The sequence below is a fragment of the Pseudomonas sp. UYEF17 genome (assembly GCF_040546125.1).
GTDB lineage: Bacteria > Pseudomonadota > Gammaproteobacteria > Pseudomonadales > Pseudomonadaceae > Aquipseudomonas > Aquipseudomonas putida_Z.
Genome location: NZ_JBEPNE010000016.1, coordinates 1 through 55829, shown reverse-complemented (window position 1 = coordinate 55829; position 55829 = coordinate 1). Strand labels below are relative to the sequence as shown.

The following is a 55829-nucleotide window of genomic DNA, read 5'->3' as shown; positions in this document are numbered from 1 at the left end:
CGACCACCGGCACGCAGATCACCAGGTCGCCCAGCAGCGGGATATCGAGCAGGTCGTCGGGAACGTCGGCCGGGAACGACAGCACATTGGTCGCGTAGTCCTTGTGCCGGTAGGTGTGGTTCAGCTCGCGGCCTTCGACTTCGTCGACCAGGCGAATGGTCATTTCCGAATCGGCGCTGCGCTGGCGCAGGGCCAGTTCGCACCAGCGGCGAAAGGCGGTGTCATCCGGGGCGGCAGCATCCGTGGCCCGTTGAATATCGAGTTCAAGCATCTTTGCCGGGCGCCTCGGGCTTGGCCTGGCGGGCATCGAAGCGGTCGTAGGCCTCGACAATGCGCTGCACCAGTGGGTGACGAACCACATCTTTGGGTTGGAAGTGGGTGAAACTGATCCCCGGGACGTCCCTCAGCACCTCGATGACGTGCGCCAGGCCCGACTTGGTGCCACGGGGCAGGTCGACCTGGGTGATGTCACCGGTGATGACCGCAGTGGAGCCGAAGCCGATACGGGTGAGGAACATCTTCATCTGTTCCAGCGTGGTGTTCTGGCTCTCGTCGAGGATGATGAAGCTGTTGTTCAGGGTGCGGCCACGCATGTAGGCCAGCGGGGCGATCTCGATCACCTGGCGTTCGATCAGCTTGGCCACGTGTTCGAAGCCGAGCATTTCGTACAGGGCGTCGTACAGCGGGCGCAGGTACGGGTCGATCTTCTGGGCCAGGTCGCCGGGCAGGAAGCCGAGCTTTTCGCCCGCCTCGACCGCCGGGCGCACCAGCAGGATACGGCGCACCTGTTCGCGTTCGAGCGCGTCCACGGCGCAGGCCACGGCCAGGTAGGTCTTGCCGGTACCAGCCGGGCCGATGCCGAAGTTGATGTCGTTGGCCAGGATTTCCTTGACGTAGCGTTGCTGGTTGACCCCGCGCGGGCGGATGTTGCCCTTGCGCGTGCGCAGCGACACGCTGACCTCGGTGACGGCCGGGTTGTCGATGTTCTCGACGGTCGATTCCTGCAGGTACAGGTGCACGGTTTCCGGCGACAGGTCGCTGGCCTTGGTCTCGCGGTAGAGACGGCGCAGCAGCTGTTCGGCAGCGGAGGTGGTCTTGGGTTCGCCGATCAGCTCGAACTGATTGCCGCGGTTGCGGATCTCGATGGCCAGGCGCTGTTCGATCAGGCGCAGGTGCTCGTCGAACTGGCCGCACAAGTTGGCGAAACGGTGGGCCTCGAAAGGTTCGAGGATGAAACGATGGGGTTGTATGGGTGCGTTCAAGGTCGTTTTTAGCCGCTCGACGGCAATGGATGTGAACTCAAGAATAACCCTTGAATGGCAGTGGCGAAAGCACTGAAACGTTCAACGGTATGTATGGCCTGTTCCGGCCCTATCGCCGGCAAGCCGGGCTCCCACAGATACTGCACAGGCCTGAAGCTTGCGCAGTACCTGTGGGAGCTGGCTTGCCGGCGATGAGGCCGGGACAGGCAACACAGATCAGCAAACCTGTCTGCTATGATGCCCGCCTTTTCTTACGCATGTGTTATCCCGACGAACATGAGCAAACGCGAACCTGCCATCTATAAAGTGATCTTCCTCAACCAGGGGCAGGTCTTCGAGATGTATGCCAAGCAGATCTACCAGAGCGACCTGTGGGGGTTCCTGGAAATCGAGGAGTTCGTGTTCGGCGAGCGTTCGCAGCTGGTGGTGGACCCGAGCGAGGAGAAGCTCAAGAGCCAGTTCGATGGGGTGATCCGCAGCTTCGTGCCGATGCACTCGATCGTGCGCATCGACGAGGTGGAGCGCCTGGGCACGGCGAAGATCAGCGAAGCCAAGGGCGGCGGCAACGTGATGCCGTTCCCCATGCCGATGCCGGAAAAGTAACCCTCAGGGGAGTGGCGAGAACGGCGTGCGCCCTTCGGCGTTCTGCAGTTCCAGCAGGTACTTGCGGAAGATCTGGCCGAGCACCTGGGTGGCATGCTCCAGTTCGTCGCGAGGCATTTGCTCGGTCACTTCGTCGGCCATGTCCAGCGCATCCTCGGCGCCGTTGACCGCGGCCATCTTCAGCAGGATGTAGGCCTGCACATTGTTGGCCTTGACCCCTTCGCCACGGAAGAACATGGCGCCCAGGCGGTACTGGGCCTCTGCATGGCCTTGCAGCGAGGCCTTTTCGAACCAGTTCAGGGCTTTGCCCAGGTTTTTCGGCGTTTGCGTGTAGTAGTACTCGCCCAGTTCGAATTGCGCCTGGGCATCCCCCGCTGTTGCCGTCTGCTCACAAGCCTTGAGGGCGTTTGCCAGATCTTCAGGCTGGACATTCAAGGTGCAGCGGCCCGTCGCCGGAATGAGCAACGAGTTACCGCCCTCCGCCAGGGCCAGCAGGGGCTGAAGAAGCAACAGGCAGCCCAGGGTCAGGGCGCGGCCGGTGCGGTTCATGGGGATCGACTTACCTCTGCAAAGCTGCGGCCAATGTCTCTGGTGGCACATTATGGGATAAGCAGCGCCAACCTTACAAAGTTTTACTCGAATTTCTGCTTGGTTGGGGAAGTCAGCTGATTGTGCATGGGTATTTGTTGCCTGTACCGGCCTCTTCGCGGGTGAACCCGCTCCCACAGGGACCGCACCGCTTTCACGGGTGCGCAGTCCCTGTGGGAGCGGGTTCACCCGCGAAAGGGCCGGTACAGACACTGCATTACTTCAGCGATGCAAAAGCCTTTTCAGCCGCATCCAGGGTGATCTGCAGCTCCTTGTCGCCATGGGCGATGGAGGTGAAGCCTGCCTCGAATGCGCTCGGCGCCAGGTACACGCCACCATCGAGCATCAGGTGGAAGAAGCGCTTGAAGCGCTCGGCATCGCTGGCCATCACGTCTTCGAAGGTGACGATGTCGTCGGCACCGCTGAAGTACAGGCCGAACATGGCACCGGCCTGGGTGGTGACGAACGGTACGCCAGCAGCATCGGCGCGCTGTTGCAGGCCGTCGAGCATGCGGCTGGTGTAGTCGGTCAGCTCGGCGTGGAAGCCCGGGCGGCTGATCAGCTTCAGGGTGGTCAGGCCGGCGGCCATGGCCAGCGGGTTACCCGACAGGGTACCGGCCTGGTAGACCGGGCCGAGCGGGGCGATGCAGCCCATGATTTCACGCTTGCCGCCGAAGCAGCCGACCGGCATGCCGCCACCGACGATCTTGCCGAAGGTCGACAGGTCCGGCTTGATGCCGTAGTGGCCCTGGGCGCCGCCGAGCGAAACGCGGAAACCGGTCATCACTTCGTCGAAGATCAACACCACGCCGTGCTTGTCGCACTGCTCGCGCAGGCCTTCGAGGAAGCCTGGCGCCGGCGGTACGCAGTTCATGTTGCCGGCTACCGGCTCGACGATGATGCAGGCTACGGTCTGGCCGACTTCGGCCAGGGTTTTCTCGACGGCGGCGATGTCGTTGAACGGCAGGGTCAGGGTGTGCTTGGCGAAGTCCGCCGGCACGCCCGCCGAGCTCGGCACGCCCTGGGTCAGCAGGCCGGAGCCGGCTTTTACCAGCAGGCTGTCGGAGTGGCCGTGGTAGCAGCCTTCGAACTTGATGATGGCGTCACGGCCGGTGTAGCCACGGGCCAGGCGGATGGCGCTCATGGTGGCTTCGGTGCCCGAGCTGACCATGCGCACCATCTCCATGGACGGCACCAGCGAGCAGACCAGGTCGGCCATCTCGGTTTCCATGGCGGTCGGGGCACCATAGGACAGGCCGTGCTCCAGCTGCCTGCGTACCGAGTCCAGTACCTCCGGGTGGCCGTGGCCGAGGATCATCGGGCCCCAGGAGCCGACGTAGTCGACGTAGCGCTTGTCATCCTCGTCAACGACGTAGGCGCCTTCGGCATGCTTGAAGAACAGCGGCGTGCCGCCAACGCTCTTGAAAGCGCGGACCGGCGAGTTGACGCCACCGGGGATGTGCTTCTGGGCTTGGGCGAACAGGGCTTCGGAACGGGACATGGGAGGATCTCTCGAATCAGGATGCGAACAAGGCGTTGAAGGCGCGGGCGCGGCGGGTGACTTCCTGCGCGCTGTCGGCACCGAACAGGCCGTGGATCACCGCCAGCAGGTCGGCGCCATGGGCGACCAGCGGGGCGGCGTTGTCGAGGGTAATGCCGCCGATCACCGCGATCGGCAGTTTCACCTGGGCGCGGGCCTGCTCCAGCAGTTCGATGTTGGCAGCGGGTGCACCCGGCTTGGTGACGGAATTGAAGAAGCGGCCAAAGGCCACGTAGCTGGCGCCTTCGCTGGCAGCCTGGGCGGCCAGTTCGAGGCTGGCGTGGCAGGTGGAACCGATGATCGCCTGGCGGCCGAGCAATGCGCGGGCCGGGGTCAGCGGGCCGTCGGTCTGGCCCAGGTGCACGCCGACGCCCAGGCGCGCGGCCAGTTCGGCGTCGTCGTTGATGAGCAACTGGGTGCCGTAGCGCTCGCATAGCTTCAGCAGCCCTTCGGCTTCACGCAGGCGGCGCGCCGCGTCGTCACTTTTGTCGCGGTACTGCAGCAGGCACACGCCGCCTTCCAGTGCCGCCTCGACATGGGACAGGAAACGGCCAGCGAGCAGCTGGCTGTCGGTGATGGCGTACAGACCGCGTAGCTTCATTGGAGGCCTCGTGTCAGGAGCAGAAATCCAGCGGCAGGCGGCGCGGCACGAACTGGCCCTTGCCCAGCTGTTCGGCGTCACGCAGGGTGCGCCAGGTGTAGTCCAGGGCGCTGCGGACGGCGCTTTCCAGCTGCTCGCCGAGGGCCAGGCGGCCGGCGAGGGCGCTGGCCAGGGTGCAGCCCGAGCCGTGGTAGCTGCCCGGCAGGCGCTGGCAGGTCCAGGTGTGGTGCTGGCCGTCGCGGCTGTACAGGCGGTTGTGAATTTCGTCTTCGTCGCCGTGACCGCCGGTAATCAGCAGGTGTCTACAGAACGGCAACAGTTTCTCGGCACACTCGTCGGCGGTGCCTTCGGGCAGTTCGGCAAGGATGCGGGCTTCGGGCAGGTTCGGTGTGGCGATGGTCGCCAGCGGCAGCAGGCGTTCGCGCAGGGCGTAGCCCACTTCGTCCTTGCCCAGGCGGCCACCACCACCGGCACGCAGCACCGGGTCGCAGACCAGTGGCAGGTGCGGGTGGGCGGCCAGCAGTTCGGCGACGGTGTCGACCATTTCGATCGAACCGAGCATGCCGAGCTTGACGGCGGCCACCGTGGAGTCGGCCAGCACGGCGTTGGCCTGGGCCAGCACCCACTCGCGGTCGAGCACGCGGAAGTCGGAAACGTTGACGGTATCCTGCACGGTCAGGGCGGTCACTGCGGGTGCTGCGTGACAGCCTTGGGCGATCAGGGCTTCGATATCTGCCTGCAGGCCGGCGCCGCCACTGGGGTCGTGGCCGGAGAGACAGAGGACAACGGGGCGGGAGCTGTAGGTATTCATGGTCGGCGAGCTTACCACCAATCCTGTTTGGGCGGATCGTCCTACAAATGAGTTTTGTTGATCATAAGGTCAGTTTTTTGCTGGTTTAATTTCTGAAAGCATTGATTTAGAGCCTTTTCTTTGTGATTTGATATGGTCGATTGCCAGGTTGCGAAGCTATGCTAGAGTGCTCGGATAACTCTACAAACGGGTTCTGCCGGATCGTGTCGTCTCAAACGGATGGGAGGCAACCGCGACTCGACCGGACAGGCCATGCTGGGGCTGTATGCGCTATTTGCTGATTGTGCTTCTGGGCTTGCTGCCCGTGCTGGCCGGGGCAGTCGATTTCGACGACGCTACGCGGCATCTTCCGCTGGGCAAGGCCATGCAGGTTTATGAAGACCTCGATGGCAGCGCCAGCATCGCCCAGGTCAGTGCCCCTGGGTTCGCCAAGCATTTTCGCCCCCACCACGAAGACGTGCTGAACGCCGGTTATTCCACATCGGTGTTCTGGCTCAAGGTCGAACTGCGCCCTGTCGCCGCGCCCGGCGCCGCCCCACGGCAATGGCTGCTGGAACTGGCCTATCCGCCGCTGGACCACCTCGAGCTGTACCTGCCCGACAGCAGTGGCAGTTACCGCCTGGCCCGGCGCACCGGCGACGCCTTGCCCTACCACAGCCGGCAGATCCTGCAGAACAACTACCTGTTCGAACTGCAGCTGCCGCCTGGCCAGGTGACCACTGCCTACCTGCGCCTGCACAGCCAGGGTTCGGTGCAGGCGCCGCTGGCGCTGTGGTCCGCCCAGGCCTACATGGAGGAGCAGCCCACGCGCCTGTATGTGCTGGGGATGATCTACGGCGTGCTGTTGGTGATGCTGGTGTACAACCTGTTCATCTACCTCAGCGTGCGCGACGTCAGCTACCTCTATTACATCCTCTATATCGCCTCGTTCGGCTTTTACCAGGTGTCGGTGAATGGCGCCGGTGTGGCCTACTTCTGGCCGGACAGCCCATGGTGGGCGAATGCTTCGACGCCGTTGTTCATCGGTGCCGCTGGCCTGTTCGGCTGCCAGTTCGCCCGGCATTTCCTGCAACTGGGCAGCATCAGCCGTGGTCTCGACCGGCTGCTACAACTGCTGATGCTGGGTGGCGCGCTGGTCATGGTGCTGGCGGTGAGCATGCCCTACGGCGTCGCCCTGCGCATGGCCACGGTGCTGGCGTTGCTGTTTACCGTGAGCATCTTCGCTGCCGGGCTGTACGCCTGGTGGCGTGGCTTGCGCGTGGCTCGCTGGTTCATCATCGCCTGGACGGCATTCCTGCTTGGTGGCCTGGTCAACACCCTGATGGTGCTGGGCTACCTGCCGAACGTGTTCATCACCATGTATGCCAGCCAGCTGGGGTCGGCGCTGGAGGTGGCTTTGCTGTCGCTGGCGCTGGCCGACCGCATCAACAGCCTGCGCGAGCAGCAGGCGCAGACCTTGCGAGACACCGGGCGCACGCTGGAACAACTGAACCTGCAACTGGCCAGGAGCAACCGGCTGAAAGACGAGTTCCTGGCCAGCGTGACCCATGAGCTGCGCACGCCGATGAATGGTGTGATCGGCTCGCTGGAGCTGATGCATACCCTGCCGATGGAGGCCGAGATGGCCCAGTACCACCGCACTGCGGTGGGCTCGGCCCAGGGCATGATGGATATGGTCGATGCCATTCTTACCCTGTCCGAACTGCAGGCCGGCCGCCTGCGCGCGCAGCCGGCGCCATTCAGCCTGCGTGACCTGCTGCAGGGCGTGCGTGCCGGTTATGCCGGGCAGGCTTTGGGCAAAGGCTTGTACCTGAGCCTGGACATCCCGGCCGATGTGCCGGACGGGTTGCTGGGCGATGCTCAGAAGCTGGCCCGCTGCCTGGGGTGCCTGGTGGACAACGGTTTGAAGTTCACCCACCAGGGCGGGGTGATGATCCAGGTGCGCGGGCGCCGGGTGGGGCCTGACGATCTGGCGCTGACCTTCATGGTCAGCGACAGTGGTATCGGCTTCGATGACCTCGACCAGGCGACCCTGTACCAGCGCTTCTTCCAGGTCGATGGCTCGATGACCCGGCGTTATGGCGGGCTGGGGATTGGTTTGTCGATCTGCCGGCAGATGGGGGAATTGCTGGGGGCACGGTTGTCGCATGAGTCGACGCGGGGGTTGGGGAGCCGGTTCGAGTTGAGTTTGAACATGGCTATTGCGCAGGTGCAGATGGCATCGAATGTTCTGCAGACGCGACGGTCGCTTTAGAGGTTTTCGTTTCCGCAGGCTTTGTTGGGGCTGCTTTGCAGCCCTTCGCGGGCACGCCCGCTCCCACAGGTTTGGCGCTGAATTCAGGCAATGTGCGATCGCTGTGGGAGCGGGCGTGCCCGCGAAGGGCCGCAAGCGGCCCCCAGGACATGCCCTGACCGCACCTGCACACCTACAACAATGCCAGACTCTTCCTACGCTTCAGCACTGGCAACTCCATCCCCTGCGAAATACCCTACAACCTCTGTCGACACGCGTCTGATTGTTCCTGCAAATCCCGCGCTCTAGGCTTTTCCAGTCGCTGACGGTTCAGCGATCGGGTGTGGAAACCTGGCAAGACCTATGGTGCGTGTCGTTACGACAGCTGTACGCGGGAGGCCTTTGGGCCTACCGGGTTCGCACCATGCCTGGTTTTCCACCCCGTGTGCAGCTGTCACCCCTATGTGTGGAAACGGATGGGTGGCACATATCTCCATGGTGCCGAACTCATGAACGACGAAACCAAAACCACCCCTGGCGTTACCTACTTCTACCAAGGCGACGGCCAAACCCATCCACTGTTCCGCATTGCCGAGGGCATCCCCTGTCGTAGCGCCCGTGAGCAGGCCTCGGAACTGATGGGCTATGCGCGGGACTTGTCGCTTACCGGTTTGATGGATGGGGACCAGCAAATGATGTGGGCTTCGCACTACTTCGCAGCAATGGCCAAGGCGCTGTTGGATGATGCCGAGCTGGGTTTGATGCGCTGAGGTTTGTTTGGCTGCACCGGCCCTTTCGCGGGTGAACCCGCTCCCACAGGAGTTGTGCATAGACTGAAAGATGCGCTATCTCCGTGGAAGCGGGTTTCGCGCGGTGAGTCCTCAGGCAAGGCTGGGCAGCGCTAATGGTGCGTAAGCCGACAAAAATCCCAATAGTGCGGTAATGGGCATCCAGCAGATAATCAGCCATAGAACATTTGCCCAAGTTATTTTTGAATTTTCAAACCCACACGCATCATCCTCGTAAACATTGACTGATTGTTGAATCTGCACCATTGCTACCGAGAAAAAGGTGGTGTACAGGAGCATGAGTATAATCGGGATTGTGGTGAAAACTGAGAGTGGCAGGCTATCGAATACCTTTTCGGATATATAGAATTCCCAGCCCGCTATCATTAAGATGGGGGCGAAAAACATCAGGGTGACACCGAGCGCACTACCTTCTACGGGCCGGTTCGCTTGAGTGCAGCGAGCGACGATTTTTTTCATCAAGAAGTATATCGTCAACGCACCGAAAATTGTACAGAGCAGTGGGGTGAGTCTGAAGCCATGCTGGCCTCTAATAAGTAACCAGTGTCGATAGTACCAGTAGTAAAGGTACAGGCCCATCGATAAGGAGCCCATGATTATGAGTTTTGAAATGGAAATGACATAGAGTTGTGTTTTTTTAGGGGGCGAGGTGGTAAGCGATTCGGGGTGGTGCTTCTGGTCTGAGGTCATATGGGGTGGTCTCTCAGTTTGGCTATTCTATGAAGAAGTTTATGGCTATCCAGATGATGCCGATGATGTTCAGCAATGATGAAATAAGTATTTTTCTTTTTAGCTTTTTAGGGAATTGTAGATAGTCTTGCTCATCCATAAGCCCTCTGCGAATACTTGCGGCTGGTGATCCGATGGTGCCAGCGATTACAGAAATGACTAGTACTCTGGAGCCTATCTTTTTCTCTCCCCACATACCGGTCGCAAATGGAAGGCACGCACTCCGTTGGAGTGCCGATGTCATCTCTTTATATTGGCGAGAGCAGGCGATATGAACATCAGAAGCAAACCCAATAAAAATTAGGCATGCAGGTGTTGCTAGCAAGAATAGTCTTAGTTTTAAGTCAAGATGCTCAATCATCTGCAAAGACCTCGAAGACTAATTCGCCGAGTTTTTCGCCGTATTCCATGCCAACTATGCTTCCAGCCAAGGCTCCTGCACCAGTGATTACTATTCCGCATGCGAGAGTCCCAGATCCGAATCTCCAGCAAATCTTCGCAGAGACTCTGGCTGTTACTTTGCCAGCCGCCCAGCCGCCAGCTAAGCCGCCAGAGAAATTACTAGCCTCAGTAACTTTGACTTTTTCGCAGGCTCTGGAGTTTCCTTCTTTGCAGACTTCAGAGACTTTGATTGCCGAGCCTATGCCACCAATGGTTACGCCTATACGCCCTCCGGTTTTCAAATATCTGGCCATCTTGGCCAGTTTGTCCAAGTGCGTCGAATAACCAGGGATGTGTGTCGGTCCTCCCGCTTTGGTCCAGTGATGGACCAAACTTCTGGATGAGATTCCCAAGTCCCGCCGCAAACTTTCATAATTTCCGAGATTGAGCCGCTTGTTCAGAACGGTCGCGTTCAGGTTTGCACTTAATTGCTTAAATAGTTTCTGGCGCTCCGCAAAAAACTCAGGGTGCCTAAGATGCCCATGTTTGATGAATTGATCTTTATGCAGGTCTTCAATTTTTCGCAATATGTCGCTGAGCTCATCCAGCGACTTGCCAACCATCGCCTCACTCACCCCCATCGCCAGGCTCACATCACTGAGCAACCCGGCGATCTCGGCTTGATGGCGCATCATGAATTCGGCTTCCTCCGGCGTCAGTTCTGCCAACGCTTCCCGCGCCTGTTTCGCCGCACTCATCGCAATCAGTTCTTCACGCGTGCAGACCGGCCGCCGCAAGCCGTCGCCGATGACAAAGATTTCGCCTGCCTTGAATCCACGCTGATACGTCGGGTTCAGCCGTTCCAGAATCGAGCGGGGCAGGTTGGCCTGCGGTGCGCCGAGTTCTGCCAGGACTTCCTGATAAGACATACAGCGTGGAACGATGTAGAAGCCGGGTTCCATGCCTTGTGGAGTGGGCGATGGCTGAAGTACCTCAGGCTGGTATGTATCTCTTATCTGGTTACTCGTTTGAGCCTGTGGCGGTGACTCATAGACGGCCGCAGATGCCCTGCGCGGCGCCGGGCCTGTATGCGCAGGCGCAACCAGGCGATTGCTGCCCAATGGGCATCCGCATTGCACCAGCGCGCCGTCGACAGCCGTGGGTATGCCGTCCTGCGCCCAGCGGGACTCGCCTTCGATGAGGGTGCCTTCTTGGCCACAGCGCGGGCATGGGGTGGTCTTGTCGCCCTTTAGCAGCCAGTCTTTACCGTGTACACGGCCCCTGGCCTGGCCGGCAATGCAGATGGCGCCAGTGGTGGTTTCGTCACCATCCAGGCCCTGGCCTCGGCCGAAGATGTTCATGCGCATGCTCATGGCTCGTCTCTTTTTAAAAGTGGAAGCCAGGAACCTAGCAGCCTGTAGGCGGGTATTTTCAGGCAGGGGAGGGTTTAGGAAGGGTCCTACAATGGATAGGGATTTGGACTACAGCGCTTTCTGATGACAATGCGGGAATCGGGTCAGGGCTGACATGCGCCCCCCAACCACATGTTTAGTCATTAATGTCACTTTGACTGACCCGCGGGGAGTGCTTCACTGGGGCTCTCAAGCTACCCGGATCCAGGAGCCCCCGATGAACCTGCACCAGTACGCTGAAACCCACGAAGTCACCAACCAGCCACCGCCCCTCGACGGTGCCAACCTGTACCGTCTCGACCTTCCTCTACAGGAATGGTCGCGGCGCTTCGGTGCGGGTTGGGCCGAATCGCGGATCGATGCCTACGGTGCCCTGGCCGGCGGCCCGCTGATGCAGGCGGGCTTCCTGGCCAATGCGCACAAGCCGGAGTTCAGCAGCCACGACCGCTACGGCCATCGCATCGACCTGGTCGAGTTCCACCCCGCCTACCACGAACTGATGCGCACCGCCGTCGAGCACGGCCTGCCTTCGCTGCCATGGGCCGAACCCCGCCCAGGTGCCCATGTGGCGCGAGCTTCGATGACCTACCTGCACAGCCAGGCTGAGGCCGGTACCGGCTGCCCGCTGACCATGACCTTCGCCGCCGTGCCAGCGCTGCGGCTGCAACCCGAACTGGCCGAATACTGGCTGCCGAAAATCCTCGCCTGCGAGTACGACCCGCGCAACGTCGGCGACCGGCACAAGGCCGGGGTCACCTTGGGCATGGCCATGACCGAGAAGCAGGGCGGCACCGATGTACGCGCCAATACCACGCGGGCCTATCCGGTCGGCGCACCTGGCCCAGGCCAGCCGTATGAGCTGGTCGGGCACAAGTGGTTCTGCTCGGCGCCGATGTGTGATGCCTTCCTTACCCTGGCGCAGACCGAAAAGGGCCTGAGCTGCTTCTTGCTGCCGCGCCATCGGCCGGACGACAACCGCAACCAGTTCTATATCCAGCGCCTGAAGAACAAGCTGGGCAACAGTTCCAACGCCTCCAGCGAGGTGGAGTTCCGCGGTGCCCTGGCGTGGATGGTCGGGGAAGAAGGGCGGGGCGTGCCGACCATCATCGAAATGGTGGCCATGACCCGCTTCGACTGCATGGTCGGCTCCAGCGCCCTGATGCGCCAGGCGCTGACCCAGGCGACCCACCATTGCGCGCACCGCAAGGTCGGCGGGCGGCTGCTGAGCGAGCAGCCGTTGATGCAGAACGTGCTGGCCGACCTGGCGTTGGAAAGCGAGGCCGCGCTGGCCCTGAGCCTGCGCATGGGGCAGGCGCTGGAGCAGCTGGAAGACCCGCAGCAGGCGCATTTCGCCCGGCTGGTCACGGCGGTGGGCAAGTACTGGATCTGCAAGCGCGCGCCGGCGATGATCAACGAGGCCGCCGAGTGCCTGGGCGGGGCGGGTTATGTGGAAGACAGCATCCTGCCACGGCTGTACCGCGAAGCGCCGGTCAACTCGACCTGGGAAGGTTCGGGCAATGTGCAATGCCTGGACGTGCTGCGGGCCTTGTCCAAGGAGCCGGGCGTGCTCGATGCGCTGTTCGCCGAGCTGGGCGATGGGCACGGGGACCCGCGCCTGGCGGCGCACATCGGTAACCTCAAGGGGGCGTTTGCCGACACTGGCGACATGCAGTACCGCGCGCGGCAGCTGACCGAGGATATTGCCCTGGCGCTGCAGGCCAAGCTGTTGCTTGAGGCGGGCAATGCGGTGGTGAGTGATGCGTTTATCGACAGCCGCTTGACGGGGGGCGGGCGCGTGTATGGGGCGTTGCCGCGGGGTGTGGATGTGGAGGCATTGGTGGCCAGAGCGACGCCAGCACAAGACCTGTAGGAGCGGCCTTGTGTCGCGATAGGGCTGCGAAGCAGCCCCAGGGGATCAGCGCAGATGCACAAATTGCCGGGGCTGCTTTGCAGCCCTATCGCGACACAAGGCCGCTCCTACAGGGACCAGCGCTGGCCTGCTGATTAACACCGATCAATGGGGATGTATTTAGCCAAGAAGGCAGGCAAGATGGTTCACATGCATGTCCAGACAGGAAGCACAGTGTGAGCCAAGCTTTTGTAGTCGTTGATACCCCCGAACAGGCCGTCGACCGTCTGGCGGCCCTGCATGACCAGGCCACCGGGGCCCTTAGCCAGGCCCTCAAGCGTTACCTGAAGGACCGTACCGAGCCGGGCGTCGAAGAGCGCGACCTGTTCCGCTACCCGGCGCTGCGCCTGACCTATTACAGCCACGGTGAAGTCGCCGCCACCACGCGGGCTTACGCCAAGGTTCAGGTGGCCGGTACCTACAGTGTCACCATCACCCAGCCGGCTGCTTTCCGTGGCTACCTGCTGGAGCAACTGCGCCCGCTGATGCACGACTACACCGTCACGGTAGAGGTCGGCGTCAGCGAACAGAACATCCCTTACCCCTACGTGGTCGACCAGGGCGACGAACTGGCCGGCAGCGGCATCACCGCCGCGCAGCTGGCGCGGGTGTTCCCCAGTACCGACCTGTCGGCTGCCACCGACAACATCGCCGACGGCCTGTATGACTGGGGCAGTGCCGAAACCCTGCCGCTGGCGCTGTTCGATGCCGCGCGTGTCGACTTCTCGCTGCGCCGCCTGGTGCACTACACCGGTAGCGACTGGCGCCATGTGCAGCCGTGGATCCTGCTGACCAACTATCACCGCTATGTCGACCAGTTCATCAGCCACGGCCTCGACCAGTTGCGTGACGACCCGCGCTTCGTGCGCATGGTGCTGCCGGGCAACGTGGTGATCGAAAAGGGCATGGACCACGGTGAAACCCAGGCCCTGGTGGCCAGCGTGGTCTGGCACCGCTACCAGATGCCGGCGTATCACCTGATCGCCGCTGATGGCGACGGCGTCACGCTGGTCAACATCGGCGTCGGCCCGTCCAATGCCAAGAACATCACCGACCACCTGGCCGTGCTGCGCCCGCACTGCTGGCTGATGATCGGCCACTGCGGCGGCCTGCGGCAGTCGCAGACCATCGGCGATTATGTGCTGGCACACGCCTACATGCGCCGTGACGGCATTCTCGACCGGGTGGTGCCGCCGAACATCCCGATTCCGGCCCTGGCCGAAGTGCAGCTGGCCTTGCAGGAAGCCGCCGCGCAGGTCACCGGCGAGCGTGGCGAACAGCTGAAGAAGCGCCTGCGCACCGGCACCGTGCTGACCTACGACGACCGCAACTGGGAGCTGCGCTGGGCCCAGGAGCGGCCGCTGATCAACCTGTCGCGTGCCGTGGCGGTGGACATGGAAAGCGGTACCATTGCCGCCCAGGGTTACCGCTTGCGCGTGCCGTACGGCACCTTGCTGTGTGTGTCCGACAAACCGCTGCACAGCGAGATCAAGCTGCCGGGTTCGGCCAACGCCTTCTATAACCGGGCGGTCAGCCAGCATCTGAAGATCGGCATTGCCGCCCTCGACCTGCTGCGCACCGAGCTCAACTCGCTGCACTCGCGTAAACTGCGCAGTTTCGATGAGCCGCCGTTCCGCTGAGGATCCATGTCACTGCCACCCCGTTCCAAGCCGCGCCGCCCCCAGGCGCGGCCTGCCACCGGCCCGCGTCGCCAGCCGAAGGCGCCACCGGCCGAGCCGCGCCTGATCCTGTTCAACAAACCGTTCGACGTGCTGACCCAGTTCAGCGACGGCGACGGGCGCGCGACGCTCAAGGACTACATCGACATCCCCGGCGTGTACCCGGCCGGGCGGCTGGACCGCGACAGTGAAGGCCTGTTGCTGCTGACCAACGATGGCGGCCTGCAGGCGCGCATTGCCGACCCCAAGCACAAGCTGGCCAAGACTTACTGGGTTCAGGTGGAGGGGGAGCCGAGCGAGGAGCAGTTGCAGCGCTTGCGCGATGGCGTGGAACTGAACGATGGGCCGACCTTGCCGGCCGAGGCGCGGCGCCTGGACGAGCCCGAGCTGTGGCCGCGCAACCCGCCGGTGCGTTTTCGCAAGAGCGTGCCGACCAGCTGGCTGGAGCTGGTTATTCGCGAAGGGCGTAACCGCCAGGTGCGGCGGATGACGGCGGCGGTGGGGTTGCCGACCTTGCGCCTGGTGCGGGTGCGGATTGGCGACTGGGCGCTGGATGGGTTGGAACAGGGCTGCTGGCGCGAAGTTCCGGCGAAGTTGCAGCGCTAGCGGGGGCCGCTTTGCGGCCCATCGCGACACAAGTCCGCTCCTACAGGTGCAGCGCAAACTCAGGCATTGTGCGATCCCTGTAGGAGCGGCCTTGTGTCGCGAAAGGAGCGCAAAGCGCTCCCGGCTTTCTTGAGGCTTACACCCCTTCGAGAAACCCCACCACCACGCTCTTGATGATAAAGGCCAGCACCCCCAGCCCCAGCACGAAGAACAGGATCAGCGTCCCGAACCGCCCGGCCTTGGACTTTTTCGCCAGGTCCCAGACGATGAAACCCATGAAACCGATCAACACGGTGACCAGGATGATCATCATCCACTCTTCGAATACGGCGGGATCCATCGGTTTTCTCCAGGCGGGTTGAGCGGCCGATTATACGCTTGCTGGCGCAGGCAATTAACGCAGGTGGGTCAAGGGCAGCTCGGTGCTGGCCAGCACCTGGTTCAGCACAAAGCTCGAACGCACGCTGGTGACGCCTTCAATGCGGGTCAGGCTGCCTAGCAGCAGTTTCTGGTAGTGGTCCATGTCGGGCACCACCACCTTCAGCTGGTAGTCGGCATCCATGCCGGTGACCAGGCTGCATTCGAGCACCTGTGGCAGGTTGCGGATGGCCGCCTCGAAGGTTTCGAAACGCTCCGGGGTGTGGCGGTCCATACCGATCAGCACATAGGCAGTCAGGCTCAGGCCCAGCTTCTTGCGGTCGAGCAGGGCCACCTGGCGCGAGATGTAGCCATCGTCCTCCAGTTGCTTGACCCGACGCGAGCATGGCGAAGGCGACAGGCCGATGCGTTCGGCCAGTTCCTGGTTGGAAATGCGCGCATCGCGCTGCAATTCGGCGAGGATGCTCAGGTCGTAGCGGTCAAGTTTGCTCATGGTTTATGCCTTTTCTGTTCGGATTGCGGTGAATTATCAATCCAGGGTGAAAAATTGCGCAAGTGCTATTTATCCGAGCAATCTTCGCAATCATCTGCCGCAACCTGTCCGGTATCTTTATCCACAGAATCACTGCCCGGACATCAGTCCACGGCGACGCGCCCTAGGCGGGCGGTCGCGGCCAGCCATCCAACAGGATCTGCAGGCCCCCGGGCTACACACCTTCCAGAAGACGGTGTGAGGTGAGCCGGCGCCACAAGTGCCGAGCACGGACGACAATTCCTGAAGGGAGGCCCAGCGGCCTCCCTTTTTTCATGTCCGGAAATTTAATTGGCCTGCGTGACAGGCGCGGTAGACTGGCTGTGGTTGCCGTATTTTCTACCGAGAGGAACAGCATGAAGTCGCGCATCTGGCAGTTGGCAGGTGTTGGTGTGTTGGGGTTGAGCATCAGCCTCGGGGCCATGGCCGAAGGGCCGGGCGAGGGGGCGCCGGGCCGCTCGCTCAATTCGCGTGACGAAGTGCAGCAGACCCAGCCGCCACGCCAGGGCTATTACCAGGACATTCCCCGCCGCCATGGCGATAACCGCCATTGGGAAGCCGGTGGCCCGGGGCAACGGCCTGGCGGTGACTGGCAGGGGCGCCCGGATGGTCATGGCAATGGCTGGGGGCCGGGGCCGCAGTATCGCCCGGGGCACACCATCGATCATTTCCCGGACCGCTACTGGAAAGTGCCCTACCGTGGCGATGACTACTTCTACTCCGGTGGTTACTGGTATCGCCCCCATGGTGGCCGTTATGTCGTGGTGACCCCGCCCCGTGGCGTGCGGGTCGATTACCTGCCGCCCTATGCGCGGGAAGTCTGGCTGGGCGGGGCGCTGTTCTTCCTGGTGGCAGATACCTATTACCAGTACCTGGCCGACAGCCGCGAGTACGTGGTGGTCAACCCGCCGGTTGCGGCGCCGGCACCTGTAGGCGGTGGGTATGACGTGGTGGCCTACCCGATGTATGGGCAAGGGCAGGAGCAGCAGGACCAGGACCGTTACCAGTGCCACCGTTGGGCGGTGAGCCAGTCAGGGTTCGACCCGGCGACGGCGACTTATGCACCGCCGGCCAATGTGGCGGACAACTACCGGCGGGCGCTGGGCGCTTGTTTCAGCGGCCGAGGCTACAGCATCAACTGAAGCGGGACACGTCCCGGCAATGGACCTGTGTGCCTCACGTATTGATTGAAGCCGGCGCAGAGCCCTGTGGGAGCGGGTTTACCCGCGAAGAATGCGACGCGGTGCATGGCACCGGCTGTGCCGGTGTTCGCGGGTAAACCCGCTCCCACAGTTACGCTCACTGATTCACACCGGATCCGCATGCACCATCACATCCGCCTGTGGATAACGCTGGCGGATCACCCTCGAGGCCTCCACGCACAAGGCATGCGCTTCATTTAGCGGCAATTGCCCCGGCATCTCCAGATGCAACTGCACGAACCACTGGTTGCCCGACACCCGCGTACGCAGGTCGTGCACGCCTTTGACCCCGGGAATGGCCAGCACCAGCGCTGCCATGTCCTCGCCAACATCGCCGGGCAGTTCCTGGTCCATCAGGATGGCCGTACTCTCCCGGGCGATCTGCAGCGCGCTCCAGAGGATATAGACAGCGATGCCCAGGCCGAACAGCGCATCCAGCTGCGGCCAGCCAAAGCGTGCCAGCAGCAGGGCCAGCAGGATGCTGCCGTTGAGCAGCAGGTCCGAGCGGTAGTGCAGGGAGTCGGCCCGTACCGCCGTGGAGCCGGTCAGGCGGATGACCTTGTGTTGCAGTGCCAGCAGGGCAAGGGTCAGCACCAGCGACAGCAGCATTACCCCGATACCGACGGCGGTATCGCCCAAGGGTTGCGGGGTGTGCAGGCGTTCAACCGCCTGCACACCGATCAGCACCGCACTGACCCCGATGAACAGCGCCTGCGCCATACCGGCCAGGGCCTCGGCCTTGCCATGGCCGAAACGATGATCGTTGTCGGCCGGGCGCAGGGCGTAGTGCACGGCGAGCAGGTTGAGGAACGAGGCAACGGCATCCAGTGCCGAGTCGGTCAGCCCGGCCAGCAGGCTGACCGAGCCGCTCAGCCACCAGGCCAACGCCTTGCTCAGGACCAGGATGCTGGCCACCGCCAGCGATGCGCGAGTGGCCAGGCGTAGCAGGCGCTGGTGTTCAGCCGGGGTGGTCATCATCCGTGGGTAGTGTCCTTGTGCTTCAGGCTGCAGGCACCAGACCCAGGCTGGCCAACTGCTCGATGCTGCCGCGATGCTGGATCAGCCGTGGGTCGTTCAGCGGCAGGCGCTGGCCCAGTTCGCTTTCCAGAATGGCCTGCAGCTTCAGGTTGTCGACCTTGCCATCGGGGCTCACGGCTTCGCGCAGTTTGACCGGGTCGACCTGGGCGGATCGCCCGCCTGAGTAATAGATGGCCCCCGTGGCGAAGTCGATACCGAAGGCGATCAGCCCCGGGATCACATAGAACAGGATGCCGATGGCATCCATTGCGGCAACCACTGGGTCGATCTTGCCGCCGATCTGGCCACGACGTTCCGGGTACAGAATGGTGCCGCAGGCCGTCAGTTGGGTCAGCAAGGTGACGATGAGGGCGCCACCGATGACGCGGGATGGGATGCGCATGTAAAAACTCCGAAAAGGTATTCAGCAGGGCAAGCGAAACGCCTGCACCTGAAGCTAAGACCATGATAGGGCAGCTTGGGTTCGCCGTTATACTCGCCAGACTGTTCGAGGACCACCATGATTTCATTACCGATCGATGCTGTCTTGCCCGCCCTGCGCCAGGCCCTGGAAAACCGTGACGAAGCGGTGCTTGAGGCGCCTCCTGGCGCCGGCAAGACCACCCGCGTACCGCTGGCGCTGCTCAACGAGCCGTGGCTGGCTGGGCAGAGCATTCTCATGCTCGAGCCCCGGCGCCTGGCAGCGCGGGCTGCGGCCGAGCGCCTGGCCAGCGAGCTGGGCGAAAAGGTCGGCGAAACCGTGGGCTATCGCATCCGCCTGGACAGCAAGGTCGGGCCGAACACCCGCATTGAGGTAATAACCGAAGGCATCCTCACCCGCCGCCTGCAGGCCGACCCGGCGCTGGAGGGTGTGGGGCTGGTGATCTTCGACGAATTTCACGAGCGCAGCCTTGATGCCGACCTGGCCCTGGCATTGAGCCTGAATGGCCGGGAGTTGCTGCGGGACGACCCGCCACTGAAGGTTTTGCTGATGTCCGCGACCCTGGAAGGCGAGCGCCTTTCGCGGCTGCTGGATGATGCTCCGGTGGTCAGCAGCGAAGGCCGCGTGCACCCCGTCGACATCCGTTGGGGGCGGCCTTTCCAGCCGGGTGAGTTCATCGAGCCACGGGTAGTGGACAGCGTGTTGCAGGCACTGGCCGACCAGGCCGGCAGTGTGCTGGTATTCCTGCCAGGTCAAGCCGAGATCCGCCGGGTGCACCAGAGCCTGCAGGAAGCGCTGGGCGAGCGCCCCGAGGTCCTGCTTTGCCCGTTGCATGGCGAGCTCGATCTCGACGCCCAGCGTGCGGCCATCGACCCGGCGCCCAAGGGCCTGCGCAAGGTAGTGCTGGCCACCAACATCGCCGAGACCAGCCTGACCATCGACGGTGTGCGCGTGGTGATCGACGCAGGCCTGGCCCGGGTACCGCGTTTCGACCCCGGCAGCGGCATGACTCGTCTGGACACCCAACGCATCTCTCGCGCCAGTGCCACTCAGCGCGCTGGCCGTGCCGGCCGCTTGGAGCCCGGCGTGTGCTATCGCCTGTGGTCCGAGGCCCAGCATGACCAGCTGGCCGCCCACGGCAGCGCCGAGATCATGCAGGCCGACCTGGCTGGCCTGGCCCTGCAACTGGCGCGCTGGGGTGTTACACCCGAGCAGTTGCGCTGGCTCGACCAGCCCCCCACGGCCGCCTTCGCCCAGGCCCAGGACCTGCTGGCGCGGCTCAACGCCTTCAAGCCCGGCAGCCGTGACAACCTCAGCGAACACGGCCAGGCCATGGCCGAGTTGCCGGCGCATCCGCGTATCGCGCATCTGCTGTTGCGCGGCCAGGACCTGGGCCTGGCACAGATGGCCTGTGATGTGGCTGCGCTGCTGGGCGAGCGGGATATCCAGCGCGGCGGTGGTGCCGATTTGCACAGCCGGCTGGCGCTGGTCAGTGGCGAAAGCAAAGCTGCTCGTGGCAGCCACGGCGGTGTGCAGCGTGCGCGCCAACTGGCTCGCCAGTACCGTGGCCTGCTGCGTGGCAAACCAGGCGCGCCGGTTGCGGCCCCCGATCACCCGCGCTGGCTGGGCGCGCTGCTGGCGCTGGCCTACCCCGACCGCGTCGCCCAGCAGCGCCGCGAGGGTGGTGCGGAATATCGGCTGGCCAACGGCCGGGCGGCGCTGTTTGCTGATGTCGATGCCCTGATGAAGTGCCCGTGGCTGGTGATCGCCGACCTGGGCAGCCGCCAGGGGCAGCGCGAAGAACGCATCTATCTGGCTGCCGAGTTCGAGCCGGCGCTGCTCGAGGGCGTGCTGGCCGAGCAGGTCGAGCGCGTCGATATCCTCGACTGGGACGAACGCGAGCAGGTGCTGCGTGCCGAGCGCCAGGTCAAGGTCGGCGAGCTGGTGCTCAGCCGCGAACCGCTGCCCGGCCTGGATGACGAAGCGCGGGCTCGCGCACTGCTTGGGCTGGTCCGGCGCAAAGGCTTGAACCTGCTGACCTGGACTCCCGAGCTGCGACAATGGCAGGCGCGCGTGGCCTTGCTGCGTCAACTGGACCTGGCCAAAGACGGCCACAGCGAATGGCCCGACCTGGCTGATGAGGCCTTGCTCGCCGGCCTGGAAGACTGGTTGCAGCCCTATCTGGGCAAGGTGTCGCGCCTCAGCCATTTCGCCGCACTGGATTTGCCGTCGATGCTGCGCAACCTGTTGCCATGGCCGCTGCCGCAGCGTCTGGAGGAGCAGGCCCCCGCGCACCTGGCGGTACCGTCCGGCTCGAACATCCGCCTGGACTACAGCGAAAACCCGCCGATCCTCGCGGTGCGCCTGCAAGAGCTGTTCGGCCTGGCCGATACCCCACGCATCGCGAATGGCCGCCAGCAGGTCAAGCTGCACCTGCTGTCACCGGCACGCCGCCCGGTACAGGTGACCCAGGACCTGGCCAACTTCTGGCGTACGACCTATGCCGAGGTGAAGAAAGATCTGAAGGGGCGATATCCGAAACTATCACGCAACGTTGCCTGATTGACGGTTTCTTGTAACGTTCGATGATTGACAAAATCCTTGAGCTGAAATCGCGAAACGTTTAGGATTGACGGCTTTTTCTGGTTGGGTCTCTGCCGTGGCTGCTTTCGTAAACCCTGAACATTCAACGCGTTTGATTGTTATCCCTCAGGTCAGTGAGGCTTTTGGAAGCCTTTATTTCGGATTAGAGCCGGACGGATCGACGCCTGTTGAAATAGTCGGCGTGGACGGAGTAATTCCCGGATTCCAAGTGAGAGAGTCTATTGGAGATGCAGTAACCCGTAGCATTTTTAATATGCCCTTTTTGTTTCATAAGAATGGTGAGCCTTGGAAAGAGGCTAATTCGTTTTTGATTCATTTAGTAAGGGATAAGCACGCTCACAACAGACCAACTGACGATGCTAAGCGCAAGGCTAGTCGGCTTTTAGATTACTTGATGTTTACTGAAGAGAATAACATCAATTGGCTCGACTTCTCTGGGAAGAGGATAACTTTGCGACCAACCTATCGGTATCATGCTCATCTTATGAAGATGGAAGGGCGTGGGGCTGCGGTTTGCAATCAATACACTGGGGTCGTGTACCAGTTTTATAAGTTTGTATCGCAGTATTGGCACTCTATCGACATTGATCGTGTTGATACTGTCAAGCAAATTAATATTTTCATTGAAAATGCTTATGGCTTCACGCGACAGGTAACCGTTGAGCAGAGAAGCCAAACACAGCGTTACAACAAGAGTAAAATAATTCCCAAGGGCTTTGTTGATGACGAAGGTGAATGCCTTCGCCCGTTAACTAATACTGAGTTAGTTAGCGTTATTGAGGCGGTCAACTCAGACAGCTGGAGCGCCCAAGAACGGCTGATAATCCTGTTTGCTCTTATGACAGGCGCTCGAAAGCAGACTGTTTTGACGCTGAGGGTAAAGCATGTAGAAGCACTGGTTCAGGGGGAGCTTGAGCCAGAGGGTACGTACATTCTGAAGGCGGGGCCAGGTACGGGAATTGATACCAAGAACAATAAGCCCCAGACGCTTCACGTGCCCAAGTCGCTCGCTGAGGATTTGGTCACGTTCGTGCGGAGCGCTTATTCGAAGAATCGGCGTCAACGCTTTCTTCAGGGGTATGAAACTTCGTATCCTGCCTTGCATATGATACCAGCAGGGGAGGAATACGTATTTCTGTCGGAGCAAGCTAACTGCTACTACATGGCTGGGTCTGATCCCAGATATAGTTTCGTTAACACCCGTCCCCAGGGGGCTGTAGCTGAGACCCTTAAGAAAAAGCTGATGAGATCTGTGCCTGCAGATTTCCCTAAGGATTTCACCTTTCACTGGCTTCGAGCTACTTTTGCTTATCAGCTGTATCAGCTCTTGATTCCAAGCTTGGAAAGCCGTCGCTTGCTGCCTGGTGATGAGATTTCAATTATTCAGGAGCGACTTCACCATGAGCGGCGGGAAACAACTGAAAACTACCTCAAGCTCTTTAAAATGATTCCTGAGAAGATGAGGGCTCAAGAAGATTACGAAGACTCACTTTTCAAGATGTCTTCTTATCGGGATCTGGTTGTGGTAGAGCGCCATGGCAACTGAGCTGATCGTTCGCGGAACTTATCCCTCTACCTTGTCGTCAATTGCCCAGGCAGACAATATTGTCCATCCTGAGCTTATTACGCTCGAGCTAGATCATAGGCGTTCTCCTTTAGATGTAGGGGTGCTTGCTTACTCTGTTCGCGAGAAATCCAAAAGCGGATATCTTGTAGATGTTAATTCGGTTATGCCTAGTCGGCGCAAGGCTCTTGTCGCTTTGTGGGATTTCTACTTCTTGCAAGGTTCCAGCCATAAGACAATCGAGACGGAATTTAAGTCGCTTGAGTCCGGGTTGGTCTGGTGCGAATCGAATGGCATTCCCGATGTGCTTTGCAGTCCTGAGTCTGCGCGGCGGGGTTACGTTGGATACTCTAACCATATTTTTGAGGCTATTCTCGGCCCGAATAAAATGTCTCCGCACACAGGCCAACTCTACCAGCGGGCTCTGAGGCGGGCCATTGAACTACAGTTTCCACTAGAGGCAGAATACATTCTTACGGCTGTGCCACCCGTAACGGCTAGCCAAGACGGTCTGGATGCTCCAGATGAGCGTGCTGTCCAGAAGTATGTCGACATTTGTCTCGTCATCGCATTTACCTTCTCGAGGTTCTTGATCGAGGGAGCGCCATACCCGCTGAAGTTTGTTACCACTCACTACCATACGCATATATTTCCTGGTAATGGAAAGTATATCACCCCGCTTACTGAGGGTGGTCACGAATTTTCGGCTTACGACTATAAAGAGGGTAGAGTAAAGCGTGTTGAGGAACTGAGTCTGGAACGTCCCGATTGGAGACTGAAGGATGTTAAAGAAGCTGTTGCAGACGCTATCCGGGCCGTAAATGAGGCCAATTCGGATGACTATCATCTCTTCAGGATGAGGCTGGCATCTGTTGCAATGAGAGCATTTGCATGCCTATTAAATGCGGTGATAGGTGCAAACTCAGGCGAAGTGGTACAGTTTCTATACGAAGATGCTGCAGAGTTGGTCAAATCGCCCTTTAAAAAAGATTTGACAGCTATCAAACTCAGGGCTAAAGGGTTGGAAGTTGGCTACTCCATCGGTCGTGGCCCTGGTATGGAGATCTTGCGTGAGTACCTGAAGTTTCGTGAGTGGGTATTAAAAGGGCGTGAGTCGGAATACCTTTTCTTTCAAGCAATTGATGTGGATATTGATTCTGACAGTCCAAAGCCCTTGGAAGCGATATTTTCATCTAAATTTTATAAGATTCTCAATGGAGTGTTTTTGCCTAGAGGTTCGGGCAACATACCACCAAGGTTAATGCGTAAGCATAAGAGTGTTACGCTCCATTATCTGCGCCATTCGCCTCTTCTGGTAAGTGCGGTAATGAACCACACGGAGCGAACGAACCTTGCATCCTACGTTGGCACCCCGCTTTCAAATCAAAAGGAAGAGCTTAAGAAATATTGGGCTGCGATCAGGAAAGCTGCTGAACGTATAAAGGAATCGCATAATGTTCCTGGCGTGTCTATCTCTGTCGGGCACTGCGAATCCCTTGATAATCCACAAAGCGATATTCCAGTGGTATCCATAGAGCCGGATTGTAAAACGCAATATGGTTGTTTGTTTTGCATTCATTATCTTGTTCACGCGGACGAGGCAGATATCCATAAGCTGTTAAGTTTTCTTTATGTTATCGAGGGGGTTAGATCTAATGCTCCTAACTTCGAGTTTTCAGAAAAGATATTCAAGGAAGTCGTTGTTCGCATTAATTTTATTTTAAATGCTATATCTGATCGCTCTATGGAATCTGCGAATTTGGTCGTCATGGTCAGGAAGAAAGTGTTTGACTTAGGCATTCTAACCGTTTTTTGGGAACGGCGACTTCAGCGTTATGAAAAAATGGGTATATATTTTTAATGGCTAGCATGCTCCATTTCAATGATGGCCAGTCAGAGTTTCTTGAGACTGCATCCGAAATACCGGTTGATTCGAAGTGGAGGCCTTCTCCCGACTTTGTCATCTGTCGGGACGCACAAGGTACGCTCAGTGTCATTTATGGGGGCGATATATGGGACTTAAACCCGCTTCGTCTTAAGGCAACTAAGATTGGTATTATTTCGTTCAATAGCATTTTTGATAAGCTTGACGCTGAGCGTGCTGGTCTTGTTGAAGAGGTAAGGTATCTCCTTTTTTGCCTGCTTTTTTATGTGCGTGCAGGTAAGCTTGGCAGGCTCAGTGCTGAAACTTTAGTTAAATATTTTTCTGTTTTGCGTATGGCTGCACGGTATTGCTATGCCCAGAAGGCCAATCCATTGATTGGCAGCATTAGTCTCCAACAATTATTTACTAATCCTGCGTACCTTGATGGGTATAGCGACTGGATTATTAAAAGTGATTTTGGCGAAACATTCCGGAAGGGCACGCGAGCCATGTTGGGTCATATCGTTGCCATCGGTGAACATCGTCTGGGCTACAAATTGCATGGTGTTTTTCATCTCAGATTCGGCGTCGACGATAAGAAGTCAAATCAGACCCCTGTGATTCCTGCGCGGATCTATCTCGGCCTAATAAACTCTTCAAATGATTGGCTCAACTTGCTTTACGATAATCGACACGCACTCGAGACGTTTCTGAGCTCTTTTGAAAATTCTCGCTATGGCCGTGGCCGTCAGATACAGGGATCTCTTAAATCTGGGATTTCTTCGTATGAGCCTGACTTCAAGCAAGCTGTAATTTCTCATGGCTTATCATCCGTATTTACAGATGATTTAAGCTGTCGCGGTCGTAATAATTTGTCCGGGGCGATAATAAAGATTCAGTGGATTCTTAAAACGATTATTCATCTTTATACTGGCATGCGAGACCAGGAGGTTATGCGGTTGCCTTATCACTGTATCAGCGATGAGGAGGTAAGCGCAGCCACAGTCGATGAGGAAGGTGTCATACGAGATAAATCGATGATTGTCCGAGTGATTTCAACTACTACCAAATTTACTGGGTATCATAAGGAAGTCGCCTGGCTCGCTACTGATGAGGTTGTGCGTGCGGTAGAAGTCGCTCAAAGCATCTGTCGCGGATTGTCGATATTGTTCCGAGTATCGTATGATGCTGTACCTCTGTTTCTGACACCTGCAATTATTAATCGCCCTAAAACCAAAGTGGGTGTTTCTGGGCTAGATACTAATCATAAGCCTGCTCGCCTTAAGCATTTTGACTTCATCAGGGATGCAGATTTCTTAGAGCTGCAAACTAGCGATCCGAAGCGTGACTTTTCTCTTGAGCCGGAGTTTCGGGTTGGCTCGCCTTGGTCTTTCAAAACTCATCAGTTCCGTCGCTCTCTAGCTTATTATGGACGCAATAGTGGGTTCATTTCTTTACCTACGCTTCGGAAGCAGTTCAAGCACCTGACCACTCAAATGAGTCGCTATTACGGCAATAACTTTGAAAGGCTTAAAACCATTTTTGGTTATTATGATCCAGAGGCCGATGATTTCATTCTTCCCAAAAACCATGTCCTGTTTGAGTACCAGGCTGGTGTTCCCATGAGCATCGCTTACGATCTTTTGGATCATGCGTTCGGCAGCGATAGCCCGATTTTTGGTGGGACAGGAACCTATATCTCAAACCAGCGCAAAAAATTGGATCAGGGCGACATCCATATTGTCGATGTCAGGAAGGAGACCGAAAAGCTGGCTGCGGAAGGCAAGATTTCCTATAAATCAACTATTTTGGGTGCCTGTACCTACTCAGGTAACTGTGAATTCTATCTCCTGGGCGATGCTGGCCCCTGCACGAATTGCGACGAGTCCATCATCGAAAAGGACAAGCTTGAGGCCGCTATTGCTGATGATGAGGCAGATCTTGCTTTGTATGAGCCGGGTACTGGTGAATATCAGGTGGTCAAAACTGAGCTCGACAGACTGAAAAAATTTCACCAAAAGTTTATCGCGGTAGTGGAGGTTTGACCGATGACAGTCAAAGGGATAGATAAATGTAGAGAGGCTTTTGAAAGGCTGAAGGCGGGTGAACCCCATGTGGCAGCACATGTGGGTCTGGATCCAACCAAAATTACGGCTGGAGTTGTCAGTGTCGAGGCTGGCTTTGACCGTGGATATCTGAAGAAAGACCGCCCGAGTCATCGCGCTTTACTCGCTGATATAGAAGCTTATCGCAAAAGCTACGGCACCGAGAGCTCCTCAAAAGCGTTGCAGGTCAAACGAGCGAATGACAAGGCGGCCAAAGCACTGTCCGATCTTGAAATCGCCCGTGGCCAGCTTTACCACGTGATGGCCCAGAACGTTCAACTGGTAGAGCGCGTGCGAGAATTACAATTCCAGTTGGATACCCGCAGCAACGTCACTCAGTTGAAACCTGGAGCTAAGAAACACCCTATCTGAGCAGGCTACCAAGCCCATTACGAGGATGGCTAAAAGGGCGTACAGGAACCTCTGTATACTGCACGCTTCGTTGTTGGAGTAGACATGAGTTCGTTACCAATCGATGCCGCTTTGCCAGACCTACGAGAGGCTCTAGCCAACCGCAACGAAGTGATCCTTGAAGCACCACCCGGTGCGGGCAAGACCACTCGGGTGCCCCTGGCGCTGCTGAACGAACCTTGGCTTGGTGACCAGAAGATCCTGATGCTCGAACCTCGCCGGCTGGCTGCTCGGGCGGCGGCTGAGCGTTTGGCGAGTGAGCTAGGTGAGAAGGTTGGTGAGACTGTCGGCTACCGCATTCGTCTTGAAAGCAAGGTAGGCCCGCGAACCCAGATCGAGGTGGTCACGGAAGGTATCCTGGCGCGCCGGCTCCAAGATGATCCCGCGCTCGACGGTGTGGGTGTGGTCATCTTCGACGAGTACCATCTTCGAAATCTTGACTCTGACCTTGCGCTGGCTCTGTGCCTTAGTGCTCGTGAACTGTTGCGTGATGAGCCCCCGCTGAAGCTGCTCCTGATGTCCGCAACACTGGAGGGTACTCGCCTTTCAAAGGTGCTGAATGATGCGCCTGTGGTCACCAGTGAAGGGCGGATGTATCCGGTCTCGACGGTTTGGGGTAGCCCCTATCAGCCGGGCGAGCGAATCGATGCGCGAGTCACAGACACCTGCCTGGCCGCCATCAATGAACAGTCGGGAAGCGTTCTGGTTTTCCTTCCTGGGCAGGCAGAAATTCGGCGGGTGGCGGAAGACCTCAAGGAGCAACTGAGCAGCCGTCCAGAGGTGATCGTATGCCCGCTGTACGGTGACCTCGACCTTAACGCCCAGCGTGCCGCGATAGACCCAGCACCCAAGGGCTCCCGGAAGATCGTACTGGCCACGAATATCGCTGAGACCAGCTTGACCATCGAAGGCGTCAGGGTGGTGTTGGACAGTGGTCTCGAGCGAGTGCCGAAGTTCGATCCTCGCAGTGGCATGACCCGACTTGACACGCAGCGTATCTCGAAGGCCAGTGCTACGCAGCGAGCGGGGCGGGCAGGGCGCTTGGAGCCAGGCGTCTGCTATCGCCTATGGTCGGAATCACAGCACGAGCAAATGGCCGGCTACAGCACCCCAGAGATCCTGCAGGCGGATCTCGCAGCCCTGGCACTCCAGCTGGCCCGGTGGGGAATGGAGCCAGAAGAGATGACCTGGCTCGACAAACCTCCATCAGCTCCTTTCGGCCAAGCCAGAGACCTGTTGAAGCGCCTGGGCGCACTCGACGATGCAGGACAGCTCACACCGCACGGATCAGGCATGAGCGAGCACCCAGCGCATCCACGGATCGCTCACATGCTCATCAAAGGCAATGCGATGGGCCTAGATGACCTGGCGTGCAACATCGCGGCGCTGCTCGGAGAGAAAGACATCCTACGTGGAGCCGGTGCTGACCTTCACACCAGGCTGAGTGCCTTGTCAGGCGAGCAACATTCACGTCGTAGTGGCGGCTCCCTTCAGCGGGTGAAGCAGTCGGCTCGGCAGTACCGATCCCTACTGCGTGGGAAGGCCTCCAGCCCTGTCAGCGAGCCCGATCACCCAAGATGGGTAGGTTGTCTCCTGGCGTTCGCATACCCTGATCGAATCGGCCTGCAGAGGCGTGCAAGTGCATCCGAATACCGTCTCTCCAACGGTCGTGCTGCGGTGTTCTCAGAGCCCGATGCACTTACCAAACACGAGTGGCTGGTGGTGGCCGATATGGGTAGCCGGCAAGGGCAGCGCGAAGAGCGGATCTACCTGGCGAGTGACCTCGATCCGGCCTTGTTCGATGACGAGTTGACCGACCTGGTGAGGTCGGTGGATGAGGTCGACTGGGACGAAAGGGAAGGGGGGCTGAAGGCTGAGCGGCAGTTGAAGGTTGGGCAGCTCATCTTGTCGACGAAAGCTCTGCCGAGTCTTGATGAGCAAGCCCGTTCGCTGGCCCTGGTCAACCTGGTGAGGCGCAAGGGCATCGAACTCCTGCCGTGGAATCCGGAGCTTCGGCAGTGGCAGGCGAGGGTCGATCTGCTGCGTCAGCTGGATATCCAGAGTGGCCAGGCAGAAAGTAAGTGGCCAGATCTCAGCGATGGCAACCTGCTCGACACGCTGGAAGAGTGGCTCACGCCGTACCTGGGTAAAGTCACGAGGCTCAGTCACTTCAGCCAGTTGGATCTGTCGTCGATAGTCAGAAATTTCCTGCCGTGGCCGCTTCCACAGGAGCTGGAGACCCAGGCGCCTCAGGCGATCCAGGTGCCGTCTGGTTCGAACATCCGCATCGATTACTCGCAGCATCCGCCGATCCTCGCGGTGAGACTTCAGGAACTGTTTGGTCTGGCAGAAACCCCTCGCATTGCTCAGGGCAGGCAGCCGCTGATTCTGCATCTCCTGTCGCCGGCTCGTAGGCCTGTGCAGGTCACCCAGGATCTCGCCAACTTCTGGCGCAGCACCTATGTCGAGGTGAAGAAGGATTTGAAGGGTAGATACCCCAAGCATCATTGGCCTGAAGATCCATTGGTTGCTGAAGCGACGGCCAGGGCGAAGCCTAGAAAGCCTTGAGGTTTGGGCGTGCCCTGCGGGAGCGGCTGTCGTGAATCGAGCCACTGCGTGTCTCGACCCTTACGGGCTTCCATCCTCACGCCTGGCGCGCTCCGCTTGCTCTTCCGCATGCTGCTTAGACCCGGCTACTGGCCGTTATGAGCTAGCTATTCACGTAGCTCCATGACCGGGGCAGGCGGGTTACTGGCGGTTTCGCGAAGCAGGATCTGCATCATCACCTACCTGCCCGGATGCGTGTTTTTCGACATAGCCGGCTCTGCCGAATGGGCGATGTCTTGCAGGCTCAATTGCCCTCGAATCTAGCGTCTAGAATGGGTGCCAATGGGATTTTGGCGCCATAAGCCGAGCGTTGAGGCCAGCGGCCATTGGTGGCATCATCTAGCCATCAGTACGGAGAGGGATTTCCACATGACATTCGGACGAGCCGAGTGCTGCGCCTTGAGCGATGGGCGCGTTGATGAGTGAGCCAACGCTGAAGTGCCGTCACACCGGGCAGGACGTGCCGTACCAGATCCAGCAGGGTCTGGCACCCATGTACGTGTTCCAGTTGAACGAGCAGTGGGACGCCGAGAAGCGCCAGATCCTGAGGCAGCTGATGGCGGATGTCCCTGCAGCCGCTGACGACCCCAACGTGTTTTTCGATCAATTGCCGGCGTATGGCCTAACGGATTTCCATTGGAGCTGGCTCGATAAGGCCTTCGCCTTCCGTAGCGATGACTACCACTGGTTCTTCCTGAGTGCTCAGGGGCGGATCCAGGCGACCTGCGTCATCTACCATCCCAAGGAGAGCCGCCTGGATGGGGAGCGCATTTTCTACATCGACTACGTCGCGTCCGCCTACTGGAACCGGGATCGACCGAACTACGTGAAGCAGTTCGGCAGCGTCAGCCGGATCCTGATCGCTCATGCCTCCCACTTCGCCATCAACCAGCTGGGCTACCGTCCAGGCTTCTGCTTGCACTCGCTGCCGACTGCAGAGGGATACTACCGCTACCTCGGCATGATTGAGTACGACGCTGATGCCGACAAAGAGAACCTGCGCTACTTCGAAGCGCCTCCTGATATAGCTGGGAAGCTGGCAGGGGAGGCTCAGCATGTCTGACTCTCCAGAAGGGCTTCCGGGCGACTTCGAGGTTTATCCGTCCTCGCGGGATGCTGCGGTTGAGTTCACGGCGGCGCTGTCCAGCTTGAAGAAAGCGCTGAAGCCGGCGGATGCCAAGACGCATGCGCGGCCTGGTGAGGCGTATGACGACTTCATCATTCGGCTTGCCCTCAACGCGACCAACAACAAGGCGGTGCTCTACCGCAAGAATGACTCGGCGGAAGAGACCAAGATCCAGGCCTGGTTGTCGCTGATCAACGAGAAGTCCAAGTTCGCTGTGCTGAGCCGGAGGATGCCTGATTTCCAGGGGCTGAGCGCTCAACACCTCCGGCAGATCGCGCTCCTGAGCCTCAAGCCTGAAAACATCACCACCCTGGTGGATGTTCTGGCTGAGTCCTATGGCGTGCTTCTGGTGGTGGAGCAGGGCTTCAAGTCGATGAAAATGGATGGGTGTACCTTCAAGTTGTCGCAGGGTACGCCAGTAGTTGGAATAGCGCTTCGATACAACCGCTACGATAACTTCTGGTTCACGCTCATGCATGAGCTTGCCCATATCCACATGCATTACGACTTTCTCGATAATCCGATCCTGGACGACCTCGAAGAAGACAACGACTCTGATCGCGAAGTCGAGGCAAACATCATTGCCAAAGATAGCCTGGTCTCTCGCCAATACTGGCGGACGGCTTGGAATGTCAGGGCCAACAAGAAACAACTGATGGATATTTGTGCCAAGGCTGAAGTGCATCCGTCCATCATGGCGGGGATGATTCGTCACCAAGCCAAGAACTACAAGCTTTACCCTGAATTGCATCACTCTATGGACGTTAAAAGCGCTTTCGGGTTTGCCAATGATTAAATATGTTCCTTTTCTGAAGCTTAAGCAGAATGAGATCCAAAGTGTAGGGGTGTTGGACGGAGGCATTCGCGATCAAATCGCTCCGATGTACGATATTCCCCGAACGCAGAAAGTGATGGATGAAGCTGAGGTCATTGACCGCTTGAGGATTGCAGACAAAGAATTGGGCAATGCTCGTGGGAAGGCCATAGATTACAAGTTTTTCGTCGACAACTTCGACGTCGATGACAGTGTTGATCTGGGTGGTGTCCCGCAGTACCGGGCCGTGCTGACAATTCTGTCGAATTATCGAGTTATGCCTGTTCTGGCCTTTGATCGGCACCCAGACCATAACGTTGCGGCGCTTGATTTCGTGAAGTCGCGACCTGGCACTGATGTCGGCATCCGCCTCCAGATGATCGACATCGAGAGCTACAACCTCACGAAGAGCAATCTTCAGGCGCTTTGGGCGGACTTGGCGGTCGCCAAACCTGACAATGTCATCCTTCTGATCGACCTGCGTATCATCGAAGACCCAGCCGACTCCAAGAAGAAAGTGGAAAGGTTTGTAGCCAGCTTCCAGGGTGACTTCCCAGATGCCAAGGTGGTTGTCTCGGGGTCAGTAGTGCCTGCATCTATCGCAGGGCTAGTCGCGACAAACTCCAAAGCCCATATCCCTCGGGAGGAGTACAGGCTGTGGCGTGATATGAACGCTACTCCTGCCTTCAAGGGGGTCTTGTTTGGGGACTACGGAGTGGTCAGCCCGGAGTATTCGGACTTTGAGATGGAGCCCGAGTACATTAGTAGTCGAGCGGCGCCGAAGGTTTTCTACACCTATGGCGATAGCTTCTTCATTGCGCGTGGGCGACGATTCAAAACGCACAAGTTTACACAATATTTCGATATTTCTGATGTGCTTGTGGATGAGCCATTCTTTAGACTAAGTACGCCACATTATTCATTCGGCGAGCAGTACATTCATGACCGGAGCTACAAGGCTCCGGTAAGATCGAAAAAGACAGGTCATCCAGGAACCTGGATTAAAAGCTCAACCGCCGCTCACATCACTTTCGTGGTTAACAACATTTGAGCGCCTTTCGATGAGGGCGCCTTGGATTCCTGCCAAGGCGTCGTCACGGCTCAACTGATAGCTGATTTGCTCAGCAATATCGTCACGGTTGAAAGACTTTTTGAAGATTACTTCAGGATGTGCGATCGCAATGGCCGTCAACTCTGCTTTCCAGAGCATGAGAAGGGCATCTTTCTTGGAGAACATTGGATTGGTGCCGGCCTTGCGGACATAACGCAACATTGTCCGATCTTTACCAGGTGTGGCGAGCATGATGCCCCAATAGGCAGGGATCTTTTCCATTGCCCAGCGGACATGGTTCTCGGTGGTCACCAAGGTCAGTTTCGGGAAAGATCTGGAGTAGAACTCCGACTGCGACAGAATCCTTCGAACGTTATCTGTTTCGCCTTTGATTTCGTAGCAATGCATCTCTCGGTAGCAGGCAACTACGTCGGCAATGGCGTTACCATTATCGATGGTGAGCTCTTCGAGCACGCGAGCAGGTTTAGGCGACCGCTTCATTAAGTGGTCAACTAAAGCGGTTCGGATTTCTTTATCTCTGAGCACTCAGAGCTCCAGGCGGGCACAAACGCAGCATTTTAGCCTATGACGCTCCCCCTTGTGGAGTGCGCTCGCCTCTTCCTGAACATGTCCCGACCGACAGCGCCATGGTGCCAGGGAATGTCGATTCGGGCTTGGGCGTTCGGGTGGTAGGCTAGCGTTGCATCTTCGCGACCACCTGCATCACCGGAGCAGCACATGATCATCCTCGACCGCCTTTGCGCCTGGCTGTTCCCCGACCGCCGCCCTGAGTGGGAAAAGCAACGTGAGCGTGAGTTCATCGAAGCGGTGAACAACCTCAAGACGCTCAGGGTGACGCCGGAGGGTGGAATGGCCATCGATCCTGAGGAAATTCGTGAGCAGGTGCTGGAATCGCGGGAGCGGCTGAAGCACTTCGTCCGCAAGTCATGACCAAAAGCTCAGTCGGGGTCGGCCAGGTCAGGCACGCCTGTTGTGTTTTCCTCTGACTCCAGAGCGAGCTCCACCTGCTTGCGCACGAAGACGGAGACGGCGCCACTCAGGTGACTCATGAGTTGGGCCAGATCCTCGGAGGGTGCCACGTAGCCTTCGACTTTCCCGTGAACACCCGCAACCTTATTTCGTGTGGTGCCGATAGAGCTGCACATTTTGACGGCGCCTGCGAGTAATTGTCCTGAATAAGATTTGATGAGGTCTTTTTCATAAAATATTGTATTCAAAGCGCCAATTGAATCGGCCATCGAAAAGTCTTCGTGTCCCGTGTACCCAAGTTTTGTAAGGCACCTTTTGAATGTGGACTCGAGCAGTACGGCACCATGTCCAATTGAATTTTCTGGCTTTGTTCTGACCGTGTTATGGCACTGCGTCCATAGATCCAATAACGCGAGGTCATCAGTCAGCTCGGACTGGATGTCTTCGTCAGTTCTGGCTTTTTGTTCGCTTAGATACCTTGAGAGTTCGTCTGCGACTCTCTGAGTATCCTCAAGGTCACTCTGCATGTAGAACGCCAGATTGGCCGCTATGGAGTGAAGAATCTCCGGTGCACTTATGCGCTTGAGCCAATCCGTGGATAAATCTCCAAGAAAGTGCTTTTCGGGGTTTCTGTCGTGAACCTCTGGCACTTGATGCGCGTATAAAACTAAGCGCTTGCGGTTGAAGTGCAGCCTGCCTTCGATGTGCCCTACCGGCTCGTCTTCCTGATCAAAGAATTCTTCTAGGATAATTCTGTCACTTTGAGCAGCAAAGCCAAGCTCACCGGCCTGCTCGATCAGGATCTTCTCAAAAGCTTTCAGGCCGTCCCAAACGCGAGTTCGTTCGATGCGTAGCCGTTCGCTGGCCAGAGCCAGATCTTTCAACGCTTTATTCATGCTTTTTCCCTGACCAAAACCGCGCAGCCCTAAAGCGGGGCGTCCTGCCTGAATATTAGGAGGGTTCGGCTGTAAAGTACCACCTGAGGATCAGTTATCAGCATGCCACATGCGCCCAACCGTGCTACTCGGCAGCCCCAGCTTCTTGCAGACCTCGGCCTGACTGAGGCCGGCTTCCTTCAACTGTCGTATCGCCCTGAGCTTCTCTGCCGCAGCTGCCTGGCGTGGGGGAGGGAGCTTCTGCGGTTCGGCGGGCAGCTTCTCATCCAGGAGACCCTGGATCTGCAATTCGGCGAGGGTCTCGATCAAGGCCGTGCGTGGCGTTTTACCTTCATTCGCTGCGGCGAGCAGCGTAAAGAACGACAGCGGCGTAACGCCCAGGGCTTCTGCCAGATCGGAGGTGAGGTCGACCGTGGCCGAGGTCGTCGATGCCTCCAGGCGGCTGATGTGAGCCTGATCAGCCTGTTTTTGAAGGTCGGACTGCGATAGCCCCCTCCGAATTCTAAGCCACTGCAACGTTGCTGCGTATGCCTTCCGCAAGGACATCCAGGCAGCCCTCCCCTAAAAGGAGACGGTATGCCGGGTTTGATCGTTCCCATTCAAATGTATATAGTCATGGTAGTGGGAATTAGGCCTCTGGCCCAGGGTGCAGAGCGCCCGTGCGTGGGCGTCTGTGGATATTTTTGGGCAGCCGTGAGGAGCCTCAATTCATGGGTAATTCTCCGGAGCGTGAAGAGCTCCCGGAAGGTGAGGACTCGTCTGCCGGCACGTTGTTGCCGAGGGCAGAGATCGAGGCGATGGTCGCTGAGCGGTTTCCCAGGAAGGCCTACTGCCTGGTTGAGGACTGGATCCTCTTCCACGTGGACGAGCCACCTGAGTCGTTGGCCAGGGTGCGATCTTTAGGCCTTGAGCCGATCTTCATGTACGCCCACTGCGTCATCTATGACGAGCAGGGTAGATTTCCGCCAGGAGGGTGGGTGCGCTCGACGTTGTGCAAGACGTTCGATGGCGTATGCATGTTTGAAACGCGCAACACGGTCTACGTGCTCATGGGGCAAGGACGCGAGATCACTGCGACGCTGAAGGCAATTTTCGCTCTATGTTAATCGCAGGTTCCGCCTGGCGGGCTTGCCCTGATGAGATTCACGATGTTCCGCATTAGCACGCAAGACCAAGCTGGCCCAGTAGGCATGTTTGGAGATGGTCTGGCTCACTTTCATGCCGTCTCCCGGTCTCTGGCCACTCACTGGTATCACGTCAGCCTCAAGCGCCGGCATGAGGATCGGTTCGTTGCCTACGAGGAGATGCTCAACGATGAGATGCGCCTCGTCGAGCTGCTAGTAGCGCAGGACGAGAGCCTGGTTGTGCAGGAAGTCCAAGCTGTCACCCCATCCTGGATGAATAAGCATGGCAGCTGGAAGATGGAGAAGCTCACGTCGCTTTCGATGGGACACAACCAAGCTGGTGTGGCCGTCTGTGTTCTGGAAGTAGAGGGTGGTGCTGTGTACATCGATACGCATGAGCAGGGTCTCGGTGTCGACTCGCTGAACGGGGTCAAAGAGCTGTATCGACGGGGTATGGCTCAGGCCCATGCTTCAGAGCCTCGGAGGGCTTAGGGATGTCAGAGGTCAACACGTTGAAGGTGGACTACCACGTGAAGCGCTACAGCGATTTCGATCTGCTGCGGATCGCTAGGGCTGTGGGCCAGGGGTATGAGGGCGAGATCACCGCGTTTCTGGTGAATGTCCACATTCATCGGCTGAGCGCCGTTGGCGTGGTCTTTGGGCATGTGCGGCAAGGGCCTCATGGTCGTTTTGCCGATGGGCACCTGATCCAGACATCCGACATAGTGAATATCAGGAAGGAAGGCAGGTTCTGGGTGATCACGACCATGAACTCCAAGTACGTCGTGGCTACGTTTCGCCGTGATGGTGGGCGCCGCAGCCTGAGGGATTTTTGTCGCCTGGTTGGAGACCGTTTCCCCAATACACAGCTGCACTGATTTAGATCGAGCCTGAGCACGTTGACTTGTGCTCAAGGCTTTCCCCTGCCTGTCATTCAGAAATTGAGCAAGGAGCTGCAAGTGTTTATAAAGTTTGAATATCTGAAGTTTTCAGGGTGTCTGCAAGACATACGAGTTTTTGAGAGCTTCTCAGATAATGTTCAGGTCATCATGAAAATCGATGACGTACTCATTCCAAATTTTCGGATGCCGACTCGAATTTATGAGGAGCTGGAGAATGGTGGTCGGTATGAGTTTTATGGCCTCGTTCAGAAGTCTCGGGATAAGCAGAAAAATAAAGGCTTTGTAATGGCTGTAAAGGCCGAAGATGGAAAGGTTCTAGAGCAGTCTAGCTTGAAGTACACAAGCCAGCTAGGGATTTGGGCGAACGGTGCGGTAATTGCTGGTGTTGTGTTCCTGTTGTCGTGGATTGCGTTGTTTTTTGCAATCGGTGCGTTTGATAAAAGTGGTGGGTCGTACAATGGCTTTGCCCAATTTGTATCCGATCTAACCCATTATTCTCTTACGATTGCTGGTTTGGTTTTCTTTGGTTTCGTTGGCGTAGGTATCAACTTGTTCCGTAAGGCAACTTCGCTTGAGACCTGGCAGTCGATTGCTCCGGATAAGTTAGTACAGCGATTCAGTAAAATGCATCGTTGATACTTGGGCGTGCCCCTCTGGGGCCGGCTGTCGTAAACCAAGCCCCGCTGCAGCGGGGTCTTGGCCCTGCGGGCTTCCATCCTCACGCCTGCGCGCTCCGCTTGCCCGTTTGGAGGCAAACAGTGATTCTTAGGAATGTAACGTGGTTTTTGGAATGTAACATCGACGGTGTTACATTCCAGGAAGTGCGTTACAGCCCCCGGTTCTAAAGGGCGGGCCGCTCTACGGTGCCGTCGAGTTGCTGTGCCTGGATGACCTGAGATTGCGAAGACTTTTGCCAGCTGATTCTGTAATCTTGCAGGATCATTAGCCTCCTACGGAACACGCCTACATGTCTCGTCTTGCCGAATTTCGTCGTCTTGAACTCCAGCTTGCTCAGCAGCTCGCAGAATTGGAAGCCATGAAAAATGACGGTGCTATCCAGGCTGAAATGGAGTTTGAAAACAAACTCCGTGCCCTGCTTGGTGAGTACGGTTTCAGCCTTCGCGAGGTGATCAGCATTCTTGACCCTCAAGCTCGCGGTCGTGCTGCTGCTCCAGTTTCTCAGGAGAAAGCGACTCGTAAGCCACGTGAAGTGAAGACCTACAAGAATCCGCATAACGGCGAAGTGATCCAGACCAAGGGCGGGAATCACGCAATTCTGAAGGCATGGAAAGCCGAACACGGCGCTGAAACCGTCGAGTCCTGGCGTCAGTAATGCTGGAGGAGGCATGGCGTCCATCCGACCTGCCATTGCCGCTAATTCCATCCAGCGTTAACCTGTAGCGGTATGTGTCCGGCACTAATCCCTGTGAAGGAAAAGAACTCGTCATCAGCAACCTAAACCCCGCTGAGGCGAGCCGGAGACCCCGAGCGTCACCCCTAAAACCGCCAGATTGGCGGTTTTTTTTATGCACCAGAACCAGACCTTGGCATTGTTCTGGACACGCAGAGTGCCTCACGTAATTTTCACAAAGGGCGGGTTAGGCTTCCCCACATCTCTACGATTCATCCGGCCCGCTTTCCCATCGCGGGCTTTTTTTTGCCCTCCGATTATGGGTGAGTGGCAGATTCAGCACTCACTCACCCGCCATAAGGCTCACCGGCCTGGGTTAGCTGTTTCCGGTGGACGTGGCCAGCACATCCTGGAGCGGTTCACCATTGCGCAGGCGCGCCAGGATGCCGGGTTCACTGAGGTCTGACTGCAGTGCTCTGTCGATAACCGTCGCGAGTTCTTCCGCCGGTAGGATTAGCACGCCGTTGTCATCGGCAAGGACAAAATCACCGGGATGCACCTCCACTCCAGCGCAACTCACGGGCACGTTCACCTGACTTGTCTGGCCGCCGATCAGCTTGGTCGTCAACTGAGTGGTGCCACGAGCGAACACCGGCAACTGGCAGGTACGCAGTTCGTTGATGTCGGTGACTACCCCGTCGACGATGATGCCGGCGGCACCCGCGCAGCGAGCCGCAAACTGCGTGACCGCCCCGACACAAGCGTGGGCATGGTCACCCGCCATGTCGATCACCAGGACATCGCCTGGCTGAAGGGCGATAAGGGCACGGTTGACGGCGATGGCATCGGGCTCGGCCAGGCGAAGTGTCACGGCGCGCCCAACAATGCGACCGCCCGGCACCATTGCGCGGACTTCATGGCTGACGAACCCGCGTTCGAGGAAGTGGCCCAGCGTGGCGAAGCTCACCTCCCGTAGTTTTGCGATCAGGTCGTCGTTCATTGCCCGCGCTCCATGTCGATCAGCTCGGCCACACAGTCGATTTCCAAGCTCACGCCCCACAGCTGCACGCAGACGGTTGTACGAGCGGGTGGTGCATGGCCAAGGATTTCCTTGTACACCTCGTTGAAGGGCACCAGTTGATCGGGGTGTGTCAGGTAGGCGTTCACCTTGACGATGTGGGAAAGGCTGGAGCCCGCCGCTTCGAGGATCGCGGCAAGGTTGGCGAAGGTCTGCCTGACCTGGTCTTTGAAATTGTCGGGCTGTTCTTCCAGGCTGCCCAGCGATGGGATTTGGCCGGCGGTGAACACCAGGTGGCCGCTGACCACGGCTTGGGAATACGGGCCTACTGGGCTGATGGTGCCAGGGGCGCTGTGGATGCGTTTCATTGAGAGCTCCTTGAAGCGAAGATGTGCCACCGGCTCGCCGGCAGCACGTGGTCAGAGATCAGAAGAGCGCCAGGGTGTAGCTGACGATGAGTCGGTTCTGCTCTTGGTTGGGGTCGATTTCGGAGTGCAGCAATCCATGGCGCCAAGCCAGGCCGAGACCTTTGAGGGCACCGTCCTGCACGACATAGTCCAGGCCCACATCCCGTTCCCACTCGGACGCGTCATTGCCGCTGGTGGTGCGGATGTCTTCACCCTTCAGGTACATCAGGGAGAATTTCAGGCCAGGTACGCCGGCAGCGGCGAAGTCATAGCTGTACTGGGCAAACGCGGTACGCTCGCCCGCTCGGTTGAAGCTCGCGAGCATCCGGTCGGTGTAGAGGTAGACACTGGCACCACCTGCGCCCTTGCCGCTGAGGGAGCCCTGGTTCGGTTGGACGAAGTTGCTTCCATCCGACACCTCCTGATAGCCGGCCATGAGCGCGTGGCCCTGGACGGAATAGGTCAGCGCTGCGCTCCAGGTGTGGTTATCGATCTTGCCGTCACCGTCCTCGGTGTAGCCGCCCACTCGGTATCCACTTGCGCGACCCGCAGCGGAGTCGTTGGCTCCATCGGAGAAGGTGCGGAAGTAGCGCAGGTCAGTGCGCAGCGATTGGCCTTCGGAGAGCGGGAGCGTGTGGGTGAGACCGACGAAGTGCTGGGTGTAATAGTCCTCGAGGTTGGCAACGTAGTATTGCGCCGTGAGTTGTTTGCCGATCCGGTAGTCGCCACCCGCGAAGAGGAACTGGTCGCTCTCACGGGTGCCGCCGGCTACGGCCAATCCAGTACGGTCACTGGAGGCACGGCCCGTAGCACGGTTGAGGCGCCCGCCGGTAAGGGTCAGGCCATCTAGGTCGGTTGAGGTGATCTGGGCCCCCTCGAACGTTTGGGGCAGCAGGCGACCATCGTTGTAGGTCAGCACCGGCAGCTTGGGCATCAGCGTGCCGTATCGCAGTTCGGTGTTGGCGACTTTCAGCTTGGGTGTCAGGCCCAGGCGGCTCCACTGTTGGGCCGCGCCACTGCCGTCGTCGGGGATCATGCTGCTGCCCCGGTGGCGACCATCGCCGCTATCAAGCGTCACGCCCATCAATCCCAGGGCATCCACGCCGACCCCAATTGGCCCTTCGGTGTAGCCGGATTTGAAGTCGAGGACGAAGGCCTGGGCCCATTCTTCGGTTTTGCTCTGGCCGAGACTGCCGGCCTGATCGCGGAAGTCGTTGTTGAAGTAAAAATTGCGCAGGCCAAGGTTCGCATGGCTGTCGCCCACCAGATCGGCTTGAGCGAAAGGGGACAAGGCGAAAACGCCTGCACTCATCAGGTATTTTTTCATCTGGAAACTCTTCAAACGGAAGTAGGAAACACTCGCCTGGTTGGCGAGAGAAACTCGGGGGTACAGCACGGAATTACTGCCGTGCTTGGTCGATATCCCGTTTGAAGGTCTCAGTGAGTAGCAGCAGCGCGATCAGAGAAACAACGGCTGAGCCGATCATGTACCAGGCAATCGATGAGCCTTTGCCAGTCCACGACAGCAATGCGGTGGTAACCAGAGGGGTTGCGGCGCTTCCGAGCAGGCCGGAAAGCATGTAGCTGATCGACAGGCCCGAGTAACGAACTCGAGTGCCGAACAACTCCGCGAGGAATGTGGCAATGGGGCCGTAGTTGGCCGCGAATGCCGTCATCATCAGCATGTAACCGGCGAACGCCAGGCCGAGAACTTTGGAATCCATCAGCCAGAACATCGGGAAGGCCACGAGTGCCTCGGCGATGATCCCGCCGATGATGATCGGCTTGCGGCCAACCTTGTCGGAGAGGGCGCCGAAGAACGGCAGCATAGCGATACAGGCAGCGCAGGAAACCAGCACTACCGTGAGCATTTCTCCACGTGTGAAGCCCAAGGTCTGAGTACCGTAGGTCAGGCCGAAGGCCACGATGAGGTTGTAGGAGGTGCCAGTGGACATGGTTGCCACACCACCCAGGACTACCTGCTTCCAGTATTTGCGGAACACCTCGAACAGCGGCACTTTGACTTGGCTGCCTTTGTTCTCCACCGCTTTGAACGACGGTGTCTCATGGATGTTGAGGCGGATGTACAAGCCCAATCCGATCAGCAGAACGCTGAGCAGGAACGGCACACGCCAGCCCCAATCCAGCAGCTGCTCGTTGGTCAGCGTGGTGGCGAACATCAGGAACACGAGGTTGGCCAGCATCGTGCCCGCCGGTACGCCGATCTGAACCCACGAGCCGTAGAGTCCGCGTTGATGCTTTGGCGCATGTTCCACCGCCATCAGCACGGCGCCGCCCCATTCTCCGCCCAGAGCCAGGCCCTGGATGATGCGCAGTGTAAGCAGCATGATCGGTGCCCAGATGCCGACCGACTCATAGCTCGGCAACAGGCCGATGGCGAAGGTGGCCGCACCCATGGTCAGCAAAGAGATGAGCAGCATCGACTTTCGGCCCAGGCGGTCACCGAAGTGACCGAAAAGCGCGGCGCCGATCATCCGGGCGCCATAGGCTGAAGCAAAGGTGCCGAAAGCGAGGAGGGTGCCTACCAGGGGATCAAAGCCTGGGAAGAAGATCTTGTTGAATACCAGGGCCGAGGCCGTGGCGAAGAGGAACAGGTCATACCACTCAACGGTGGTGCCGATCACACTGGCGACCGCGACTTTTTTCATGTCGGCGGTGCGTTGTGGTTGCGCGCTGGCAACCTCGGTGTACGCAGGGCTGGTCATTGCCATTTTCTCCCGAAAGATGGGTTCTGGTTGTTATTGGCAGCTGAAGGCGGAGCGGCTATTTCTTGTTTTTGGGCAAAGCGTTCCCGTGGGCCCAGCTTTCTTGAATTGGCTGGGCGCCTGGGTGGATCTGGTTTAGTCAGCGTCTGTCGGCGCGGGTCAGCACGGCGTTGAGCAGTACGTCGCAGCCCATGGTCACGTCGTTGGGCAAGGCGTCTTCGGCTTCGTTATGGCTCAGGCCGCCGACGCAGGGGATGAACACCATGGTGGTTGGGCAGTGACGGGCCAGGTGAATGGCGTCATGGCCGGCGCCGCTGACGATTGGCTGGTACGGGTAGCCCAGGCCTTCGATGGCTTTGCGTACTGCATCGATGCAGGCCGGGTCGAAAGGCGTGGCCGGGCTCAGCCAGTGACGGTTGATCTGGACTTCCAAGCCACGCTTGGTGGCGATTTGGTCGATGAGTGCACGGGCGCTGGCTTCCATGTCAGCGATGGCGGCATCTTCGTGGTGGCGAAGATCGAGGGTAAACGCCACGTGGCCAGGGATGGTGTTGCGGGAAGAGCGAGCGATCTGCAATTGGCCAACGGTAACAAGGCCTTTGGGCGCAAAGTCGCGTGACAGTTGTTCCAATGCGGTGATCATTTCCCCTACACCGAACAAAGAGTCGCGGCGCAGAGGCATTGGCGTGGTGCCTGCGTGAGCGGCCTGGCCACTGATCTCGATGTCCAGCCAGCAGATCGCTTGCCCACCCGAGACCAACCCTACGGGCAGGCCGGCGTCCTCCAGGATTGGGCCTTGCTCGATGTGTGCTTCGAAGTACGCGTCGAACTCACGGCCCAGAGGTAGCTCACCTGCGTAGCCGGTTTGCTCCAACGCTTCGGCAACGCTGACGCCTTCAGCATCGCGGCTGGACAGCGCTTGCTCGAGGGGCAGCTCGCCCGTGAACACCGCCGATCCGAGCATGGCAGGAGTGAAACGAGCGCCTTCTTCGTTCGTCCAGACCGCGATTTCCAATGGGCGCTCGAGCTGCAGGCCTTTGTCCTGAAGGCTACGTACCACTTCCAGGCCGGCAAGTACGCCGTAGATGCCATCGAAGCGACCGCCCTTCGGTTGGGTGTCCAAATGGCTGCCCATGACCACAGGGGGCAGGGCGTCATTGCGGCCTGGCAGGCGGGCGAATAGGTTGCCGATGGCATCAACATGGATGCTCATTCCGGCCTCGCGGCACCAGCTTGCGAACAGCTCGCGTCCGTCTCGGTCTTCTTTCGACAGTGCCAAGCGGCAGTTGCCGCCTTTGGCGGTTGGGCCAACCTTGGCCATGTCCATGAGGCTGTCCCACAGCCGTGTGCCATTGCATGTATGCATGATGTGAATCCTCAAACAGGCGGTGGGATCAGTATCCGAGCGCGGGGTCTACTTGGTTCAGGAGTGGTTCAGCACAGGCCAGACGCCGAGCGTTCTCGGCAACTTGCTGGGCGATACAGTCGTGGGAAGCGCATGAGGCCATGTGGGGTGTGACGACGATTCCCGGCGTGTTCCAGAGGCGGCTGTCCAATGGCAGCGGCTCTTTCTCGAACACATCGAGAAGCGCACCGCGCAGTCGGCCACTGTTGACGGAGTTGATCAGGTCATCCACCTGCAGGTGCTGCCCTCGTCCGCAGTTGATCACTGCCGCGTTTGGCGCCAAGGCTTCAAAGGTCTTCTGGCAGAGGATGCCGCGAGTGGCATCGGTCAATGGCAGCAGGTTGATCAACAGGTCGAGACCATCCAGGAACTGATCGAACTCCGCTGGGCCCGAGAATGTGCGCACGCCGCTCAGCTGCCTGGCACTCCTCGACCAACCTCGGACAGCATATCCAGCCTCGGCCAACTCGCCGGCAATAGCCCCTCCAAGGGAGCCGAGCCCCATGACGCCGATGCGGTATTCACCAGCGAGGCGTTGAGGATGACGTTGCCATACCTGTTGCTGCTGTTGGGCAAGTGCTCGGTCGAAGTCCCGGTGGTAGTGGATGACCGCCCAGCGAACATACTCCGCCATGCCTTGGCGGTGAGCTGGGTCTACGACTCTGCACACTGGCAATGCTGGCTGGCTCGGGTCGTTGGCCAGGTGATCAACACCTGCAGCCACCGAGTGGATCAGCTTCAGGTTAGGTAATGCGCTGAGGCTGCCTACGGGAGGGAACCAGCATGCGGCTACCTGTGCCTCCTGGGCTGCGGGATCGTTGGCAAGCACCACACGTAGCTGGGGAGCGCTGCGAGCGAAGGCAGACTTCAGTTGGCCCAGAAGTGCCTGGTCGGTTGAAAGCAGTACCAGCGGTTTCATGAGCAGTACGACTCGCGTTGGTGTTCGATCAAGGTCAGGGCGGCGTTCCAGCTCAGGCTGATGATTTGCGCTGACTCGTCGCGTTGGAACTGCGCGGCGGTGTGGCGGCAGACTTCTTCGTTGGGGTAGATGAGCTTGCTGCCGCCGGCCAATGCCTGTACTTGCGCCTGGCAGGCGCGCTCCAGGAAGTGAATCTCGTGGAAGGCCTCGGCAACACTGGAGCCGCCGGCCAGCAGGCCGTGGTTTCGCAGGATCATTGCTTTGTGCGTGCCGAGGTCGGCGATGAGGCGCTCGCGTTCATCCAGAGACAGGGCGATGCCTTCGTACTGGTGGTAGGCCAGCTTGCCGTAGAACTTCAGCGCATGCTGGCTGATCGGCAGCAACCCGTGTTCCTGAGCCGAGACGGCGATGCCGGCTGCGGTGTGGGTGTGGATCACGCAGTGCATGTCCGGGCGTGCCATGTGGATCGCCGAGTGGATCACGAAGCCAGCCGCGTTCACCCGGCGCTCGCCATTGGCCTGGTCGACCACATTGCCATGTTGGTCGATGCGTACCAGATCACTGGCGCGCATCCGGTCGAAGATCACGCCGTATTGGTTGATCAGGAAGTGATGCTCAGGCCCAGGAATACGCAGGGTAATGTGGGTGTCGATCAAATCGGTCATGCGGAAGTGCGCAACCATCCGGTACAGCGCGGCCAGTTCGCAGCGTGCCTGCCATTCGACATCGCTAATGTTGTGCGGCTTGCTCATGAAAACTCCTGATTTAACGAGCGATGGCGGGGGTGGGTTGCTGCTGCTCGCCACGCAGGCGAGAGAGGCCACAGACGCCGATCAAGGAAAGCGTGGAGAGCGCGGTGAAGAACACGGCGAGTGGCAGCCACTGGCCGGCGAAGCGGTCGGCCAGCAACGTGCCGATGATCGGCGTGCTGCCCCCGGCGATGGCGCAAATCAACTGGTAGGCGAGCGAGATACCGGAGTAGCGCAGGTGAGCGGGGAAGGCCTGGGTCATGTAGCCGGCGATCACCGCATACAGTGCCGAGAGCGTGACCACTGCCATCGCGATGCCGGCTGTCATCAACACCAGGTTCTGGGTGCCGACCAGCATGAACATGGGGTAGGGCACAGCCATGCACAGCAGGGCTACCAGCTTGAGGAAGCGGCCTTCGCCAATGCGTTCAGCCAGCAGCGCGGCCAGTGGCTGGGTCAAGAACTGCAGGATGGTCACCAGGAACAGGCAGTCGAGGATGGTTGCTCGAGGGATACCCTGGTAGGTGGTGACGTAGGTGATCATGAAGGTGTTGGTGAAGAAGAAACCGGCGGAGCCGATGGTCACCGCGAGAGCGGCAAACAGGATCTGCCTCCAGCAGTCACGTACCACTTCCAGCACCGGGTATTTGACGACCTCTTGCTTGGCCTTGGCGGCTTGGAATTCAGGGCTTTCCTCGACGCCGAAGCGGATAACCAGACCCACCAGCATCAGGACGCCACTGGCCAGGAACGGCAGACGCCAACCCCAGCTCAGGAACTCTTCGGGCTCCAAGGATGACACCAGGCGGAATGCGATCAGCGCGAGCAGCAGGCCAGCCGGGCTGCCGAGCTGAGCGAACGAGGCGTAGAACACTTTGCGTTTGGCCGGCGCATGCTCGCTGGCCATCAGAACGGCACCACCCCACTCACCACCTACGGAGATCCCCTGGACAATCCGCAGGGCAATCAGTCCGATGGGGGCCCAGATACCAGCAGTGGCGTAGCTGGGCAGCAGGCCAATGCCTGTGGTGGCCAGGCCCATCAGCACCATGGTGACCAGCAGCATTTTTTTGCGGCCCAGACGGTCGCCCAGATGGCCGAAGACCATGCCTGCCATCGGTCGGGCAATAAAGCCTACGGCGAAGGTGCCGAATGCCGCCAAGGTGCTGAGCAAGGGGTTGCTGCTCGGGAAGAACACCTGACCCAGTACGAGTGCAGCCGCCGTGGCGTAGATGTAGAAGTCGTAGAACTCGATGGTGGTGCCGACAAATGCGGCAGCCGCCGCACGACGCGGCTGGTTTGACGTATGCATGCAAGGCCCTTCTTAGAGTTATAGGCAGGTGGGCAGGTTTGGCTAAACCGGTCGCGCTCTGTTCGGCGCTTTCGAGATTTATCGCCTTGGGGCTATGATTAGTCAATTTGCTAATTCTTATCCGTCGTATTAGCAGCGCTACTAATGGGCCCGTAGATGAATCCGCCAACTTCAAGATCTGATGCTTTGGTCAACAAATGGGAAGGGCGTCGATTTCTGAACGACCGCCTGGACTGGAACCTGCTGCGTACTTACCTTGCGATTGGCCAGGAGGGCAGCATCAGCAGGGCCGCAGCAAGGTTGCACGTGACCCAGTCGGCGGTTAGCCAGGCGCTCAGGCGTCTTGAAGAGCAGCTTGGCTGTGCCCTCATTCTTCGAGGTGGCCCGCGCTTCGACCTGACGGCTGCCGGGGAGGAGGTGCTGCGTATCGCCATCGATATCTATGGCGACGTGTCACGCATCAGTGCGGCTGTTGAGAAAGAGAGCGATGAGGTCGTCGGGAAGGTGCGGATCCTGAGCGTCAGTCGCGTGCAGTCGCGGGTCTATGACGATTTTCTGGGGGATTTCCACGAGGCCCACCCACGAGTCGAGCTGGAGATTGATGTCATGCGCAGTGCCGACATCATCAGCTCGCTGCTGCAGAAAACGGCAACTGCAGGTGTTGGCCTGTGTCGCATCCCCCAGCCCAAGCTCGAACAGCGCCTGTTGCTCAACCAGCGCTATGCGTTCTTTTGCGGAGTACGACATCGGCTGTTCGGGCACACCGATGTCAGCCTCGAGTCTCTGCGTGGGGAAAACTTTGTGAGCTTTGCAAGCGACCAGTTGGGCGGCAACCTTTCGCCGCTCGCCATGTTCCGCGATCAGCATGGTTTCACCGGGCGCATCGTTGCTTCCTCTCCCAGTGTCGAGGAAGTCCAGAGGCTGGTGTGTGCCGGCTACGGGGTGGGTTGCATGCCTGAGCACCTTCTCCATGAGGATCTGGAGAAAGGCTTGCTCTGGCGGCTGCCGCCCTACGAAGGGATTGTCGATGTGGACTTGCACCTGCTCTGGAACAGGGAGCAGAGGATGACCATGGCGGAGACGGTGTTCTTGGAGAGCTTTCAGCACTGTCTCGCTCAGGCCTCGCTCGTTTGAGGGGCCCAAGTGAGACGACCGCAGCACTGGCTGCGGTCGTTACCTTTCGCTAGTCGGCGTTCAGCAATCGCTGCCGGGTCAGCACGCTGTTCAGCCGATCATCGTCCTTGAGCTCGACCTCGTTCAGCATGTCAGCAACGCTGGCACCTGCCTCAACTCGCTCCAGCCAGTACATCACGGCCTTCTTCATGAACCAGTGAGGCGTTCGGTCAAGCGAGCCTGCTGCTTCCCTGATGCGCTCCTTGGTCAGCGCGTCAAGTTTGATGCCTGTGGTCGAGCTCACGGGCACCCCCTCACAACGCCGATACGGCTACATGGCCGGATGCCTTCGCGCTGCGCTGATAGGCCAGCAGCAAGCCGATGTACCAGACAGGCATCACATACAGGGCGGTGCGGGTGTCTGCTTCAAGTGACAATAGACACAAGACGAACATCAGGAACACCAGTGACGTCACCGCAGTGAGCTTGCCGCCGGGGAGCTTGAAGGTTGATCGCTGATGGGCTTCAGGGCTGCTGCGGCGGTAGGCGAGGTACGACAGCAAGATCAATGACCAGGTCACGATCACCATGACCGCCGAGATGGTAGAGACCAGGGTGAAGACCGCCATGACGTCAGGGATCACGAACAGCAACGTCAGCGCGATAGTCATGCACAGGCCGGAGAACATCAGCGCCCGGATGGGGGTTCCAGAACCTGACAGGCGTCCGAAGGACTGGGGAGCCTGCTTGTTGTGCGACAGGCCGTAGAGCATGCGAGAGCCGGAGTACACGCCGCTGTTGGCCGAGGAGGCCGCAGACGTCATCACCACGAAGTTGATCATCCCGGCAGCCGCTGGCAAGCCGCCCAGCAGGAACAGCTCGACGAAGGGGCTTCGGTTCGCAGGCACGTGGGCCCATGAGATCACGCTGATGATGCAGGCGAGCGCAGCGACGTAGAACAGCAAGATCCGCAGCGGGATGGTGTTAATGGCCTTGGGGAGCGTTTTCTCGGGGTTGTGGGCCTCAGCTGCAGCAGTGCCGATGAGCTCGGTGCCTACGAACGAGAAGATGGCGATCTGGAAGCCGGCCAGGAAGCCCAACACGCCGTGCGGCATCATCACGCCCGGCTCGACCAGGTGGCTGAACGACGCAGTCACACCACCAGGGGAGGTGTAAGAGGTGGCCACCATGTAAAGGCCGGTGAGCACGAGGGCTACGATGGCGATGATCTTGATCAGACCGAACCAGAACTCCACCTCGCCGAATGCTTTGACGGCGAGCATGTTGAGCGCCACGAGCAGGAACATCGCGCCGAATGCCGGAATCCAGGTGGGAAGATCTGGATACCAGTATTGAAGAAATCCGGCGACTACCACTACGTCACCCACTGCGGTGACCACCCAGCTGAGCCAATAAGACCAGGCGAGAATGAACCCTGCGCGTGGGCCCAGGTGGTGATGGACGAGCTCTGCGAACGAGCCCATTTCAAGGTTGGCGAGGAGCATCTCGCCCATTGCTCGCATGATGCAGAAGACGAAGAATCCAATGATCGCGTAGACCAGGATGATTGACGATCCGGAGAGGGCGATCATCTTCCCGGAACCCATGAATAGGCCTGTGCCGATGGCGCCGCTGATGGCAATTAGCTGGATGTGTCTATTTTCCAGTCGCCGCTTAAGTGTTCGACCGTCGCCATGTATCGCGTCTTGCGAGTTGCACGATTGATGCATAATTGACCTCTTATTTTTTTTGTAAAAACCTATCCCACCCCTCCTTACGGAAGGTGATTTATATGCGCGTGGGCACCTCATAAAGTGGAGGGGCTGGTTATTACGCAGACGAGAACAGTAATCCCGAAAGAAGAATCTGACCAAGTTGTCAGATAATTAGATTTCAGTAGCGGTGTATGGTTATTTTTCTTGCCGGCTTCCGCCTTGATGGCCTGGAAGTGCCCATTCTGCCAGCCATAGTTGCCAACAGGAACGCTACAAAATGTCAGCCCTAGAGGCCTCATTTAGCATTCTGCATAGCCTGCTGAGCATTCTGTTCAGCTGCACAGCCATGGTGCAAAAGCCTGCTTTCTCCCTACATTTTGAACGTCGACAGCAGGATGCTGGTTTCAGTGTTTTCGATGTGGGGGATGGATCGAATGGTGTTCAGCGCCTTGTCAAAGGCTTCGAGTGTTTCGGCTCGGAGCTCCGCCATCAGATCCCAGCGGCCATTGGTTGTATGGATGGCAACCACGTTGGGATGCCCGCGTAGCGCGTGTTTGACCTCTGCAGCGTGGTGTCCACTGATACCGATACTGGTGATTGCCCTGACCCCTCGCTCGATGGCGTCTGACTGTAGGCGGATCGTGTAGCCCATGATGATGCCGCTCTCTTCCAGCTTGGTGAGGCGGTTTTGAACGGTAGCCCGAGCGACCTTGAGCTTTTTGGCTAGGGTCATGATGGGGGTTCGAGCGTTGTCTCGGAGGAGGGCGATGAGCTCTCGATCAATGCTGTCCATGATGCTGCGCTATCCATACTGCTAGATTGGGTGAGCAAAGTGTCCAGAAAGCTGATAAATCTGGCAACCTGTATGCTTCAATTTGTACCACTATTTCATCAGAATTTGGGAGGTGGCAAAAAAATATACTTGGCGCTCGCTGTGCACTGTCTGAAAGCGGGCGCACTCATAAGGTGCATAACAATGACGCATTTCATCGACGTTCCAACTATGTCCGATCTGGTTCATGACATTGGAGTAGTCCAATTTCTGGGGGAGCTTTCTGAGGTTATCCGAGACGACTTCAAGCGTTGGCCGGACTTCGATAAATCCGCCCGTGTCGCGAGTCATTCAGATGTTGGGGTGATCGAGTTAATGCCTGTGGCTGACAACAGTCAGTATGCGTTCAAGTATGTAAATGGCCATCCATCCAATACGTTCAAAGATCTTCATACAGTCATGGCATTCGGAGTTTTGGCCGATGTCGACACTGGCTATCCAGTCCTGCTGTCCGAGCTGACAATTGCGACGGCTCTGCGTACCGCCGCGACCTCGCTGATGGCGGCGAAAGCACTCGCCCGTCCGAACTCTCGCAAGATGGCGTTGATCGGGAATGGCGCCCAGAGTGAGTTCCAGGCCTTGGCTTTCCATAAGCATCTCGGCATCCAGGAGATCGTGGCCTTTGACACCGACCCTCTTGCCACCGCGAAGCTGATCCGAAACCTGCAGGAATACCCAGAGCTCAAAATCACGCGTGCCCAGAGTGTCGCCGAAGCAGTACGGGGTGCGGACATCGTCACAACCGTGACTGCCGACAAGGCCTACGCAACCATCATCACACCGGAGATGCTTGAGCCGGGCATGCACCTGAACGCTGTCGGTGGTGACTGCCCCGGTAAGACCGAGCTTCACGCTGATGTCTTGCGCAAGGCCAGGGTCTTCGTGGAGTACGAGCCTCAGACCCGTATCGAAGGCGACATCCAGCAGCTTGAAGCAGACTCGCCTGTCGTTGACCTCTGGCGAGTGCTGACGGGCGAGCAGGAAGGGCGCCAAAGCGCTGAGCAAGTGACGGTGTTCGACTCCGTGGGCTTCGCTCTCGAGGACTACTCGGTACTGCGCTACGTACTGCAGCAGGCTGAGAAGCGTGGTGCTGGGACGAAGATCGATCTGGTGCCATGGGTTGAGGATGATCCCAAGGATCTGTTCAGCCATACCCGTGGCCGCGCTGCCAAGAAACGCATCCGACGCGTTGCATAACTCCAAGATCAGACACACATCGGAATTTCGAGATGGCATTTCCTACGCGTTCTATTCAAGCACCTGCGGCAGTGGTGATGGTCAGGCCACATGCTTTCACCCCCAACCCGGAAACGGCAGCAGATAACTCATTCCAGAGCACCAATACTGATATCGCCGCTCAAGCGCTCTCCGAGATTGCTCGGGACGAAGTCACGCAGGCTGCTGGCCGGCTTGAAGCTGAGGGTGTCCGGGTTCACCTGTTTGATGACTTTGGCGAGAACAACACCCCTGACTCCGTCTTCCCCAACAACTGGTTCTCGACCCATCCAGGCGGGCATGTGGCGATTTACTCCATGTACTCCCCGAATCGTCGAAGGGAAAGACGAGTGGACGTCATTGAGATGCTCAAGCAGGAGTACCGGGTTCAAGATGTGATCGACTACTCGGGGCTGGAGCAGGATGAACTGTTCCTCGAAGGCACTGGGGCCATGGTGTTCGATCACATGTCCAGGGTCGCTTACACGGCACGTTCAAATCGGGCCGACCCGATTGCCTTGGAGCGCTTCAGCACCCACTTCAACTTCGAGCCGATGGTGTTCGATACAGCGGACGAGAAGGGGGCGCCGATTTACCACACCAACGTGCTGATGTGCGTGGCGACCGAGTTTGCGTTGGTGGGCTTCGGCACGTTCACGAACAAGGCCCGAGCCGAGGAGGTGCGCATGCGATTGATGGAGTCGGGTCGGGATGTCATCGACCTGACCAACCAGCAAATCAATGAGTTTGCCGGCAACGCCATTGAGCTCTCCGGGCGGGACGGGCGCATCTTGGCTCTTTCGCGCAGGGCTCATAACAGCCTCACCGCAGAGCAACGGGAGCGTATTGATCGCTCGGCCAGGCTGGTGCCGCTGGATGTTCCCACCATCGAGATGGCCGGTGGCTCAGTTCGCTGCATGATCGCCGGCATCCATCTTTCGCCCCGAGCATAAAAAAAGCTGCCCGGTGAGCGTCATGAGACGCCGCACTGGGCAGCTGTTGGATGTGGTTTAGGCGAAGGATTCCATGAGTACCTGCACCAATTCGCCACCTTCTGGAGTAGCCCAGCTGCCGGCCAGCTCGGCAATGACTTGGTTGGTACTGGTCAGCGTGGCGCCTGCCTTGTCCATGCGGCGGATCGCGATATCGTCAGCCATCACGGTTGGGGAAGCACCGGCATCAGCGACTACCTGAACTTCTTGCCCCTGAGCCAGCAAGGTCAACACTGGATATACGGTGCAGACGTCGTTGGTGACGCCGGCCACGATGAACTTTGTGCGGCCAGTGGCTTTAACGGCAGCAGCAAAGTTCTCATCATCCATTGCGTTGACAATACCCAGACGTTTTACACGCTTAGCGAATGCTTCTGGAAGGATCTGCTCCAGCTCACTGAGCAGCGGCCCCTGAGCGTGCTCCTCCATGCTCGAGGTCAGCGACCTGCCTATCTGAGACTCAAGGCTTCATGAGCAGCGTCAATCGCACCTATCCAGTGACGGCCTGAAGGCCAGCCGTTCGGCGAAAGCTGATGCGTTGGCATTCGCGTGCCCGATAGCCAAGTAACGCTAGCCAAATTGAGGAGCCAACTCCACCAGGCGCCGCGCCGGCACGCGCCACTGCCCAGCACGTTCCTTCGCGAAGCCCAAGTTCCGTTTCACGTCCTTGGGGGGCGACGGTTCAGCGGGAAATTTCCAAGTAACAAAACCAAATGGGATGTCCCGAATCTGATTGCGCCGATTACCCAAGACGGGCACGACGAATTAGGACAGTGTCCCTTGTCGGCCTCGATCGCGGTACTCCGACAGGGGACAAAACGGGAAAGATTGCCAAATGTTACAGTCCGACGAGGCTGAAACCCGCATGCTTGAAGGGCTGTGCATCCATACAGGAGGATTTTGGGATCCAACTAACAATTTGCGCACAAGTTATCCACAAGGGGGATACCTTGCATTGCCAAATTGACCCCATTATCTTGTATCTCGTTCCGCCATAAACCCCACATCTTGTGTTTTTGGCGGGCACGCTGCGGATTCAGAATGGCAGCGGGTATGCGTGCAAAGTTTGGTCGCCGAGCACGCATAACCGCCTTCCCTGAGCCAATGCGGACATTGGTGGGACGCGCATTAGAGAAAAACCGAGTCTGGCTGTCAACCATCCAGCCCGGTTTTCCGCTCAAGGGTTGCTCCTGCCTATTTGATCCAATATCGATACAGGAGCACATCATCGTGCCGAATAATACGAAGCAAACCTCTTCCACTGTAGCCACCCTGGCTTCCGAAGTCCTTCGCAGCGGCAGTTCTTCTGCGATCCAGAAGGAGCTGGCCGGCTCGGCTATGTCGCAGGCATCCACTGGTAAGCAAACCAGTGCCGAGATGGAGACCAAAGCCAGCCGGGTTCTAGAAAGCGACAAGTACAACGCCACGACCAAAGCCCTTGCGGGGTCTGTGCTTTCTCAATCGAACAAAGAGCGAGGCAACTGACATGGCCCAGTATTTCGTGAACCGGAACAAGCAGGCCAATGGTGACCATGAAGTGCACACCAGTGTCTGCACCTATCTGCCAGCTCCTCACAACCGTCTTGACCTGGGCTACCACATTACGTGTGCCACCGCTGTGCGCCAGGCTCGGAATGTCTATCCCCAATCCAACGGCTGCAAATACTGCTCTACCTTGTGCCATACGCAGTAGTCCTGGCTTAGCAGAAGACCAAACCAGGTGCTGCCCGCTTCATGGCGGGCCCACCTTACGGCAGTCGAGCTCACCGGGGAGAAAATTCCATGAGCTATCTCGTTTATTGCACGTTTGATCTGAAGAATGCGTCCTCGAGAGATTATGAGAAGGCGTATGAGGATTTGAATGCGATTGGCCTAGCCAAGGTTGTTAAAGCAGATACTGGCCAAAACGTGGTGATTCCAACGACTTCGACAATGGGCTTCTTCAACGGATCGGGAGTAGGTGCCGTCCGTGATTCGGTTCGCGGCTCTGTTCAAAAGGCGTTCGCCAATCGGGGGTTCACCTCCGAAATCTTCATTGTCGTGGGCGAGAATTGGGCCTGGGGTGGCGCCACTACTTAATGGCTCATGGCCTACGGATGGGGCCGATGACCACAAAGGTGAGTCCAATTTTCACAGAGCGTTAGACTCGACCCTGCTTTCTGTATCGGAATGGGTCTTGGGGCTGGTTTTCTTTCGAGCAGCAACGGCAAGCGGGTGGTTAGAGAAGTGTTGCTTGTAGGTCTTGAGTAGCGACTGGTTTCCCGACTCTTTGATCATCTCTTGGAGATCGGAACCTTCTCGGTATGCGATTGAGTACCGCTGCGTCTTTTCGTTTTCTTGCTTGATCAAGGCTTTCGACTCCGCGCTAATCGTGGCGTTTGTCCAGAGCTCGAAAGTCTGCTTGAGCTTTGCGTAGCCTTCTTCATGCTTGGCGAATTCACGAAGGACGGGTATCCGTTTCATCAACCATTTTTCGACCTCAGCGTCATCTACCTGGCCAGTTGGCAAGTGTCCTTTGCACTCAACAAAAACGAGTTCGGTGTTTCCCACCTCGACGAACACATCAACTTCAGCGCGGGTGCTCTCCGAGCCGCGAACTAGCTTGTTGATGGTGATATGGGGTTTCCGGTAGGTCTCCTCTGCCAGCTGAGCGCACAGGTACTCGAACAAACACCCACGTAGCGTACCTTCCGCCCCTTCAATTTTGCCGAGGGCGCTGAACAAAGCATCGATCTTGTCGGGCGTTCCCAGGTTTATGGCAGTCGCCTTCATCACGGAAGCCAGCTCGTTTAGGCCACGAGCAACGTCAGTGCCAAGCAGCGAGTCGAGCGTGGCAGCAATCGCGCCGTTTGCCCGAATGATGTTCACCGCCTCTTTATCAAAGCCGTTCGCAAGAAACATCTGCAGGACAGGCGCCACCTTCTTGAAACCACGGACATTCGTGCACTTTTTGACGAATGTCCTAGCCGAACTTGCCGACACCCTCCCACCCAGGTAGACGTCACACACGAATGAGCCCGGCTTGGGCTTGGTGCCGGTTCCGTTCGACCCCAGCAGTGGATACAGGTACGACGGAGCAGACAGATCCCAGTAGTTGGGCCCTGCAGTTGGAATCGCGCCTTCGCTTCGAATCTCCACCTTATTCCAGCTACCAATCCCTAGGCGACGTACCCACTCCTTGACGGCATTTTGAATCGCCCCTGGTTTCCTAGACACTCTCCAAGCTCAGGAAATAGCGTTTCTCATATTCTATTGGAGACAGCTGCATAGCACTGCTGTGTCG

General features: G+C 58.5%; 55 protein-coding genes and 1 pseudogene (1 of these 56 running past the window's edge). 27 read left to right on the top strand and 29 right to left on the bottom strand.

Annotated elements, in window-relative coordinates; genetic code table 11:
- Both ybeY and ABIB24_RS20770 read right to left on the bottom strand, forming a co-directional pair.
- A protein-coding gene (gene ybeY, locus ABIB24_RS20775; RefSeq protein ID WP_025340756.1) for an rRNA maturation RNase YbeY crosses the window boundary here: on the bottom strand, positions 1-271 show its 5' portion. 203 nt of this gene lie to the left of the window's left edge; only the first 271 of its 474 coding nucleotides appear in the window; it begins with the start codon at positions 269-271; its stop codon lies off the left edge, out of view.
- Entirely contained in the window at positions 264-1262 is a 999-nt protein-coding gene (locus ABIB24_RS20770; RefSeq protein ID WP_025340755.1) for a PhoH family protein, read from the bottom strand. Before ABIB24_RS20770 ends, ybeY begins: the two co-directional genes overlap by 8 nt.
- A gap of 276 nt (positions 1263-1538) precedes the next feature.
- On the opposite strand from ABIB24_RS20770, the gene ABIB24_RS20765 reads away from it, so the two are divergent.
- Complete coding sequence (locus tag ABIB24_RS20765) at positions 1539-1865, top strand: DUF1820 family protein (RefSeq protein WP_013974341.1); 327 nt, start codon at positions 1539-1541, stop codon at positions 1863-1865.
- A gap of 3 nt (positions 1866-1868) precedes the next feature.
- Here the strand turns inward: ABIB24_RS20765 and ABIB24_RS20760 are convergent, their stop codons facing one another.
- The 4 genes from ABIB24_RS20760 to ABIB24_RS20745 form a co-directional block, all read right to left on the bottom strand.
- Positions 1869-2414, bottom strand: coding sequence for a tetratricopeptide repeat protein (locus ABIB24_RS20760; protein ID WP_003257587.1), 546 nt, complete (start codon positions 2412-2414; stop codon positions 1869-1871).
- A 256-nt stretch (positions 2415-2670) separates the two neighbouring features.
- On the bottom strand, positions 2671-3954 hold the full coding sequence (hemL, locus tag ABIB24_RS20755) for a glutamate-1-semialdehyde 2,1-aminomutase (RefSeq protein ID WP_025340754.1): 1284 nt from the start codon (positions 3952-3954) through the stop codon (positions 2671-2673).
- Positions 3955-3970: 16 nt separating this feature from the next.
- Positions 3971-4594 (bottom strand): thiamine phosphate synthase, encoded by a 624-nt coding sequence (gene thiE / locus ABIB24_RS20750; protein ID WP_025340753.1) that lies wholly within the window; start codon positions 4592-4594, stop codon positions 3971-3973.
- 13 nt (positions 4595-4607) lie between these two features.
- Positions 4608-5405, bottom strand: coding sequence for a hydroxymethylpyrimidine/phosphomethylpyrimidine kinase (locus tag ABIB24_RS20745; RefSeq protein WP_061550648.1), 798 nt, complete (start codon positions 5403-5405; stop codon positions 4608-4610).
- Positions 5406-5670: 265 nt separating this feature from the next.
- Here ABIB24_RS20745 and ABIB24_RS20740 point away from each other — a divergent pair, with 265 nt between their 5' ends.
- Both ABIB24_RS20740 and ABIB24_RS20735 read left to right on the top strand, forming a co-directional pair.
- Positions 5671-7659, top strand: coding sequence for a sensor histidine kinase (locus ABIB24_RS20740; protein ID WP_274078603.1), 1989 nt, complete (start codon positions 5671-5673; stop codon positions 7657-7659).
- A 488-nt stretch (positions 7660-8147) separates the two neighbouring features.
- Complete coding sequence (locus ABIB24_RS20735; protein WP_274078604.1) at positions 8148-8408, top strand: DUF3077 domain-containing protein; 261 nt, start codon at positions 8148-8150, stop codon at positions 8406-8408.
- A 111-nt stretch (positions 8409-8519) separates the two neighbouring features.
- On the opposite strand, the gene ABIB24_RS20730 is transcribed toward ABIB24_RS20735, so the two are convergent.
- Genes ABIB24_RS20730 through ABIB24_RS20720 form a run of 3 tightly spaced genes read right to left on the bottom strand, consistent with a single transcriptional unit; the run spans position 8520 to position 10930 of the window.
- On the bottom strand, positions 8520-9137 hold the full coding sequence (locus tag ABIB24_RS20730; RefSeq protein ID WP_274078605.1) for a hypothetical protein: 618 nt from the start codon (positions 9135-9137) through the stop codon (positions 8520-8522).
- Between the two features lie 22 nt (positions 9138-9159).
- On the bottom strand, positions 9160-9537 hold the full coding sequence (locus ABIB24_RS20725) for a hypothetical protein (protein ID WP_274078606.1): 378 nt from the start codon (positions 9535-9537) through the stop codon (positions 9160-9162).
- Positions 9530-10930 (bottom strand): PAAR domain-containing protein, encoded by a 1401-nt coding sequence (locus tag ABIB24_RS20720; RefSeq protein WP_274078607.1) that lies wholly within the window; start codon positions 10928-10930, stop codon positions 9530-9532. The genes ABIB24_RS20725 and ABIB24_RS20720 overlap by 8 nt, the downstream gene beginning before the upstream one ends.
- 256 nt (positions 10931-11186) lie before the next feature.
- On the opposite strand from ABIB24_RS20720, the gene ABIB24_RS20715 reads away from it, so the two are divergent.
- From ABIB24_RS20715 to ABIB24_RS20705, 3 genes are all read left to right on the top strand, one after another.
- Positions 11187-12839, top strand: coding sequence for an acyl-CoA dehydrogenase family protein (locus ABIB24_RS20715; RefSeq protein WP_274078608.1), 1653 nt, complete (start codon positions 11187-11189; stop codon positions 12837-12839).
- A gap of 215 nt (positions 12840-13054) precedes the next feature.
- Positions 13055-14518, top strand: coding sequence for an AMP nucleosidase (gene amn / locus ABIB24_RS20710; protein WP_025340748.1), 1464 nt, complete (start codon positions 13055-13057; stop codon positions 14516-14518).
- Between the two features lie 6 nt (positions 14519-14524).
- The gene (locus ABIB24_RS20705; RefSeq protein WP_274078609.1) at positions 14525-15163 is read left to right on the top strand and encodes a pseudouridine synthase; all 639 of its coding nucleotides are present in this window, start codon (positions 14525-14527) and stop codon (positions 15161-15163) included.
- Between the two features lie 136 nt (positions 15164-15299).
- On the opposite strand, the gene ABIB24_RS20700 is transcribed toward ABIB24_RS20705, so the two are convergent.
- Both ABIB24_RS20700 and ABIB24_RS20695 read right to left on the bottom strand, forming a co-directional pair.
- Positions 15300-15503, bottom strand: coding sequence for a DUF2788 domain-containing protein (locus tag ABIB24_RS20700; RefSeq protein WP_013974331.1), 204 nt, complete (start codon positions 15501-15503; stop codon positions 15300-15302).
- Between the two features lie 54 nt (positions 15504-15557).
- Positions 15558-16034, bottom strand: coding sequence for an Lrp/AsnC family transcriptional regulator (locus ABIB24_RS20695; RefSeq protein ID WP_003249795.1), 477 nt, complete (start codon positions 16032-16034; stop codon positions 15558-15560).
- Between the two features lie 395 nt (positions 16035-16429).
- Between ABIB24_RS20695 and ABIB24_RS20690 the strand changes: the two genes are divergently transcribed.
- Complete coding sequence (locus ABIB24_RS20690; RefSeq protein WP_085704355.1) at positions 16430-17215, top strand: DUF6515 family protein; 786 nt, start codon at positions 16430-16432, stop codon at positions 17213-17215.
- Positions 17216-17380: 165 nt separating this feature from the next.
- On the opposite strand, the gene ABIB24_RS20685 is transcribed toward ABIB24_RS20690, so the two are convergent.
- Positions 17381-18253, bottom strand: coding sequence for a cation diffusion facilitator family transporter (locus ABIB24_RS20685; protein WP_085663585.1), 873 nt, complete (start codon positions 18251-18253; stop codon positions 17381-17383).
- A 22-nt stretch (positions 18254-18275) separates the two neighbouring features.
- Positions 18276-18695 carry a periplasmic Zn2+ metallochaperone PmcY gene (gene pmcY / locus ABIB24_RS20680; protein WP_025340744.1) on the bottom strand — a complete coding sequence of 140 codons (420 nt, stop codon included), beginning with the start codon at positions 18693-18695 and terminating at the stop codon, positions 18276-18278.
- Between the two features lie 117 nt (positions 18696-18812).
- On the opposite strand from pmcY, the gene hrpB (ABIB24_RS20675) reads away from it, so the two are divergent.
- The 9 genes from hrpB (ABIB24_RS20675) to ABIB24_RS20635 all read left to right on the top strand — a co-directional run bounded on the left by hrpB (ABIB24_RS20675) (position 18813) and on the right by ABIB24_RS20635 (position 32880).
- A complete protein-coding gene (hrpB, locus tag ABIB24_RS20675) occupies positions 18813-21296 on the top strand; it encodes an ATP-dependent helicase HrpB (RefSeq protein ID WP_354317118.1) in 2484 nt (827 codons plus the stop codon).
- Between the two features lie 97 nt (positions 21297-21393).
- Positions 21394-22884 carry a site-specific integrase gene (locus ABIB24_RS20670; RefSeq protein ID WP_121757845.1) on the top strand — a complete coding sequence of 497 codons (1491 nt, stop codon included), beginning with the start codon at positions 21394-21396 and terminating at the stop codon, positions 22882-22884.
- Entirely contained in the window at positions 22874-24763 is a 1890-nt protein-coding gene (locus ABIB24_RS20665) for a hypothetical protein (protein WP_354317116.1), read from the top strand. Before ABIB24_RS20670 ends, ABIB24_RS20665 begins: the two co-directional genes overlap by 11 nt.
- A complete protein-coding gene (locus ABIB24_RS20660; protein ID WP_354317114.1) occupies positions 24763-26811 on the top strand; it encodes an integrase in 2049 nt (682 codons plus the stop codon). The genes ABIB24_RS20665 and ABIB24_RS20660 overlap by 1 nt, the downstream gene beginning before the upstream one ends.
- A gap of 3 nt (positions 26812-26814) precedes the next feature.
- A complete protein-coding gene (locus tag ABIB24_RS20655) occupies positions 26815-27243 on the top strand; it encodes a hypothetical protein (protein WP_121757842.1) in 429 nt (142 codons plus the stop codon).
- A gap of 84 nt (positions 27244-27327) precedes the next feature.
- Positions 27328-29850, top strand: a complete 2523-nt coding sequence (gene hrpB / locus ABIB24_RS20650; RefSeq protein WP_354317113.1) for an ATP-dependent helicase HrpB — start codon at positions 27328-27330, stop codon at positions 29848-29850.
- 457 nt (positions 29851-30307) lie between these two features.
- Positions 30308-30952 carry a hypothetical protein gene (locus ABIB24_RS20645; protein WP_233454236.1) on the top strand — a complete coding sequence of 215 codons (645 nt, stop codon included), beginning with the start codon at positions 30308-30310 and terminating at the stop codon, positions 30950-30952.
- Complete coding sequence (locus tag ABIB24_RS20640) at positions 30945-31811, top strand: ImmA/IrrE family metallo-endopeptidase (protein WP_354317112.1); 867 nt, start codon at positions 30945-30947, stop codon at positions 31809-31811. Before ABIB24_RS20645 ends, ABIB24_RS20640 begins: the two co-directional genes overlap by 8 nt.
- Positions 31804-32880: a beta family protein gene (locus ABIB24_RS20635; protein ID WP_354317110.1), complete on the top strand. Its 1077-nt coding sequence runs from the start codon at positions 31804-31806 to the stop codon at positions 32878-32880. Before ABIB24_RS20640 ends, ABIB24_RS20635 begins: the two co-directional genes overlap by 8 nt.
- Here the strand turns inward: ABIB24_RS20635 and ABIB24_RS20630 are convergent.
- On the bottom strand, positions 32839-33426 hold the full coding sequence (locus ABIB24_RS20630) for a sce7726 family protein (RefSeq protein ID WP_121757837.1): 588 nt from the start codon (positions 33424-33426) through the stop codon (positions 32839-32841). The two genes, ABIB24_RS20635 and ABIB24_RS20630, sit on opposite strands and share 42 nt — an antisense overlap.
- A gap of 192 nt (positions 33427-33618) precedes the next feature.
- Here ABIB24_RS20630 and ABIB24_RS20625 point away from each other — a divergent pair, with 192 nt between their 5' ends.
- On the top strand, positions 33619-33831 hold the full coding sequence (locus ABIB24_RS20625; protein WP_121757836.1) for a hypothetical protein: 213 nt from the start codon (positions 33619-33621) through the stop codon (positions 33829-33831).
- A gap of 8 nt (positions 33832-33839) precedes the next feature.
- Here ABIB24_RS20625 and ABIB24_RS20620 read toward each other — a convergent pair whose 3' ends face one another.
- On the bottom strand, positions 33840-34766 hold the full coding sequence (locus tag ABIB24_RS20620) for an abortive infection family protein (protein ID WP_354317107.1): 927 nt from the start codon (positions 34764-34766) through the stop codon (positions 33840-33842).
- 90 nt (positions 34767-34856) lie between these two features.
- Positions 34857-35312, bottom strand: a complete 456-nt coding sequence (locus tag ABIB24_RS20615) for a helix-turn-helix transcriptional regulator (RefSeq protein ID WP_121757834.1) — start codon at positions 35310-35312, stop codon at positions 34857-34859.
- 164 nt (positions 35313-35476) lie between these two features.
- On the opposite strand from ABIB24_RS20615, the gene ABIB24_RS20610 reads away from it, so the two are divergent.
- The 5 genes from ABIB24_RS20610 to ABIB24_RS20590 all read left to right on the top strand — a co-directional run bounded on the left by ABIB24_RS20610 (position 35477) and on the right by ABIB24_RS20590 (position 38125).
- A complete protein-coding gene (locus ABIB24_RS20610) occupies positions 35477-35872 on the top strand; it encodes a DUF6957 family protein (RefSeq protein WP_121757833.1) in 396 nt (131 codons plus the stop codon).
- 42 nt (positions 35873-35914) lie between these two features.
- Complete coding sequence (locus ABIB24_RS20605) at positions 35915-36382, top strand: hypothetical protein (RefSeq protein ID WP_121757832.1); 468 nt, start codon at positions 35915-35917, stop codon at positions 36380-36382.
- Between the two features lie 2 nt (positions 36383-36384).
- Entirely contained in the window at positions 36385-36768 is a 384-nt protein-coding gene (locus tag ABIB24_RS20600) for a hypothetical protein (protein ID WP_121757831.1), read from the top strand.
- Positions 36769-36849: 81 nt separating this feature from the next.
- Complete coding sequence (locus ABIB24_RS20595; protein WP_121757830.1) at positions 36850-37428, top strand: DUF1206 domain-containing protein; 579 nt, start codon at positions 36850-36852, stop codon at positions 37426-37428.
- A 331-nt stretch (positions 37429-37759) separates the two neighbouring features.
- Positions 37760-38125, top strand: coding sequence for a histone-like nucleoid-structuring protein, MvaT/MvaU family (locus tag ABIB24_RS20590; RefSeq protein ID WP_080889163.1), 366 nt, complete (start codon positions 37760-37762; stop codon positions 38123-38125).
- A 394-nt stretch (positions 38126-38519) separates the two neighbouring features.
- Here ABIB24_RS20590 and ABIB24_RS20585 read toward each other — a convergent pair whose 3' ends face one another.
- From ABIB24_RS20585 to ABIB24_RS20550, 8 genes are all read right to left on the bottom strand, one after another.
- The gene (locus ABIB24_RS20585) at positions 38520-39143 is read right to left on the bottom strand and encodes an RraA family protein (protein WP_121757829.1); all 624 of its coding nucleotides are present in this window, start codon (positions 39141-39143) and stop codon (positions 38520-38522) included.
- Entirely contained in the window at positions 39140-39529 is a 390-nt protein-coding gene (locus ABIB24_RS20580) for a RidA family protein (protein ID WP_121757828.1), read from the bottom strand. Before ABIB24_RS20580 ends, ABIB24_RS20585 begins: the two co-directional genes overlap by 4 nt.
- Before the next feature lie 58 nt (positions 39530-39587).
- Positions 39588-40895, bottom strand: coding sequence for an OprD family porin (locus ABIB24_RS20575; RefSeq protein WP_190869933.1), 1308 nt, complete (start codon positions 40893-40895; stop codon positions 39588-39590).
- A 73-nt stretch (positions 40896-40968) separates the two neighbouring features.
- On the bottom strand, positions 40969-42294 hold the full coding sequence (locus ABIB24_RS20570) for an MFS transporter (protein ID WP_016712287.1): 1326 nt from the start codon (positions 42292-42294) through the stop codon (positions 40969-40971).
- A gap of 139 nt (positions 42295-42433) precedes the next feature.
- Positions 42434-43660, bottom strand: coding sequence for a Zn-dependent hydrolase (locus ABIB24_RS20565; protein WP_121757826.1), 1227 nt, complete (start codon positions 43658-43660; stop codon positions 42434-42436).
- 28 nt (positions 43661-43688) lie between these two features.
- The gene (locus ABIB24_RS20560) at positions 43689-44618 is read right to left on the bottom strand and encodes a 2-hydroxyacid dehydrogenase (protein ID WP_354317105.1); all 930 of its coding nucleotides are present in this window, start codon (positions 44616-44618) and stop codon (positions 43689-43691) included.
- The gene (locus tag ABIB24_RS20555) at positions 44615-45370 is read right to left on the bottom strand and encodes a class II aldolase/adducin family protein (RefSeq protein ID WP_059394597.1); all 756 of its coding nucleotides are present in this window, start codon (positions 45368-45370) and stop codon (positions 44615-44617) included. Before ABIB24_RS20555 ends, ABIB24_RS20560 begins: the two co-directional genes overlap by 4 nt.
- Before the next feature lie 13 nt (positions 45371-45383).
- Positions 45384-46679, bottom strand: a complete 1296-nt coding sequence (locus ABIB24_RS20550; RefSeq protein WP_104444431.1) for an MFS transporter — start codon at positions 46677-46679, stop codon at positions 45384-45386.
- 156 nt (positions 46680-46835) lie between these two features.
- Between ABIB24_RS20550 and ABIB24_RS20545 the strand changes: the two genes are divergently transcribed.
- Complete coding sequence (locus ABIB24_RS20545) at positions 46836-47813, top strand: LysR family transcriptional regulator (protein WP_121757824.1); 978 nt, start codon at positions 46836-46838, stop codon at positions 47811-47813.
- Positions 47814-47862: 49 nt separating this feature from the next.
- Here ABIB24_RS20545 and ABIB24_RS20540 read toward each other — a convergent pair whose 3' ends face one another.
- From ABIB24_RS20540 to ABIB24_RS20530, 3 genes are all read right to left on the bottom strand, one after another.
- Positions 47863-48096: a hypothetical protein gene (locus ABIB24_RS20540; RefSeq protein WP_029380236.1), complete on the bottom strand. Its 234-nt coding sequence runs from the start codon at positions 48094-48096 to the stop codon at positions 47863-47865.
- 10 nt (positions 48097-48106) lie between these two features.
- Positions 48107-49522, bottom strand: a complete 1416-nt coding sequence (locus ABIB24_RS20535) for an amino acid permease (RefSeq protein WP_121757823.1) — start codon at positions 49520-49522, stop codon at positions 48107-48109.
- A 355-nt stretch (positions 49523-49877) separates the two neighbouring features.
- A complete protein-coding gene (locus tag ABIB24_RS20530; protein WP_058603583.1) occupies positions 49878-50300 on the bottom strand; it encodes an Lrp/AsnC family transcriptional regulator in 423 nt (140 codons plus the stop codon).
- A gap of 183 nt (positions 50301-50483) precedes the next feature.
- Between ABIB24_RS20530 and ocd the strand changes: the two genes are divergently transcribed.
- On the top strand, positions 50484-51536 hold the full coding sequence (gene ocd, locus ABIB24_RS20525) for an ornithine cyclodeaminase (RefSeq protein ID WP_121757822.1): 1053 nt from the start codon (positions 50484-50486) through the stop codon (positions 51534-51536).
- 32 nt (positions 51537-51568) lie between these two features.
- Positions 51569-52507 carry a citrulline utilization hydrolase CtlX gene (gene ctlX / locus ABIB24_RS20520; RefSeq protein ID WP_058603585.1) on the top strand — a complete coding sequence of 313 codons (939 nt, stop codon included), beginning with the start codon at positions 51569-51571 and terminating at the stop codon, positions 52505-52507.
- A 57-nt stretch (positions 52508-52564) separates the two neighbouring features.
- On the opposite strand, the pseudogene ABIB24_RS20515 reads toward ctlX, so the two are convergent.
- Positions 52565-52987, bottom strand: a pseudogene (locus ABIB24_RS20515) (isochorismatase family protein); the annotation flags it as partial.
- Positions 52988-53776: 789 nt separating this feature from the next.
- Between ABIB24_RS20515 and ABIB24_RS20510 the strand changes: the two are divergent.
- Complete coding sequence (locus ABIB24_RS20510; RefSeq protein ID WP_121757883.1) at positions 53777-54031, top strand: hypothetical protein; 255 nt, start codon at positions 53777-53779, stop codon at positions 54029-54031.
- Between the two features lie 297 nt (positions 54032-54328).
- Entirely contained in the window at positions 54329-54625 is a 297-nt protein-coding gene (locus ABIB24_RS20505) for a hypothetical protein (RefSeq protein WP_121757820.1), read from the top strand.
- 51 nt (positions 54626-54676) lie between these two features.
- Here the strand turns inward: ABIB24_RS20505 and ABIB24_RS20500 are convergent, their stop codons facing one another.
- Entirely contained in the window at positions 54677-55684 is a 1008-nt protein-coding gene (locus tag ABIB24_RS20500; protein ID WP_354317103.1) for a hypothetical protein, read from the bottom strand.
- Positions 55685-55829 lie beyond the last annotated feature (145 nt).

What these genes read in the sequence shown, in the direction of transcription:
- ABIB24_RS20530 (WP_058603583.1), bottom strand. Translation starts at nt 50,300, where the DNA reads ATGGACAGCATTGATCGAGAGCTCATCGCCCTCCTCCGAGACAACGCT.
- ABIB24_RS20620 (WP_354317107.1), bottom strand. Translation starts at nt 34,766, where the DNA reads ATGAATAAAGCGTTGAAAGATCTGGCTCTGGCCAGCGAACGGCTACGC.
- ocd (WP_121757822.1), top strand. Translation starts at nt 50,484, where the DNA reads ATGACGCATTTCATCGACGTTCCAACTATGTCCGATCTGGTTCATGAC.
- ABIB24_RS20655 (WP_121757842.1), top strand. Translation starts at nt 26,815, where the DNA reads ATGACAGTCAAAGGGATAGATAAATGTAGAGAGGCTTTTGAAAGGCTG.
- ABIB24_RS20725 (WP_274078606.1), bottom strand. Translation starts at nt 9,537, where the DNA reads ATGATTGAGCATCTTGACTTAAAACTAAGACTATTCTTGCTAGCAACA.
- pmcY (WP_025340744.1), bottom strand. Translation starts at nt 18,695, where the DNA reads ATGCGCATCCCATCCCGCGTCATCGGTGGCGCCCTCATCGTCACCTTG.
- hemL (WP_025340754.1), bottom strand. Translation starts at nt 3,954, where the DNA reads ATGTCCCGTTCCGAAGCCCTGTTCGCCCAAGCCCAGAAGCACATCCCC.
- ABIB24_RS20665 (WP_354317116.1), top strand. Translation starts at nt 22,874, where the DNA reads ATGGCAACTGAGCTGATCGTTCGCGGAACTTATCCCTCTACCTTGTCG.
- ABIB24_RS20625 (WP_121757836.1), top strand. Translation starts at nt 33,619, where the DNA reads ATGATCATCCTCGACCGCCTTTGCGCCTGGCTGTTCCCCGACCGCCGC.
- ABIB24_RS20695 (WP_003249795.1), bottom strand. Translation starts at nt 16,034, where the DNA reads ATGAGCAAACTTGACCGCTACGACCTGAGCATCCTCGCCGAATTGCAG.
- hrpB (WP_354317118.1), top strand. Translation starts at nt 18,813, where the DNA reads ATGATTTCATTACCGATCGATGCTGTCTTGCCCGCCCTGCGCCAGGCC.
- ABIB24_RS20600 (WP_121757831.1), top strand. Translation starts at nt 36,385, where the DNA reads ATGTCAGAGGTCAACACGTTGAAGGTGGACTACCACGTGAAGCGCTAC.
- ABIB24_RS20760 (WP_003257587.1), bottom strand. Translation starts at nt 2,414, where the DNA reads ATGAACCGCACCGGCCGCGCCCTGACCCTGGGCTGCCTGTTGCTTCTT.
- ABIB24_RS20730 (WP_274078605.1), bottom strand. Translation starts at nt 9,137, where the DNA reads ATGACCTCAGACCAGAAGCACCACCCCGAATCGCTTACCACCTCGCCC.
- ABIB24_RS20580 (WP_121757828.1), bottom strand. Translation starts at nt 39,529, where the DNA reads ATGAAACGCATCCACAGCGCCCCTGGCACCATCAGCCCAGTAGGCCCG.
- ABIB24_RS20645 (WP_233454236.1), top strand. Translation starts at nt 30,308, where the DNA reads ATGAGTGAGCCAACGCTGAAGTGCCGTCACACCGGGCAGGACGTGCCG.
- ctlX (WP_058603585.1), top strand. Translation starts at nt 51,569, where the DNA reads ATGGCATTTCCTACGCGTTCTATTCAAGCACCTGCGGCAGTGGTGATG.
- ABIB24_RS20560 (WP_354317105.1), bottom strand. Translation starts at nt 44,618, where the DNA reads ATGAAACCGCTGGTACTGCTTTCAACCGACCAGGCACTTCTGGGCCAA.
- ABIB24_RS20575 (WP_190869933.1), bottom strand. Translation starts at nt 40,895, where the DNA reads ATGAAAAAATACCTGATGAGTGCAGGCGTTTTCGCCTTGTCCCCTTTC.
- ABIB24_RS20740 (WP_274078603.1), top strand. Translation starts at nt 5,671, where the DNA reads ATGCGCTATTTGCTGATTGTGCTTCTGGGCTTGCTGCCCGTGCTGGCC.
- ABIB24_RS20585 (WP_121757829.1), bottom strand. Translation starts at nt 39,143, where the DNA reads ATGAACGACGACCTGATCGCAAAACTACGGGAGGTGAGCTTCGCCACG.
- ABIB24_RS20570 (WP_016712287.1), bottom strand. Translation starts at nt 42,294, where the DNA reads ATGACCAGCCCTGCGTACACCGAGGTTGCCAGCGCGCAACCACAACGC.
- ABIB24_RS20565 (WP_121757826.1), bottom strand. Translation starts at nt 43,660, where the DNA reads ATGCATACATGCAATGGCACACGGCTGTGGGACAGCCTCATGGACATG.
- ABIB24_RS20735 (WP_274078604.1), top strand. Translation starts at nt 8,148, where the DNA reads ATGAACGACGAAACCAAAACCACCCCTGGCGTTACCTACTTCTACCAA.
- ABIB24_RS20745 (WP_061550648.1), bottom strand. Translation starts at nt 5,405, where the DNA reads ATGAATACCTACAGCTCCCGCCCCGTTGTCCTCTGTCTCTCCGGCCAC.
- ABIB24_RS20690 (WP_085704355.1), top strand. Translation starts at nt 16,430, where the DNA reads ATGAAGTCGCGCATCTGGCAGTTGGCAGGTGTTGGTGTGTTGGGGTTG.
- ABIB24_RS20705 (WP_274078609.1), top strand. Translation starts at nt 14,525, where the DNA reads ATGTCACTGCCACCCCGTTCCAAGCCGCGCCGCCCCCAGGCGCGGCCT.
- ABIB24_RS20700 (WP_013974331.1), bottom strand. Translation starts at nt 15,503, where the DNA reads ATGGATCCCGCCGTATTCGAAGAGTGGATGATGATCATCCTGGTCACC.
- ABIB24_RS20505 (WP_121757820.1), top strand. Translation starts at nt 54,329, where the DNA reads ATGAGCTATCTCGTTTATTGCACGTTTGATCTGAAGAATGCGTCCTCG.
- ABIB24_RS20545 (WP_121757824.1), top strand. Translation starts at nt 46,836, where the DNA reads ATGAATCCGCCAACTTCAAGATCTGATGCTTTGGTCAACAAATGGGAA.
- ABIB24_RS20550 (WP_104444431.1), bottom strand. Translation starts at nt 46,679, where the DNA reads ATGCATACGTCAAACCAGCCGCGTCGTGCGGCGGCTGCCGCATTTGTC.
- ABIB24_RS20715 (WP_274078608.1), top strand. Translation starts at nt 11,187, where the DNA reads ATGAACCTGCACCAGTACGCTGAAACCCACGAAGTCACCAACCAGCCA.
- ABIB24_RS20555 (WP_059394597.1), bottom strand. Translation starts at nt 45,370, where the DNA reads ATGAGCAAGCCGCACAACATTAGCGATGTCGAATGGCAGGCACGCTGC.
- ABIB24_RS20635 (WP_354317110.1), top strand. Translation starts at nt 31,804, where the DNA reads ATGATTAAATATGTTCCTTTTCTGAAGCTTAAGCAGAATGAGATCCAA.
- ABIB24_RS20660 (WP_354317114.1), top strand. Translation starts at nt 24,763, where the DNA reads ATGGCTAGCATGCTCCATTTCAATGATGGCCAGTCAGAGTTTCTTGAG.
- ABIB24_RS20590 (WP_080889163.1), top strand. Translation starts at nt 37,760, where the DNA reads ATGTCTCGTCTTGCCGAATTTCGTCGTCTTGAACTCCAGCTTGCTCAG.
- ABIB24_RS20765 (WP_013974341.1), top strand. Translation starts at nt 1,539, where the DNA reads ATGAGCAAACGCGAACCTGCCATCTATAAAGTGATCTTCCTCAACCAG.
- ABIB24_RS20605 (WP_121757832.1), top strand. Translation starts at nt 35,915, where the DNA reads ATGTTCCGCATTAGCACGCAAGACCAAGCTGGCCCAGTAGGCATGTTT.
- ABIB24_RS20640 (WP_354317112.1), top strand. Translation starts at nt 30,945, where the DNA reads ATGTCTGACTCTCCAGAAGGGCTTCCGGGCGACTTCGAGGTTTATCCG.
- ABIB24_RS20610 (WP_121757833.1), top strand. Translation starts at nt 35,477, where the DNA reads ATGGGTAATTCTCCGGAGCGTGAAGAGCTCCCGGAAGGTGAGGACTCG.
- ABIB24_RS20535 (WP_121757823.1), bottom strand. Translation starts at nt 49,522, where the DNA reads ATGCATCAATCGTGCAACTCGCAAGACGCGATACATGGCGACGGTCGA.
- hrpB (WP_354317113.1), top strand. Translation starts at nt 27,328, where the DNA reads ATGAGTTCGTTACCAATCGATGCCGCTTTGCCAGACCTACGAGAGGCT.
- ABIB24_RS20615 (WP_121757834.1), bottom strand. Translation starts at nt 35,312, where the DNA reads ATGTCCTTGCGGAAGGCATACGCAGCAACGTTGCAGTGGCTTAGAATT.
- ABIB24_RS20685 (WP_085663585.1), bottom strand. Translation starts at nt 18,253, where the DNA reads ATGATGACCACCCCGGCTGAACACCAGCGCCTGCTACGCCTGGCCACT.
- ABIB24_RS20720 (WP_274078607.1), bottom strand. Translation starts at nt 10,930, where the DNA reads ATGAGCATGCGCATGAACATCTTCGGCCGAGGCCAGGGCCTGGATGGT.
- thiE (WP_025340753.1), bottom strand. Translation starts at nt 4,594, where the DNA reads ATGAAGCTACGCGGTCTGTACGCCATCACCGACAGCCAGCTGCTCGCT.